Genomic DNA, 57671 nt, shown 5'->3' on the forward strand with positions numbered 1-57671 from the left:
CAACAAAAAACAACAAATGATGTACTTTTCTGTGGATTTTTTAACGCCGACACATCAATTTGAAGGCAAGGAGAAACCCATTTCAAAGGGGAGGATGAGCGTGGCAGAGCTCCGGCAACGGTTGAAACACGCGTTGGAGATCACTCAGACAGCATCTGAAGTGGCCATGGCACACTTCCGCAGACCGTTGGATATTGAAACGAAGTCGGACGAGAGCCCTGTCACGATTGCCGACAAGGCAACCGAAAGCGCTATCCGCGAAGGGTTGCTGCATCACTATCCCCATGACGCGATCTTTGGAGAGGAGTTCGGCAAGACCGGCATCGCTGAAGACATGTGGATCATCGACCCAATCGACGGCACACGGTCTTTCATCACCGGCCTTCCGCTCTTTGGTATGTTGCTTGGCTATGTCGTTCAGGGTGTGCCCGAGATGGGTATCATCCGGATGCCCGCATTGAACGAAGTCTATGCAGGTGGCCATGACATACCATCGACATGCAATGGAAACGCCATAAAAACAAGCACCTGCACATCCCTGAGCGCCGCGCGGCTTTTTATCAACGAAGGCGATAAACTTGCCCAACGAGAGACGGCGGTCTTCAACCGATTGATTGCTGCCGGAAACCTTCGCCGCATGGCAGCCGATTGCTACCCTCACGCTTTGGTGGCCAGTGGACATGCGGATGCGGTCGTGGATTTTGATCTGCAACCCTACGATTATCTGCCCGTCTCCGCGGTCGTCGAAGCCGCAGGTGGTATGATGACAGACTGGCAAGGCAACCGCCTGACCATGGAATCGGACGGCAGGACCCTCACCGCAGCGACGCCACACCTACACGCAGACCTACTGGAAATAGTGAATGGATAAATCCGGCGGCTTTCGACATACAAGGCCACCACACCAACAGCCTTTTCAGGCAAAACCATAACGATGTTGGTTTTTGTTGATTTTTGTTAGAAGTTCCTTCAGGAGCACCCCGTCATGCAGTCACGCAGCTTGTCAAAATACTCAGCAGAGATCCTGCGCACGGTCGACATGCTGGGCACCGTCTCTGTGCAGGAACTCTCCCAGATTCTTGGCGTTTCGGATCAAACCATCCGCCGTGTGACCCGCCCGATGGCCGAGCGCGGGGACCTGAGCAAGGTGCATGGCGCGCTGGTATCGAACAAATCCGCGCTGGATCCACCGTTCCTGTCTCGGATGAGCGTGAACCGCGACGCAAAGGTCGCCATCGCCTCCGAGGTTGCGCAGATCATTCAGGACGGTGACAGCGTTGCCATTGATACCGGCTCGACTTCGGCGTTCATCGCGCAGGCACTGAGGCAGCGCAAGGCGCTCACAGTGGTGACGAATTCCGCATTCGTTGCCAGCACGCTTGCAATGATCCCCGGCAACAACGTCTCCATGGCGGGCACCCAGTTGCGTGACCATGACGGCGCCGCCTTTGACCGCGCGGCTTTTGAAGTGATCGAACGGATGGAGGTGGATTACTGTGTGCTGTCCGCCTCCATGGTCCACCCCACCAAGGCATTTCTGGTGCATGAACAATGCGAGGTCGATATTGCTTCCGCGATGATGGACAACGCCAAAACGGCGATCATGGCTGTGGATGCCTCAAAGTTTCAGCCGCAAGACCGCAGGCCTGCCCTGCGTCAGCCCGCTTTCAAGGAAGGCGATATGCTGGTGACCAACGCCGCGCCCGGTGCGGATTTTGACGTTGCATTAAAAGGCCTGAACATCCGCGTTGCCGGGTAGGTTCAGCCCCCATCCGCAGACACAAACCCTTCTGCTGTCTTGAGCCGGTGACGGATGACATTTGACTGGCCCAACGTCTGCTCGACAAAACAACCCTTCTTGGCTGCCGCAATCAGAGCCATCTGTTCGTTCAGCGGGTTGGGGCTTTCAAGTGTAATGTCGATTTCAAACGACTTTGGTGCAGTCTCATAAATGCGATCCCTGGGGGTCCACTGCCAGACGATCTTGCAGTCCACATGCAGGTCATCAATCTGCACGCCCATGCGTTTCGCAAAGGCGCGCAGTTGCGTCATGATGCACCCCGTCAGCCCCCCAATGAACAGCGCCAGCGGAGGTGGTGCGGTGGCATCGCCCCCGTGAAACGGCCCTTCATCCGTTGCCAGCGTGAACGTCTCCAGCATCGGCTCGACCATCCGGACGTCCAGATCATTGCGCATCTTGCCCGTCGCATGACCGGAACAGGCAAAGACAACGTCCACCGGTTCCTTCGGTTGCTCTATGGTCATCCTTTGCCCTTCCTCAAAACGTCACCTTGTCTGCACCTTTCAGCGCAAGGATCGCCCGCGCCTCATCCGGGGTGGCGATCTCATTGCCTTGCAGTCCAAGGATTTCACGCATCTTGCGCACCTGCTGGGCGTTGGACGTGGCCAGCTTACCGCGCGCGATGAAGAGTGAATCCTCAAGCCCCACGCGCACATTGCCGCCCATCTGTGCCGCCACAGCCCCCAACCGCATCTGTGCCACACCCGCACCAATCACAGACCAGCGGTAGTTGTCACCGAACAGGCGGTCTGCGGTCTGCTTCATGAAGACCAGATTGTCGATATTGGCCGTGATGCCGCCCAGGATGCCCATCACGAATTGTAGAAAGACCGGAGCTTTGAACATGCCCTGATCCATGCAGAATTTCAGGTTGTAGAGGTGACCAACGTCATAACACTCATGCTCGAACCGGCAGCCATGCGCCTTGCCCAAGGTTTCAGCCACCTTCGCGATATCCTCAAAGGTGTTGCGAAAGATATTGCCTTCGGAGCCGCGCACATAGGCTTCCTCCCAATCGAACTTCCACGCCTTGTACCGATCGGCAAGCGGGTGCATCGCGAAGTTGAGCGACCCCATGTTCAGCGAACACATCTCAGGCGAGGCGCGCACAGCGGGGGCCATCCGGTCCTCGATCCCGGTGCTCAGACTGCCCCCGGTGGAGATGTTCACGATCGCATCCGTCTCTGCCTTGATGCGGGGCAGGAATTCCATGAAGTGGTCCGGGTTGATCGACGGTGCGCCATTGGCGGGGTTGCGCGCGTGCAGATGCAGGATCGCGGCCCCCGCATGGGCGGCTTCAACGGCCTGTTCATAGATCATTTCGGAATTGATCGGCAGCGCATCCGACATCGTCGGCGTGTGAATGGCCCCGGTAATGGCGCAGGTGATGATGGTTTTTGCCATGGGTCAGTCCTCCAGTATCGCGACGGCGCGGATGAACCCGGCGGACGCGGCTTTGATCTTGAAAGGGAAACAAGACATCGTCCAACCGGTCGCAGGCAGCTGGTCGAGGTTGGCGAGCTTCTCAATATGGCAGTACCCGATCTCCATGCTGGCGCGGTGCCCCTCCCAGATGATCGACGGGTCACCCTCTTTTGCAAACCGCGCCGCGGTCAGTGGAAAAGGCGCGTCCCAGCTCCACGCATCGGTGCCTGTCACCCGCACCCCCTGCTCCAACAGGTGCAGCGTCGCATCGCGCCCCATGCCGCAGCCTTTGATCAGATAATCCGGCTGACCGTACTTCGCCCCGGCCGAGGTGTTCACCACCACGATATCCAGCGGTGCAAGCGTATGGCCAATCCGGGCCAGTTCCGCGTCAATATCCGCAGGCGTGACCATGTAGCCGTCATCGAAATGCCGGAAATCCAGCTTCACACCGGGATTGAAACACCACTCCAACGGCACTTCATCAATGGTGATCGCGCGTTCCCCCCCGTTCATCGTCGAATGGTGGTGATAAGGCGCATCCAGATGGGTGCCGTTGTGGGTGTAGATCGTCAGTTTCTCCAACGCCCAGCCATCACCGCCGGGCAGTTGATCAGGCGTCATGCCGGGGAAAAACCCTGCCATCTGCTCTGCCGTCTGCTTGTGGTCGAAGTATTCGATCTGGGGCAACATGATCTCCGGATCGGAGGGGATATCCGCCTCCAGTGGAACCGAAAGGTCAATGAAGGTACGGGGCATGGGGTCTCCTTCGGGTGTTACAACAGGCCGGTGGCGATGACGGGGAAGGCGATGATCAGCGCCAGACAGGCGAGCATCATCAAGGCAAAGGGGGCCGCGCCGATGAAGATATCGGCAAGGCTGATATCGGGATCATCCAGCGTGGATTTGATGACGTAGACGGATATGCCAAAGGGCGGCGTCAGCAGGCCAATTTCAATGGCCACAACAGTGACGATGCCAAACCAGATCAGATCAACGCCCATCGGGTTCAGGATGGGCAGCATCAGCGGCACAAGGATCAGCATGATGGAGGAGCTATCAAGGATCATCCCCAGCAGGATCACCACCAGCACATACAGCAGGATCAACCCCATCAGCCCCAGATCAGCCGTGGCTGCCATCTGGCCAAAGGCATTCGGCACCCCTGAAAAGGCCAGCATCCGCGAATACATCTGCGCAGCGATGATCAGGAAACAAACCGCAGCAGTGACCAACCCGGTCTCCACCAGCACACGCCAGAGCGCAGGCAGATCAAGGCGGCGTTTGATCAGGCCGATGATCAGCGCGCCAATTGCGCCGACCGCCCCCGCCTCCACCGGGGTAAAGAAACCGGCGTAGATCCCGCCAAGAACAACAAGGATCAACGCGGCAAGTGGGACGGATTTGCTGATCAGCTCTCCACTGGAAAGCGCCTGTGCATCTGTGCTCAACGTCTCCCCGGTGAACTTGGGCGCAAAGATCGCCATCAGCACCACGCCAATGGCAAAGAACACCGCGAGCAGGATGCCGGGGCCGATGCCCGCGACAAACAGATCACCAATGCTCTGTTCGGTCAGCAGCCCGTAGAGGATCAGCAACAGCGATGGTGGGATCAGCATGCCCAGCACGGAACTGCCTGCCACAACCCCAACGGAGAAGCGGTTGGTGTAGCCATGCCTGCGCATCTCAGGCACGGCAATTTTGGTAAAGACAGCAGCAGAGGCGATGGAGATACCCGTCACCGCCGCAAAAATCGCATTGGCGGCGACGGTACCCACGCCCAGCCCGCCTTTGATCTTGCGGAACATCGCATTGGCCACATCAAAGGCGTCCCGCCCGATCCCGCTTTCGGACACCAAAAAACCCATCAACACAAACAGCGGCACAACGCCGAAGAAATAGCTCGCGATGGCATCATTCGCCGCCAGCCCCAGCATCTTGGCCGCCAGCAGGGGTGAGCCTTTGATTGCCCAGACCCCCAGGAACGACATCAGGATCAGCGCAATGGGCACATACATCCCCAGCATCACGAAAAAGCCCATGCCACCCAGCGCCATTAGACCAATGTCGAATGCGGTCATGCCTGCGCGCTCCGATACCTGCGCACGATGCGGGCGAAGAACTGCAACAGCAGCAAGGCCGCCCCAATGAGGATCATCAGTTTGACAGGCCATGTGGGTGCCGTGAAATCGCCAGCGGCACCGACGAAATCGTTGCGCACCCATGATTTGATGAAGATCGGATAGGTCGCATAGAAGATCGCGCCGATGACGAGGATCGCCAGCAGGTCAAACACCGTCTCCATCGCGCCGCCCAACTTGGGAAACCGCGCATTGATCCTGTCAATCAGCGCGTCAGAGCGGGTCATACGCCCTGCCTTCAACGCCTGCGGTGCCTGCAAGAAAACGATGGCCACAATCGACAGTTTCACCATCTCCGGCACCCCCGAAATCGGGGCGGCAAAAAGGTTACGGCCCAGCACATCTGCGCCGATCAGCAAGACCAGACCGACAATCAGCAGTGACCCGACAACATTCGCCGCTTGTGTGCACACATCCAGCGCCCGCAGAGGCGCTGGATCCTGACGTGCAATGGCGGACATGGGTTACTCTTTGTCCCAGTCGCGCAGAGGCGTGGCCCCTGCAGCGCGCATCTCCTCCATGTAGGTGGACAGAACGTCAGTTCCGCCGGGGATACCTGCCGCCCATTCCTTGGCCGCGTTGTCCATACCGGCAGCCCAGACGTCCCGCATGTCTTGTGGCGCATCGGTGATCGTGGCGCCGGCGGCTCCCATCGCCTCAAACGCACCTGTCACAGCCGCTTCGAGGTTGGAAACATACCACTCCCCCGTTTCACCAGCAGCTTCGGTCATCGCAATCTGCACTTCAGCAGGCAGGCCGTTCCACCAATCCGCATTGGCACAGATGGAGCCCGCGTATTGCGCGCCAAGCCCGGCACGGGTGATGTTGGGCGCCACTTCGAAAAGCTTGCCCGGAAGCGCAGCAGAGGCGAAGACGATCACGCCGTCAAAAACGCCTGTCTTAATCTCATTGTAATAGGTCGTGAGGTTGCCCGAGACACCGACAGCTCCCGTCCCTTTCAGCCAGTTCAACGCGGCCCCCGGCGCGCCGATCTTCTTGCCTTCCAGATCAGCAAGAGATGAGACCGGGAAGTTGGTCATCAACAGGTAGTCGTCGATCACAATCGGTGCGCCAACATAAACCACGCCATTGTTGTCATAGCTGGTCTGCATGTTGGCATCCTCAACCTGCAAACGGTGCATCAGATCGCTGACCTTGCGCACATCATCGCTGACGAAGGGGGTGTAATAGGTCACGTTCTGTGGAGCCATCTTGGCCGGATCAAAAAGCGCCTGACATGTGCCCAATTCCACCAGACCCGCTTCAACCGCCTCCAGTTCCTCTCCAACCTTGGCGATGGAACCACCGTATTGCCCGGTGAAATTCACGCTGTGCTCCGTGCCTTCCAGCTTGGCGGCAACGGCAGGGACAAATACCTCGTCCAGCATTTTGACCCAGCGGAAGACAGGTGGATGACCTGCGGCGATGGTGGCGTTGATCGTCTCCGCCATGGCACCCACGGGCAGTGCGGCTGTTGCTGCCAGAAGCAGCGCTCTCAGTGTCGTTTTCATGTTTCCCTCCCAGGTGTTTGGTTCAATTTTCTCGATCTGCCAAAGCAGCGATCCCGCCGCTGGCAAAGGTGACAAGGCCGTCCAGCACGTCCTCGATGCTCCTTTGCCCCTCTTCCCCCATCAGCCGTTCAATCCGCCCATCGCGGCTGATCACAGCCACCAGCGCACCTAGCGCCAGCGAATAGGCATGCGCCGCCGTCTTACGGCTCATCTTTGGCTTGATCCGCTGAAGGGCATCGATAAACCGCTGCGCGGTCGGGTCGTAATAGGCTTTGACAAGAAGCCGCTCCCTCTCCCGCCCCACAATCAATCCCCCGAAGATGCGGGTGTAGGCTTGATCACCCCCCGCTGGCCCAAGCGGGGGCCGGAACAGCGCATCAAGGATCTGCGCCAAGGCATCCGCAGCGTTCAGATCGACGCTGTCCAGCAAGGCCGCCCGTTCGTCATTGATGACCTTTGAACGCCGTTTCACAACTTCGGTATAAAGCTGATCCTTGCTGCCGAAATGGTAGTGCAAAAGCGCCTGACTGACGTCTGCACGGCGCGAGATGGCTTTCATCCCCGCGCCATCGAAACCACGCTCCGCAAACTCTAGCTCAGCAGCGATTGTAATGCGCTCCACGGTCGAAAGACCGTCTTTCGTCAGGACTTCAGCTTCAACTCCCATGTGGTGACCATATCCTGACTGATCGGTCAGTCAAGCGCTCAGTTGCAGTTAGCGCCCCTCACACCTCTGCGCCCTAGGCGATGCTGCGTCGGGTCAACGCGATGAACATCAGGGCAATCGCCAGCCCAACGGCGTTCAGCCAAACAGCACCTGCAAAAGCCTCCCAAGGGCACAAGACAGCGATCCCACACCCCGCGGCAATCACGCGTTCAGGCGCCGACAAATCACGCCCGATAAATCCGACAATCCCCCCGGTGACCGCATAGACGCCAATCAGCGCCTTGATCCCGGTGACCGCGATCAACCACAACGCGCCATCAAACAGCAACGCCGGAGAGGCTGCGAAAAAGAACGGGATCAAATAGGCAGGCCACCCGATGCGCACCGCTTCGACCGCCGTTGCCATCGGCGGTGCCTTGGCCATGTTGGACGCCACGAAGGCCGCAATCGCAACAGGCGGGGTCAGCATCGACAGCATGCCGAAGTAGAGCACAAAGAGATGTGCCGCCATCGGTTGCAAACCCAGCTCCACCAAGGGCGGCGCAGCAAGGGATGCCAGCAGCAGATACACCCCGACCGTCGGCAACCCCATTCCCATCACAATACAGACCAACGCGGTCACAAGCAGCAACAACAGCAAGCTCGACTGGCCCAACTGCACCAGGAAAAACCCCATCCCGAAGGACAGGCCAGAGCGTGCGACCAGTCCGATGATCATCCCGGCGATGGCACAGATCAGGATGATCTCCACCGCAGCCTTGCCAGCAGATACCAGAACACCAATCAGCACCTTGGGACTGACGCGGCGGCCATCATAGGTCTGGATCATCGACAACCCCAGAAGCACCAAAACCGCAACCAGAGCGGCCGTCTCAGGGCGCAGATTGAAACTGAACAGGCCGACGAGCAGGACCACGAAGGGAGCAAAGACAAACCAACCTTTGCGCATCACACGAGCCATCGGAGGGATGCGCGCTTCCTCAACCCGCGCGATGTTCAGGCGGCCCGCTTCAAGATCCGCGAACATGAACAGACTGAAGTAATACAGGATCGACGGGATCAGCGCGGCCAACATCACGTCGATGTAGCTTGCTTGCAAATTCTCAGCCAACAGGAAGGCCGCCGCCCCCATGATGGGCGGCATCAACTGCCCACCCGTTGAAGCCGCAGCCTCAATCGCGCCCGCGGTCTTGGACCGGTAGCCGCCGTCTTTCATCATCGGGATGGTGATGGCACCAGTGGAGGCCACATTGGACACAGCGCTACCCGACACCGACCCAAAAAACGCAGAACCAAGGATCGCGATTTTGCCCGCCCCGCCCCGCTTGCGGCCTGCAAGCGCCAGTGACAGATCCGAAAAGAACGCCGACCCGCCCGTCGCCAGCAGAAGCTGTGACAGGATCAGAAACGGCACCACAACCGCCACCGCAATCGACAATGCCGCCCCAGCGAGCGAAGCGCTGTCCAACATCAGAAACGTCAGCAACCGATCCGGTGCAATGGACCGACTTTGCAGCGGTCCTGAGAAATTCGATGAAAAGAGCGCGTAGAGACACACGGTGCCAAGAATAACAATCAGGCTCCACCCCATCGTGCGCCGCACGGCATCCAGCAGCAGCACAAACCCGATCACGGAGATGATCAGCGCCTCCGTCGGATGGTAAAACACATTCTCCGATAGCGTCGGAAAGCGCAGGGCGAGCCATGCGCCAAAGCCGATGGAGGCAGCCGCAGCAAAGCGCGTCCACCACCGCGGTCCACTGGGGCTGATGATGAAGGCAACCGCCATGGCAAAGGCCAAAGCGGCGATCAGAACCTGTTCGGAATAGACACGCCAGCCCAACCACAACGGCGCGCCAGAGGACCAGAGCACCGCCGTCAGCGTGATCAGCGCCGCAAGGATCCCCGTGATGGAGATCCTTGCGCGCAGAGGGGTTTGCGTGCTCTGCTCAGCCACGGTTATGCGTCCGGTTACTCAGCCCAGACGCCCATCTCTTTGTAGAACTTGATGGCACCGGGGTGATAGGTCAGGCCGACCTGCTTGCCCATGGCTTCCTTGGCGAAGCCATTCCAGAAAGGACCACCCGCAAGCAGATCCGCTTCCTTTTCCCACAGCGCTTTGACGGCGTTGTAGACCATCTCCTCGGACACATCCGCGCCCGCAAAGAACGTGTAGTCAAAGACATTCACGTTTGTCGGCGCGTCAATGCCCGGCACACTGCCTGCTGGCATTTCCTGCAAGTAGTTCTGAGGAAGGTAGGTGCGCATCCGCTCCAGCGCTTCGGGGCTGTCGTCAAAGGACAGATAGCGAATACCGAAGGAGGCGTCATATTCGCGGCTGTTGCCCGCTCCCACGACGACAATCGCCACATCCGCTGACCCTTCGGCAAAGCTTGACCACATGCGCGGGAAGTTCGGCACGGCGACGCCGTCCACTTCGTCAAGGCTCATGTCAGCATTCGCAAAATACCCACGGGTAACATAGTCCCCCAGCGCCCTGTCCGCGAAAACCGGGACGCGCTTGCCCTTGAGGTCTTCGAGGCTTTTGATGTCGCTGTCCTTGCGCACGATATAGGCGCTGCGGAAGGGCATGAGCGTGGCGACCATTTGCAGGTTCTCGTTTGGACGCCCTTCGGACATGCCCGTGCCGTTCACCGCGTAGGTCAGCTGCACCACGTTGGCGATGCCAAACTCAATCTCCCCGGCGTTGACCAGCGGGATGTAATCAGCGGTATTGGCCAGTTCCTGCGGCCGCATTTGCATATCGCCCACCTCGGAAATCGCCGCAGCCAGCGTCCGGCCAATCTGGCTCGTACCACCACGCGCGGTTGATCCAAGCGCGGCAAGTTCAGCCGCAACAGCAGTCGCGCCCAGCGTAAGAGACAGGGTCAGACCCATCAGATGCTTCATTTTCATGTGTTGTAACTCCCTATTTTTATTTAGTGTTTTTCGAACAATGGGCCGTGGCCCGAAAACTGATCCTTGATCCCCATGGCCCGCATCGCATGCCAGTAGGTCGCGGCGTTGATCGCGATGAAGGGTTTGCCGTACTCCGCTTCCAGCTCCGTACACAGGCTGCACATGCTCAGGTTCGTGCCGACCTGCACAAAGGCATCGACATCATCGCCATCCATCTCTGCCACATGGGCGCGCAACGTATCCTCCTGCACCTGCGCAATCGCGACCGGGCTGGGGCATTTCAGCCCACGAAAGCGGACCACGTCGAACCCACAGTCCTGAAAGAACAGCGTCACGTTCTTGTCCGAGATCGGAAAGTAAGGAGAGATCACCGCAATGCGCTTGGCCCCTGTCAGGTTCAACGCCGCTTCACAGGCAAACGACCCGGCAGAGACCTCTAGCCCACAGTGATCCGACAATTCCTGCATCCGCTTTTCCGATGGCCCGCGCCCATCCCAGAACATCAGGGCCGACATGCCCATGATCAGATAGTCAGGTTCAGACGTGCTGCACCGATCCACCGCATCATAGAGCGTGGCGCCAATCGCCTCGACCAGCGCCACGAATTCCTCGTCGTTGCCGACTTTCATATTCGGCACATAGATGCGACCGAAGTGATTGGTCACGCCGGGCACGCGAAAATCGTCCATGTCAGGCTGCACAATGGTGTTGGTTGAGGGGGCAACAACGGCGAATTTGCATCGCCAGCCGCGTGCGTCTTTGGACATCGCTTCGCCTCCCCTTCCCGCATTCTCTCTCAATTTAGATATCGCATTTTTCGATCCGTCAAGAATTTGTCTGGACAAATTATTGACCTGCCACCGGATCACGCTCTATTCAAATGAGAAATTCCGGCCCCGCGCCGCACATGATTTGGGAGAGAGAAATGGCCGATCCGAAACTGAAACAGATGATCGAAGCCGGGGAATTCATCTCTGCGCCGGGCGTGTTCGACATGATCTCCACCCTTGTTGCAGACCGGATGGGGTTTCCCGCCCTCTATGTCACAGGCTACGGCATTGCGGCCTCACACATGGGGCTGCCGGATGCAGGCATTATGACCTACACAGACATGGAAACGCGGGTGCGGCGCATTGTTGAAGGGTCAGATACACCCGTGATCGCGGATGCGGATACCGGTTATGGGGGGCTTCTCAATGTCCGCCACACTGTTCGGGGATATGAGGCGGCAGGTGTGACAGCGATCCAGATCGAGGATCAGGAATACCCCAAGAAATGCGGCCACACACCCGGCAGACGGGTTGTGCCGCTGGAAGACATGGTCTCCAAGATTAAAGTGGCGAGCGACAGCCGCGCCAGTTCGGATTTCCTGATCATCGCCCGCACTGACAGCCGCACCAGCCTTGGGCTGGACGAAGCGCTGCGCCGGGGCGAAGCCTTTGAGAAGGCCGGTGCCGATGTCGTATTCATCGAAGCGCCCGAAACCGTGGAAGAGATGCAGGCAATCAACGACCGCATCGGCAAGCCGACCCTTGCCAACATGGTATCGGGAGGACGCACACCAATTCTGCCCTCGGCGGAACTGGCCAAGCTGGGCTTTGCCATCGGCATTCACCCGGCCCTTGGTTTTCTCGCCGTGGGTCAAGCCTTGAAAGACGCCTATGGCGCTTTGGCCGACACTGGCGATGTCTCCGCGACCAACCTCGAAGACTTTGGCGAATTCAGCAAGCTGATGGGCTTCGAAGACGTCTGGGCGTTCGACAGGAAATGGGCCGAAGTCTGAGACTTATTCCCGCTCCAGCATGATGCGGGTGCGGTGAATGTAGCGATCCCCGCCGTGATGCCAGTTGAACGACGCGATCAACAACCCGGATTTGCTTGCATAGCGCCTGAGAATGCGCAGCACTGGCGCCCCCTCGGCAACGCCCAGGGCGTCAGCCACGTGATAGGGCGCAGGCAGCGCCTGTGTTTCCTGATCCACCCGTTCGATCTCTTCCCCCGCGGCTCTGGCCAATCCGGCATAGATCGGCCCAGCACTGTCAGCCAATCCCGGCGCGATTGCCTTGAAACGCAGCGGCACGTAGCTTTCCACCATGGCAAGAGGTGCGGCTTCGGGCGTGCGCCGCAAACTGCGCAGCAAGACCCAGGTCTCCCCCTCGCTCTGCCCTATGCGTCCGGCGACATCTGCGCACAGGATCGTCTCTTCAACTTTGAGTACTTCGAGATCTGTTTCCGCCGCGTACTGCGACAGGTCAGAGACCGAGCGATAGTTCTGCACAAAAACGCCCGACGGTGTGTCGCGCAGCACCCGACTGCCCGCGCCTTGGGTTCTTGAGACCATACCTTCCGTCTGCAAACGCCGCAGCGCTTCGCGCACGGTGAACCGCGAGACATTGAAACGCGCGCACAACCGCGCTTCGCTCGGCAACAGCGTGCCCACCGCAAAGACACCCGAGCCGATGTCCGCGCGCAGGGCTTCGAAAATCTCAACGTAGCGCGGCGTCTTGGCAGAACGCTTAAGGTCTTCCATCTCAGATCCTTTGCGTCAGGACACATCCTCCAGATCGCGAAGGGACTGGATCATGGACGAGCGCAAGACATAGGCCAGATGTTTGTCCCTGTCATCCACCGTTGCGCGCAAGTCATCGTGATAGGCGCGGCGCTTCTCCGGATCGGTTTCATTCAAGACCGCGCGGTTGCGCAGCGCCTGCGCCTGCACCGTTTCAATGGCAACCTTGCGCCGCTGGCGTTCATAGCGCCCCATGAGATCAATCGGCGCGCCCCGCCAGACCTGCGCCAGTTTCTCAGACAGGTTGACCGCATCGTGGATGCCACCGTTCATACCCATCCCCCCCAATGGGTTGTTCAGATGCGCCGCATCCCCCGCAAGGAATATGCGCCCGTGGACATAATGCTCCGCGACCCGCTCGTGCACACGGTAGGCGGTTTTATGAGCGATCTCATAGGGTTCACCGGGCAACAGCGCCTGCATGCGCGCCTCGATCCGGGCCGGATCAAGGATCGACTCATCGCTCAGGTTGGGGTCAGTCGGGAACAACACACGCCACAGGGTTGGTGTGCGCAGCAGCACCAGCCACTCTTCGGGATCAGAAATGTAGCTGATGTCCGCAAGCCCCTCTATTGCCAGATCGTACCGGAAAGGGGTAGAGAGAGAGAGGAAGATTTCCGGGATCGTCAGGCCGGGAAAGGCGACGCCCGTGGATTTGCGTACGGTTGAGCGGGCACCGTCTGCGCCGATCAGATAGGGCGTGCGAAAGGTCTCCACCTCCCCGGTTTTTCGCCGCGCTGTGACGGTGACCGCATCGGCATCCTGCGTCACCTCCTCGACCACAATATCGGTAATAAGCTCTGCGTCAGCCTCCGCTTCCAGCCGCGCGCGGGCGGCTTCAGTCAACTTCCATTGCTCCGCCTGAAGGCGGTAGGGGTGCGCTGTTTCATTGGCCAGCAACCCCAGATCAAAAGTAGCAACTTCTCCTTCCTTGCGGTCGCGGAACTGCCACAGCGGACATTTGATCCCACGCGCGATCAACCCGTCAGCGAGGCCGAGGCGGTCAAGAAAATCGACGGTCGGTGGATGGAACGTCGAGGCCCGTAGGTCCACTGCCAAATCCGCAGAAGCTTCGAGCACCGTGACCGGAATGCCTTCTTCGATCAAGGACACCGCAGCGACCAGCCCAACCGGCCCTGCCCCTGCAATCAATACACGTTTCTCAATGCTCATCCCTGCCCCCTCTTGCGCTGCGCGCTCTAACGGTAAATGCGAAGGGGGCAGCGTCAAGAAAAATTTGTCTGGACAAATCTGCCTCGGCATTCAGGTTAAGGCGCAAGGAAAGGTTTGCCTGATGGATCAACGGCAGGAAAGAAATGCTATGAATCACCCCTCTGTGAATGGTCGCGTTGTGCTGATCACTGGCGGGTCACGGGGACTGGGCCGTGAAATGGCACTGGCCCTCGCAGGCGCCGGGGCGCGGGTGGTCATCACCGGGGCGGGCCCGTCGGACGCCTTGTCGGCCACATGCCGTGATCTGGGAAACGACGCGGTGAGTATCGCGGCAGACGTGACGTCGCCCGCTGCTGCTGCTGAAGCGGTGGCGACTGCGGTGAGGTCCTTTGGGCGGCTTGACGTCTTGATTAACAACGCAGGTCTTGGCATGCGGATGATCTCGGAGACCTTCAACACCACACCGACCAAGTTCTGGGAAGCCGACAGCAACGCCTGGCGCGACATCGTCAACGCCAACATCAACGGCCCTTTCCACATGGCGCGTGCCGCAGTGCCGCAAATGCTGGCACAAGGGTTTGGCAAGATCATCAACATCTCGACTTCATACCAGACGATGGTGCGCACAGGCTATGCGCCCTACGGCCCAAGCAAAGCCTTTCTGGAAGCCGCAAGCCGGGTCTGGGCCGCCGATCTGGCGGGCACCGGTGTCGATGTGAACGTCCTGTTGCCCGGAGGCGCCACCGACACTGATCTGTTGCCCCCGGCACCTGACAAGAAAGGCGCGGACGGCAATCTGTTGCCCCCGGACATTATGCGTGCGCCTGCCCTTTGGCTGGCCTCGGACGCCTCCAACGGCATCACCGGCGCGCGCTATATCGCGCGTCTGTGGCAGGACGAGGATCCCGATGCCGCGCGGGATGATCGCGGCGAAAAGCCAAGGATCATGTAGCAGCACAGGACTGAAAATACGCCACCGCATCCTTGGTCGAGATCAAGTCGGCGTATTTTGCACTCATATCAAACAGGTTCGCCTCGTGCGGTCCCGCCGCGCGGTCCCCGCAGGCTTCCTCCGCGATCAACGTCACAAAACCGGATGAGATGCTGTCGATGCAGGTCGCCCGCACGCAACCCGACGTGGTCAGCCCGCCAATCACCAGCGTGTCTATCTTGTGAAACTGCAACGTCGCCGCCAATGATGTGCCAAAAAACGCGCTGGGGTATTGCTTGGTGATCATCAGGTCACCGGGCTCGACGGTTAACCCCTCCACCAGTTTCTGCGTGTCGCGCCCCGCATCGAAGCACGACAGCGCCGGGACCTTGGCATAGAACGCCCCGCCATCACTGCCTCCGGGTTGATACTTCACTTCCGTGAAGATCACCGGCACCCCCGCGGTCCGCGCGCCTTGCGCCAAGGCAATCGCATGATCCCGCGCAGCGACACAGCCCTCACCGCCATAAAGCGGGGCATCCGGGTCAAAATAGGCCTGCGCGAAATCCACCAGCACCAAAGCGGGGCGTGCGCCATGGGTCTGCTTGGCGTGATAGCCTGCCTTGTCGTAATTCTGCGCGAGTGTTTCGGTCATTTTGGCATCCCCTTTTCCCACCTAAACTGTGGCCCTTTCGGCCCTGTTGTCCAGAATGTTCCGACTGTGCACCTGCGGTTTCTGATGATAGCCTTGATCAGTAAAGGCAAATGGCAGAGCGAAATGGCCCATAAAAACAAAGTCATGCAGTCGATCAACGCACCTGATGGCACCACATGTGTTGATCTGTTCCGTCGGCCGGACGGCAGCTACGGATTTGACCATTTCCGCCGCGATCCCGAAGATCCACGCGGCTGGTACAGCATTGGCCACCACGCAGGCAACGTCTATGCCAGTCAGGCGGAGGCCCACGCAGAGGCGCTACAAAGGGTCCCGTGGCTTGCCAACGTCAGCGCCTGATTTCGGCCCGAAACAACACTACGGCAGCTTAGGCCCAAGACCCCTTAATCTCGTACCGCTGGCGTCAAAACCGCAAAAGTTCAATGGTTTGAGGCATGCAACGACGAACGGGTTCATTGCAAATGGCTCACGCCATTGAAATGAAGCGGTTTTGTCGTCCTTTCCTTGCCCGGCAACACATGCAGGGCATGTGTGAGAGGGGATTTGACGGAATTTCCCCGTAAGCTGCCTTACATCCGATTGAAATTCAACAAGAGTTCCCGCGCGCACGTGCCTTGTCACGAGAAAAATCTGTCAAACCAGCGGTGCGAGATTAAGGGGTCCTGGGCCTAGGACAAACCTTGCCACTCCAGGCGCTCTCACATTCCATCCTGGCCCCTTTGGGTGTAGCCTGCATCAACGCCACTTCTAGATGATCGCGCTCAATGCAGAACAATGACGTCACCATAGATGGCTATCGGGAGCTCAAGGTGCCCGCCTTTGTGACAATCACCGATGTCACGCCCCACGCCGGGGCAGAGCCGGAGTATGTCATCTGCAATGAAGCCACCGGCAAGTTCTTTCTCGCCAACCGGGTGACGGTGGAATTTTTTACCGCTCTGAAGGACACCCAGCAGGTTGCCGCAGCCCTTGTGCAGGTGGGCATGCCGCCCACGCAGGTCGGCCCGCTGCTGAAGAAACTGTTTGAGAACGGGTTGATCACCAATCCCGGAGAAACCCACGTGTCGGACGCCGCACCGGTGGCACCGCTGGAAAACAAGCTGGTGACCGTTCGTTGGGACATACTCGACATTCAACGCCTGACCCACAGGCTGCGGGGCCTTGGCCGCTTTGCCTATTCCCCTCTCGGGTATGCCATCTGGGGCGTGCTTATGTTGGGCATGGCGTTCGAACTCCTCAGCAACCGGGACAAGGTTGCGCTGACGATGGCGCAGGTGTTGGAAGCCAGTTGGCAGCAATGGGCAATCTTTGCTGCGTTTTTTGTCGGGCTGAAAATTGTGCACGAACTGGGCCATGCACTGGCCTACAGGCAGATGTGCATTCAGGAAGGGGTGGAACCCGGACCAATCCGTGTGGGCATCTGCATCTTTGCGATGTCCCCCTTCCCGTTCACGGATGTGACCGGCGCATGGCGCCTGAAATCCACAGGTCGCCGGGTGATGATTGGTGCCGGGGGTATCTATTTCGAAACCTGGGCCATGGCCGCCCTGACTTTCATCTGGGCAGAGACACAGACCGGCCTTGTGCAAACTGTGATCCTGCAGGTTGTGATTGTCGCCGGTGCGCTGGCACTGCTGTTCAATCTGAACCCGGCGATCAAGCTGGATGGATATTTCATGCTGACCGATTACCTGCGTCGCCCCAACCTTGCGGCGCGCGCAGCGATGGCGGCGCGCAGCACGGCCGCCCGCTTGCTGGGTGCGGACCTGCCCCGCCAGCGCAGATCGGAACTGATCTATTGGCTTATGTCCTATGCCTACCGCTGGACGATCTTTACGGGTATCTTCTGGATCTTCTACCAGATCGACCCGCGCATTGCCCCGGTTGCTGCCGCTGTTGTTCTGATAACGCTTGTGGTGCGGCCTTTGATCAACACCGCGCGTTTTGTGCGCAAGTCCGGTGCAAGACCGCTCAAAACACTGCTGGCGGGCGGTGCGATTGCAACGATTGTGGCTGCACTGTTTATCCCTTTGCCCGGCAGGATGCTGATGCAGGGGCAGATGATGCTGTATGACACCCGTTTTGCCGAAGCGACCGAAGCAGGACAACTGCTGCATGACAGTGCCGGATGGCGGCTGGAAAACCCGGAGCTTGATCAGCGCATCGCCCATACCAACCTGCAAGGGCTGATGTTAGAAAATCTCAAGCGCGCCAGCTTTGCTTCCGCGCAGGAACAGGCACGTCTGGCTTCTGAAATCGACGCCAATACGGATGCCAAAGCCCAGTTGGAAGCGCGCCGCGCGAAGTTGGCATTGTTCACAGACGGTGCCGCCACTTCTGACATCTGGACCCCGATGCAGGCGCGCTGGCTTGGCGGGTCATGGGTCCGACCGGCGGCCAATGATAGGCTTGGCGCAATCTCAACCGCTGCGCCGCCACATCTGCTGTTCCGGCTCGATCAATCGCGCCTCCGGCGTGACATGATGATTGCGCAAGGCACGCAAATTCAGGTGCGCGCGGTGATCCGCCCGGCATGCAGCTTTCCTGCACAAATCAGGGGTGAACTGACTTCTCTCATCGCCCGGAATGGCCTAATATATCTCAAGGCTGACGTGCCAGACCGGGAGGCAACCTGCGCGTTCGACCTGACCCACGGCAGCGCTCTTGTCGGGCGCCTTGAAATGCCACGCTCCTCGCTCGCAGCACGTGCCTGGTTAAGCGTCGCGCGGGCCCTGCAAGATCGACTACCCCTTGAGCAGCAGTAACAAAAAAGAAGAGTATCATGGTCAAAAGACGCGCCGTTTCAAAAGCCGATAAGGAGCTTCAGCCAGATCGTTTGCCAATGCTCTACAAGACATTGGTGCCCCTGACAGCAGAGCGGCAAAGCGGGACCTACCTGTCTCCTGAACGCGACTACGCTTTTGCCAATATGGTCAACGCGATCCCCGTCACCACGGACGAATTCGCCCCGGCCATGCGCAACTACCCCATTGTTCTGGCCGGAGGAGATGTGCCAACGCCCGTTGCTCTGGTCGGGTTTGAAACCGGGCGAAACGATCATGTGGATGCTGACGGACACTGGGCCAAGGGGGCCTATATCCCGGCCTACCTGCGGCGCTATCCTTTCGCATACGTCAGGGAATCCAACACCTCTGATCGCAATATCCTCTGTGCGGACCTGTCCTCCGTCATTTTCGATACGAAAGGGGCACCAGACCGCGCGCTGTTTGAGGAGGACGGACAACCCGGAACGTTGCTCAAGAACGTGATGGATTTCTGCAACCGCTATGACATCGCCACCCAACGCACGCGGCTCGCGATGGAGGAAGCAATCAAATTTGATCTGATCGAAGACTCGACCGTCACAGTTTCGCGCGGCGAAAAGACCCTCAAGGTGGACGGGTTCCGGGTCATCTCTGAGGAAAAACTGCGTGCCTTGCCGGATGATGTGCTGGCAGGTCTGGCGCGCCGTGGTGTGCTGAACATCTATGCGGCGCACCACCTGTCGCTGACCAACTTCTCATCGTTTGGATCTGCCCTGTGATGCGGGTGTTGGGATGGGTGATACTGGCCCATCTGGGGTGGTCTACGGCCACCCTTGCACAAAATGTCTCCGCCATTCTGGAACCGGTTCAGGTGATTGAGCTGAAACCCTCCGTGCCTGGCCGACTGGCGATGCTGGATGTTGCCGAAGGCGATGGTCTGGCGAAGGGCGCAGTGCTGGCTGCAATGGATGCCCGCGTGCAGGAAGCGCGGGTTGCATTGGCCAAGATCGCCGCAGCTGCTGCGGGTCCGACAGATCGTGCAGATATTGTCGTCGAACAGGCGACAGAGCTATTGGCGCGCATCACCAAGGCGCGTGCGCGCGGGGCAGCACAGCCGTGGGAAGTGCGGCAAGCCGAACAGGCCCTTTCGCTGGCCCGCGCTGACGCCCAGATCGCAGCAGAAACCGCAACCCGACTGGGCGCACAACTGGCTCTGGAAGAGGCAACGCTGTCCGAATTCATCATGCAGGCACCGTTCAACGGCACCGTTTTGCAGATCATCGCAGAACCCGGCGCAATCGTTGATACCGATGAGACGATACTTGAGTTTGGCAACCTCGCCCGGCTCAGCGCCACGGCCTTTCTGCCTGTGGACTGGGCGCAAAGCCTGAAGGTCGGGGACAGGGTCTCCGCCAATCTGGCAGGCGCTGAGCAGTCCAGTCTGGAACTGACCGTCGCCGCTGTTGATCCGCGTATTGATCCCGCCAGCCGCAGCGTCCGTGTCCGTCTTGAGATGGACAATCCGGACCGTCGGATCTTTGCCGGCACCACCATTGAGCTTCGGCGTCGCTGACATGGCCGAAGACGAGTCCCCCACATCTGCTCCTCCGCCGCAGACGCAAACCCGCGATTTGAATGATGCAATCGCCGCGTGCTTTTCCCCGTATCTTTCCGCCCCCCCCTTCCCCCAGCGTCTGGTGGAATTGGTTGCTGCCCTGACGACTTCTCGCAGCGTCTCCCTCTGGTCCCGCCCGCGCGGGGAGGAGGACGCAGCCCTGTTTGCCAGCATCGGAAACGCGCCCGCGTTTGAAACCCTCAGCAAAGCCCTGACCGCAGAGCCGCCCACAGCCCCCCCAACAGACATCCCCCGCGCGCGGTTTGCGGACGGGTTGCTGATCGCAGACATCGCCATGCCAGACAGCAGTACCGCGATATTGGCGCTCACCCTGCCCTCCGGCGGGCCCGGTGCGCAAAGCGTGGCCTATGAACGCGTCACCACCCTTTCGCATCTCTCCTTCGCCCAGTTCCGCAATCCGGACATGGTGGAACAGGCTGCACTGACACGGGACATTAACAAGATTGCAAGCGGGGACGCCGCGCGGCTTCAGCCGATGGTCGACAGGCTTGCGCGGATATCCGGCGCTGACTATGCGGCAGCCGGGATATGGCGCGGCGGCGATTTGAAGGACCTCACGATCTCCGGTCAGGACAAGTTTACCAAACGCGCGCTGCTCCCTGACAAGCTAAGGGGGCAGTTGCAGGAAACAGCACGGCAATCGCTTTCTGCTCGGGCGCGCAGCTTCGCGGCCATTCCCGGTCGGGAAGACGGGCTGGCGCTGTTGCTGGAAAAACCAACGCGCGCGCCTGCCCTGTTGCCGCTGACCGCCGCCCTGTTTGCGCAAGCCGACCATGGACAAGCCCCGCGCAGATCGTTGGCGAAACTGAACCGCTATGCCGCTTTCGCCTTGGCGGTAGTTGGCATCGGGCTGATCCCCATCCCAGATGGCGTCCGGATCAATGCAACAACCGAAGCGGTCAACAAGCGGATCGTCACGGCCCCCTTCACCACCGTTATTCAGCGCATCGACGTCGAAGAAGGTGTCCCCCTGCGCGCAGGCCAGACCATCGTGATCCTTGACACGCAAGAGATCGATATTGAGCTGACCGGCCTCCGCTCTGAACGCGCAGCGGCTGTCATTGAACAGGAGACCGCGCGGCTGAACGCCAACGCCGCATCCCTGCGGAACGCAGAGCTTGCGGTTGCGCAGTTCAACTCCCGCATTGACCTTCTTGAAGCACGCAAAGCCAGCGCCAAAATCACGGCGCAGATTGATGGCATCTCTGTTCTGGGCGATCTGAAGCAACGCATTGGGACCACCGTGCGCCAGGGCGATCCCCTGTTGGAGATTTCCGACCCCGCCGACGTTGCTCTGACGCTGACCATTCTGGAAGCTGACATCGGCAAGGTGGGAGCAGGAGACGCAGGTCAGTTTCGCCCGGACTTCGATCCAACGGTCACCTATGCCGCGACGGTTGCGTCAGTCTCGCCCGCAATTGATGTGACGGCTGACGTCCCCAGCGCGACAGCCAAGGCGACGTTCAATGCAGACATCGACGGGCTGCGGCCCGGCCTGACCGGACTGCTGCTGGTTGGCGACACCCGGCGACCCATCTGGCAAGTGCTCTATAACAACTTGCGCGACTGGATTTTACTGCGCGTCTGGCTGTGATCAACGCCAATCACTGCTGACCCGGCACCGCTGTCTGTCCGCTGAGGAATTCGTAGTTGAAGCGATTCAGGCTCACCCCCAAAGGATCCGAGGTGCTGTTATACATGTCCTCAACCGTGCGGAACGCGATATCATCAAAGATGTCACCGACCTTCAGGATGTCCTGCTTGCCGTAAATCTCACCCACATGGGCCGATGCGAAATAGGTCCGCGTGTTGTGCAGACCAGCCTCGTCCGGCAAGGTGGACGGGCGATCCACTGTCACACCAAGCGTGTAAGCCTCGTCAATCAACTGGGAACCAACAGTCAGCGCACGGGTCTCATTCACCAGCCGGAACGAGTCCTGCGTATAGCTGTCCAGCAATTGAACCGGCGCATCAAAGAGCACGGAGCTTTCGAACTCATCGTGGAAATCATCCTCCAGATCATGCAGTTCCACCCGTGGGAAAATCGCGATCCAATGCCCGCCAGTGTCCGCGACGATGTTGCGCACATAGTCGAGTGACCCGTCCTGCCGGTAGAGGTTGATGGTCACGTTCGATCCCGGCTCTGCCGTGCCGGTGAAGATCGGGTCGATCAACAGAATGGGCAGGAACTGCGCATCATCAATGCCGTCAATCGCCTTGGTCTGACGCCCCTCTTCTTCTTCGGGCAAGGGCTGTGGTACGATGGTTGCCGTGTCGTCATCATCATAGCTGCGGCCATTGGGATCGTTTGCGACAGGTGTCGAGCCGCCGTCAATGGAGGCCGTATTTGAAACCGGCATCAACACATCCGTGAGGAAGCCGACAGTGACCTCCAGATCAATTGTCAGGCTCTGACCCGGTTCCAGCACGGGGATGGTGACGATCAACGTGTCGGACCCGTTCACAGAGGTCGGCGACACCGACCCGAGCGTCGGATCGGACAGGATCGTGTTGCCGGTCAGCGTCAACTGGAACGGCAACGTGTCGGAGACCACGGTGTTGAAAGCGGGCGACGTGGCAGTGGCATCATTGGTGACCACAAGCGTGTAGATAAACGTCTCCCCCAGCAGAGGATCCGTCTCACTTGTGGACTTCTCAACGCTGATACTTGGCTCAATCACTTCGATCGTGCCGGTATCAATCACCTGGTCGAGGGCAAGTTCCCCTTCGGGCGTCACAATCAACCCGGCGGTATTGGTCAGCTGTGTACCCTGCACGTTTGTCGCGATATCATTCACACGCGCAACGACCTCTACTGTGATCGTGTCTTCGGCGGCGGTGATCGTACCGTCAACATAGCTGTTGACCAGATCGTTGAAGGTGATCGTCATCGTCTGACCGGCGTTGGCAATGTCCGTCGTGCCAACCGTGATCTCACTGCCGACGTTGGTGACATTGGCACTCACAAACGTCAGCCCGTCAGGCAGAACATCCGTCAACACCGCTGTATCCATCGCGATCTCCGGCAGGGTCAGAACCAGTTCATAGGTGATCTCTTCCCCGATGGCTGCCCCCAGAATGCCATCGCCATCCCCATCCTCAGGCGTTTCGCCAAAGCCGGTTGAGACGGGCTCTTTCGTCAGGGTCGGCCCGGTGGTGATCACGTGATCATCGGTCACCGTCGGATAGTCCACACCAACCGGATTGCCCCCTTCGTCAAGCGGATCGCCCGGAACGCTGTCATAATCGACGCTGGCGGTATTCACGAAGGAATCCACAGGCGCAGCCGTTGCAGAAAGCGTCGCGACATAGGTGATTTCCAGCACCTCATCCAAGGCCAGCACATCGAACGTGACGTCAAATCCGGTGCCCGTTATGCTCACCGAGCTGGGCGTCGCGGCAACCCCGTCAATGGTGTAGGACAGGGAGCCGGTGTCTAAGGTAAACGCGGCGGGCAAGACATCGCCAATCGCAAGATCAAATGCAGGACCGCCGCCTGCGGGGTCGCCATCATTCGTAATCCTCAGCACAAATGTCGCTGGATCACCGGGATCAACGGCCAGTGGACCTGACTTTTCCAACTCCAGCAAGGGTTCAACCACGGTGACCTCTGCCGTATCCGTCACCGGCGCAAAGGGATCGTCACCAACCGGATCGACGTTGAGCGTGGCTGTATTGGCCAGGTCGTCCCCTGCCCCGGTGCCGCCATCGCTTAGCACGCGCGCGACAACGTCGAAGATCAGCACGTCATCCGCTCCGATGGAACCGTCGGAGGCGTTGGTCATCGCCCCGAAGTCGAACGTGATCTCATTAGGGTTTGTACCGTCCGGCGTCACTATGACCGTGCCTGCCGCGCCAGTGCCATTCACATCAATCACCGTGGCAGAGACAAACGCCACCTCGTCCGGCAGCACATCGGTCAAGGTAACACCCTCCAGCGCAATCTCAGGCAAGGTCAGCGCATAGCGGTACGTGACCTCTTCACCAACGGTCAGTTCGAAGGGAGAGGAGCCCAGTTCACTATCCGTTTCCGTGAACTGAGAAGTGAACGCCGTCTTCTCAAGACCGGGAGAGGTCACAACGACATGGTCGTCACTGTCGGACCCCGTGCGCCCAACAGGGTTGCCCCCCGCGTCGACGGGGTCACCCGGCGCACTGTCGAAATTCACGGTGGCGGTATTGTCCAGCGTACTGGCCGCAGGGGCGGTCGCGGAGATGGTGGCAGAAAAGTCAACGCGGATCACGTCGCCCGGCGCAATCTCGTCCAGCGTCAGTTCAAAACCGCCCGTCTGACCTGTCGCAGGCGTCGTCACCGTTGGCTGTACCCCCAGAGATACGCCATTGAGGAAGACTTCAGCGGAACCGGGCACATAGGTCAGGTTCGGGTTGGCAAGTGCATCCGCAATCAACACATCAAACGCGGTGCTGTTGCCCGTGTTCACAACCTCAATTGCGTATGCAACAGGTTGGCCAAGGTCACCTGCAACTTCACCCGTCTTTGTCAGTTCCAGTGCCGGTTCAACAATCTCAACCGTTTCGGCCGCCGTGATCTCGGCCAGCGGCGCATCCGGCCCAATGGGATCAATGATCAACCCGGCGGTGTTGGTCAGCTGGCTATTGGGCATGGTGCCGCTGTTGGCGGGAATGTCTTCTACCCGCGCAACCACCTGAACGATGATCGCATCATTTGCCCGTGTTCCGGTTCCATCCGTATCGCTGTTCAGCACATCATCCAGCGTGATGGTCAGCAACTGCCCCGCTTCAACAAAAGACGCCCCAGCATTGATGGTCGCAAGATCCGTGCCCCCGCCAACCGTGACCGAACCGCCAAGCCCCACAACCTCGGCCGAGACGAAGGTCAGGCCAGTTGGCAAAGTGTCCGTCAGGGTCACCGCGTCCATCGCGATTTCAGGCAGGGTCAGCACCAACTCATAAGTCACTTCTTCACCGATTTGCAGGTCGCGGATCATATCGCCATCCGCGTCCTCCGGTGTCTGGGCAAAACTGGAGGACAGGGTCGTTTTCTCAAGCGTTGGAATGGTCGCCACGGTGAAGGAGGCATCAACCGGGGTGTAGGTTTCCTCAACCGGGTTGCCGTCTGCATCCAACGGGTCACCCGGGGCGCTGTCATAGTCCGCTGTCACCGTGTTGGTGAAGGTTTCAAGCGGATCCGCAGAGGGGGAAAGCGTGCCGTCATAGGTGATCACAAACACATCCTGCGGGTCCATCACATCGATGTTCAGCGTGAAAGACGCCGCAGAGAAAGTCAGTTCACCCGAACCCGGTGCATAGGCCGACCCGTTTCGCGTCACGTTGATGGTCGATCCGTCAAGCGTCATGCCCGTTGGCAGGGTATCGGTGATTTCAATGTCATATGCCGGTCCTGTGGCATCAGGTGCGATACCCGGACCGACGTTCTGGACATTGATGGTGAACACGCCGCTTTCTCCGGGGCTCAGCGCCACGGGGCCGGCCTTGGCGATCTCAAGCTCAGGCTCGACCACCCGCACGTCCGCATCCGCTTCCGCAGCAGACAGAGGGCTTCCGCCCACCGGCACAACCGCCAGACTTGCGGCATTTGACAAGTTGTCCCCGGCATTCGGCACACCGTCATTCGTCACCCGCGCCACGACTTCGATCGTGATGACATCATCGGCACCAATTGTTGGCGGCGCGGTATCTTCCAGATTTCGGATCCCCCCGAAATCAAGCAGGAAGTTCTGTGGCGTCACTTCCGTCAACGTGGGATCAGTCAGCGCGTTGTTGGACAGATCAGACATGTCTGACCCGAACGACACCACATTGAAGCTGACAAATTCCAGACCGGGCGCCAGCGCGTCCTCAAACACGACGCTGGACATGTCGATCTCTGGCAGGAAAAGCTCGTAGGTATAGGTGACCTCTTCCCCAATGTTGAGATCAAAGGGCGTATCGCCAAACGTGCTTGGTGTTTCAGAAAAGCTTGATGTCGTGGGGGTCTTTGTCAGGAACGGCACTGTCGCAACCGACGTATCATCATCGGCGGTGTAGTCCCGGTCATCCACGGGGTTGCCGTTTTCATCCAAGGGATCACCCGGCAGACTGTCATAGGCGACAGTGGCCGTGTTGAGGAACGTCTCCGCCTCGGGCGCATTCGCGTCCAGCAGGGCGGTATAGGTCACATCAAGTGTCACGCCGACCGGAACAGGAATCGGATCCCCGGTAACATTGTCATCCAGTTCAAAGGAGAACCCGTCGCCTGTCTCAACAACATCCACCGAAGCGGTGATATCCACGCCGTCCAGCACGATCACAACCGAACCGGAGACAAGCGACAGCTCAGGGCTGTCAAAACTGTCCGCGACGATCACATCAAAGGCAGGCGCGGTCCCGTCATTGGTTACACTCACCGCGTAATCAACCGGGTCACCGGGGTTTACGGCGATATCACCCGACTTGGTAACAGTCAGATTTGGCTCAACGATTTCGACGGTTTCGCTTGCTGTGGCTTGCGTCAGTGCGGGTTCCCCCTGCGGGGTGACGATCAAGCCTGCGGTGTTGGTCAGTTGCGTATTCGGCAAAGCCCCCACATTGGCCGGATCATCGTCTACGCGCGCGACGATCTGGACCGTTACCGTATCCTGCCCCGGATCAATGGTCCCATCGACATAAGTGTTGATCACATCCGCAAGTGTCAGGGTCAGATCCTGCCCCACCACCGACAATGTCGCACCTGCGTTGATCACGGCAAGGTCGGTTTCACCGCCCACCGTGATCTCGCTGCCGATGCCTGTCACCTCTGCCGCGACAAAACTCAGCCCCGCAGGCAAGCTGTCGCTGAGCACAACCCTGTCCATCGGGATTTCCGGCAAGGTCAGCGTGAGCTCATATGTGACGGTTTCACCGATGGTGAGGTCTTGAACCGCGTCGCCATCCGCGTTTTCCGGCGTCTCAGATGTGCCGGAGGCAATCGCCGTCTTCTCCAACGTCGGTACGGTTGAGATGATGTGGCTGTCCTCAACGGGGGTGTAATCCTCCGCCACAGGGCGCCCACCTGCATCGACAAGATCGTCCGGTGCGCTGAAATAATCCGCGCTCGCGGTATTCTCAAAGGTGGTCAGCGGCCCTTCACCGGTATCCAGCGATGCCTGATAGGTCACCACAATGCTCTCCCCCACCTCAAGGAGCGCAAACTCCGCAAGGAAAGTGCTGGCATTGGCGCTAAAGCTCTCCGGCGTCAGTGTGCCGCCGCTGCCATCGGCAAACGTAAAAGAGCCGGGGTCAAGCGTCAGCCCTGCGGGCATTGTGTCTGCAATGTCCAGATCATAGGCAGGCCCTTCGGCGCCGGAGACACCGGCATTGGTGATCACAACCGTGAATATGCCCGGCGCCCCACCGGGATTGAGCGCAAGCGGTCCTGTCTTGTCGATGGTCAGTTCCGGCTCCACCACGCGCACATCCGCAGTGGTGGTCTGCGTGCCGAAGGGCGTCCCACTGACCGGGTCAACATCAAGCGACACGGTATTGGTCAGCATGTCCCCAGCAACCAGTCCGCCATCCGTGACGCGGGCAACGACCTCGAACACCAACACATCATCGGGGCCAATGGTGCCGTCAACGGCGTTGTTCATCCCACCGAAATCAAGCTCAATCTCGTTGGGGTTCACGCCATCCGGCGTCACAACGACCGTCCCCGCTGCTCCGGTACCGTTGACGGCAACGACATTGGCCGACACGAATTCAAGCCCCGCAGGCAACACGTCAGTGGCGATCACACTGTCCAGATCAATCTCCGGCAGGGTGATCTCATAGCGGAACGTGACCTCCTCACCGATGGCCAGGTCAAACGGGGCAGAGCCCAGTTCGCTATCGGTCTCAGCGAATTGCGAGGTGAAAGGTGTTTTGCTGATCCGCGGAACGGTTGCCAGATTATGCGTATCGCTGTCGATATCGTCCCGGCCCAAGGGTGCGCCATCTGCGTCAACAGGCTCCCCTTCGACGCTGTCAAAGACAACCGTCGCCATGTTTGTGAACGTCTCCGACGGAGGCGCGGTTGGGGAAACCTGCACATCGAAGTCCACCCGGATCACATCGCCCGGCAGAAAGGTGAGATCCTGCACCTGAAATCCCGTCGGCACCGGTGCCGCAGCTTCAATGATCGTCGGTTGTGGAACAAGCGACACACCGTTCAGGAACACCTCTGCCGTGCCGTTTTGATACAGCAGGTTGGTGTTGGCGAATGTGTCCGTAACGTCAGCATCATAGGCAGGACCATCCCCCGTGTTGGTCACGGTGATGCTGTAGGGCACAATCTCCCCCAGATCGCCACCGACGGGGCCGGTTTTGACCAGCTCCAGTTCTGGCTCCACCACATTGATCGTTTCAGTTGCTGTTGCAGGGTCCTGAAGCGCTGTGCCGGTTCCTGGATCGGTCACAACCAGCGTCGCCGTGTTCGTCAATGCCGCCCCTTGCGTCGCGGCGGCAACATCAGCGACAATCGACGTGACCCGCACCACGATTGTCGTGTCTGTTGCAGCGGCATCGTCCGACCCGTCGACCGCAATGGTGCCAAAGTCAAAGGTCACACTGTCCCGCGAGCCGCTGATCGTGATGGCCGGGTCCGCGTCGGTGTCATTGGCCGAAAGCCTTGTGGAGGTGTCATTCACATCGTCGCCAATCGACACCACCGTCGCGGATTGCGCCAGCAAACCCGGCGGCAGGCTGTCCGTGAGCACGATGTCTGCCGTGCCCTGCGGCACGGTCAAGATCAGCTCATAGGTGACCTCTTCGCCCACGTTAAGCTCGGCCGGATCACTGCCTGCGGCATCTGGCGTGTTCGTGTCACTGCTGGACAGGTAATTTTTGGCAACCGTCGCATCCGGTGTTGTCACCACCGCTGTATCGCTGGGGCCGGTGTAAACGCGCTCTTCCTCCGCGCCGCCTGCCGGTGTGATGGCATCCCCTGCCGGATTGGAATCGTAGCGCGCAACCTCTGCTGTGTTGGTCAGCGCGGTTGAGAACAACGCCGTGTCCTGCACAACCGCGTCATAGGTCACAATGGCCACATGCCCGGCAGGCAAATCCGGCACGATCACTTCCAGCGCGCCTGCCCCGTCGAAACTGAACGTCGGCGCGTCGACAGGCGTGAACACATTGCCGGATGCGTCTTGCAAAACGATTGAAACCGCGCCGCCTGCAACAACATCCGCTCCAACAACATCATCGGTCATCCGCATGTCATAGGCGGGTCCGCTGCCTTCGTTCTCAATGGTAAGCGTATAGCTGACCGGATCGCCCGCATCGGCATCGGCGGGCGTTACCGTCTTGTCGAGCGTGATGTCCGGCTCCACCACCGTGACCGTCTCATCATCGGTGACCGTAGTGGTTCCTCCGTCGCCGTTTGTATCAGACACCGCACCGATGTTTGTCAGATCGCCGCCGTCTGCGGCCGCTGGCGTATCTGTCACCCGCGCCGTGACCCTGACGACAATCTCGTCTTTGCTGTCGATCACCGTATCGACCGAGTTGGTCAGATCACCAAAGTCAAATGTTGTCACCAAGCCCACATTCGTGCCGGAAGCCCCGACGGCCAGCAAAGAGCCGCCAATGTTATCCGCAGGTCCAGAGCCAGAAGTGACATCACCAATCCGCACAACTTCGGACGAGACATATTCAAACCCAGCAGGCAGCGTGTCGGTCAGGACAACATCACTGATCGTGCCCTCTGGCACAGTGACGGTGAATTCAAACGTTGCAAGCTCCCCAATCCCGAGGTTTGCGCCCGTTGTCTCATCATAGCTGGTGCTGCCGGGCACGAGGCTCTTGTCCAGTTCAAGGTTCCGCGTGACGACTTCTTCGGTATCAGACAGCGCGTATTCGCGATCATCCCCGTCCGCGCCACTGTCATCCTCCGGCGTGGAATCATAGAACAGAGCAGCCGTGTTCGGCAGCGTCAGCCCCGCAGCAACCGTAGGGCTGACCGTCGCTTCATAGCGGACAAGGACCACATCGTTCTGATCCAATCGGTCGATGAAGACCTCAAATGCGTTGGGGTCCCCACCGACATTTGTGCTCAGGTCATAATTCGTCCCATCAAAAGGTTGGGTTATGGTCGTCCCGTTAACCACCAGCGTGATGCTGCTGATATCCAATGTGGTTTCCGGGTGCAGCACGTCGGACAGCGTCAGATCAAAAGCAGGGGCATCCCGGTTGCCGCTCGGATTGGTAATCTCCACTTCATAGCTCAGCACACCACCTGCCGAAGGGGAAGCGGGGCTGACGGTCTTGTCCAACGCAACATTCGGCTCAATCAGACGGACAGCGGCATCGTCCCTGTCCCTGAAACTTTGCATGTCTGCATTTTCAAACTCGACTGACGCCTGATTGCGCATGAAATGATTCGCGCCGCCAACGTCAGCATCCCCTGCCCGCGCGAATACGCGAATTTCGATGAAATCATTTGTCGGATCGTTGTCGGCGGTGTTTTCCAACGTGCCAAAGTCCAGCGACCAGGCATTCCCAACAGCCGTGGTGGTATCGGTCGCGACCAGACCTGTGGAGGCCGTGAAGTTTCCGCCCATCGTTTCAATCTCGGCACTGATGAGCGTCAGACCGCCATTGGTGACACGGTCAGAGATGACGGTGTTGAACATCGTACCCTCAGGCACATCGACGCGAACAAGGAATTCGAGATTTTCACCAACGGCGACTTCGTTACCGCTCCGCCCGGTGATGTCACCATCAAATTGGCGGGCATCCAGAGACTTTTCAATCTCGATGCTTTCGGTGGTTGCGGTTGCGTCATCTTCAATCGGGCTGGTGACCCGATTCACCGGCCCGGCAGGATTAAACGGCTGACCGTTGCCCTCAAAGGCATTGTAGCTGGTGATCCCGGCCGTATTGGTCAGCGTCGCATTGGGGCTGATGGCATCAACCACCTCAAGATCATAGGTGATGACAATGACGTTTTCGCCAGAGGTTTCATCAAACAGGGACGCCGCCCCCTGCAACGGGCCATCGTCCACCAGCAAGATGCCACCGTTGAAGATGTCATCCGGCGTGGCAGCGGTCCCATCGGGTTGGGTGAAGGCAATGACATTGCGTGCCCCATCCGTCACCGACAGGTTCAGCCCCCCCGCAGGGATCGCGAAGCCGTCCGGCAGCGTGTCCTCGACAGTGATGTTGAATGCGCCGTTCGGGGCGGTGCCCTCGTTCTCAAGTACAATGGCAAAGCTGACCGTATCGCCCGCATCGATGTTCTCAATATCCGCATCAACGCCAATGGGCGCGCCGTCCAGCGCGCCGGAACTGACAATCCCGCTAAAGCGCGGCACGGATGTATCCGGCACGCTCACACCGCTCAGCCCGGTTGGGCCACTCAGCGATGTTTCGGGGTCGGTTGAGCTTGACCCGATCACGCCCTTGGTAATGTTCAGGTCCGGCTCCCCGTAGTTGAACAGCGCAATGGCGGTGGAGTTGATTTCCTCACCAAACGTATTGGTTTCAAAGGCGGTTACCTGGTTGGTCAACAACAGGTCCGGCGCAAATATCGCGTCCTCAACCGTTGCGGTGAACAGGATCTGGATAACGGCTTCTGCGGGCGTCGGCTCTGTGAAGGTGCCGAAGTCGAAAACCAGACCGTTGTTTGGGCCATCGGTGGTGATGGTCGGTGTCAGTCCAAGCAGGCTGGTGCTGGTCCCCGCGCCAAAATAGGCAGAGCCTGAAGCAGGCGGCGCAGTGCGGTCCACAGGCACGTCGGTCCAAGCCGTCGCCGGATTGAAATTGCCGACCACATCAAAGACCAGCTGAGGCAGGTTATCCTCAATCCGGAAGTCTTCGAACGCCGCAAGCGGGGCGCGATACTCAATCGCAAACGTGACCGTGTCGCCGGCAGCAATTACCAGATCGGCAGGCGGGGAGATATCACCGTTGAGTGCGAAAACTTCTTTTGATTCAATACCACCGCGGGCAAGGAACACGCCAGAGCTTGCATCATCGGTGACGTTGTTGGGCGTCGTCAGCGAGGGATCACCCCCCTCAGACAGATTGCTGCGGACGTTGCCCGTGACCGTTGCATCGTTTTGCAACCGGTCCCCTTGGGAGATCATGGATTCACCTGTCCCCGTATCTTCAAACGCGCTGAGGATTGTCGCACGGTAGGTGATCTGCACCGTTGTCTGCGTGCCTGACGAGGTACCATCCCCGGCAATATCCCCTGTCAAAAGACCATCAGCAGCACCTGCCGCGATCAACGCATCAGAGATATCCCAGGTCGACCGGGTATTCCCAAGGTTTGGATCATCTTCCACGACAGTCTCATGCGCCGTCAGGCTTGTCGGCGCCCCGGCAGAGCCGACATTGCCGCCCTCTTCGCTCACAAAGAATGCGGCGGATCCTTCCTGATAATCCCAGCCGTCCCCCAGAATATCCTCAACAACCACATCGCCGTACGTGAAGTAGTCGGAAACCTGAATGTTCAGCGTGAATTCATACTCATCCCCCGGTGAGGGCCCCGAAGCGTTGTTGTCCACCACCAGCGCATTGGATTTCTGGATTGCGAGGGTCGAGGCTTCGATGGTGATGTTATCGCTGTCGCTGACGCGGATCTGATCATCGTCCGGGTCAATCGGGGTCCAATCCCCTTCGCCCGTAACGTCGTTCACAACGGGCGCGGGCAAGCCGGTGGTCGCGCTGTTTGTCGGTGTGGCGACATCAGAGGGGTCGTTGGACAGGTAGTAATCAAACACAACCGAGACGGAACCGGACACTTCGTCAAACGCGACAATCAACTGCTCACCCGGCTGGACCTGTGCCCCGACAGTCGGTTGCGTGGCCACAGCACCGCCAACGCCACCATTGATGCTGACGTTCCCGACGAACACCATCTCTGGCGGCAGGTTATCTGTCAGCACAAAGTCTTCCAGCGTCTGCCCTGGCGCGACGTCAACGCTCAGCGTGTATTGATAAACGTAGCTTGGGCCCGTGGCATTTTCATCGGCTGGCGCATTGCTTGTCTTGGAAACCTGCAACAATCGCGGGTCGGTGGTTTCACTGCTGCTTGTCCCGCGTATGGCGGGATCATCCACCGGATTATCCAGCGCATCACACCCCAGCGCAAAACCGCCCAGCACGTCAAACTGCGGCATTGCGCCCAGATCAGCCTCATTGGAGAAATCAATGACCACGTCAATGTCCACCGCCGGATTGCCCGGAGAGAACGATCCGTAAGGCAGCTCAAACACTACAAGCGTGTCGCCTGCATCGCCCCCCATGATAATCAACGGATCGCCCATGGCATCAACGAGAAACGGATGCTCCACCTCTCCGTCTGCGTCAAAGGTCAGGACAGTGGTCTCAATCGGCCCCCCCAGAAAACGCGCACTGTCAAAGGTGGGGCCGTCCCCCTGCTCATCTGCGCCGGAGGTCGGGATGATCAGCTCAACGTAGGGAACATACCCGCTCTCAGTACCTGTATTGTCAAAGGTGATGGTATAGCCGACGTCCTGCTCACCCAGTTCAACGGGCAAATCGGGGCCTGAGATCGTAACTTCGGGATCGGCACCGTCCAAGACGATCCGATCCTCCAATGGCTCCAGCTTGGGCATGACGGTCATAGCTGCACCTCGTTAATGCACCGCCCCATGACGGGCAGCTTCGCGGGATTACCGTTTCTTGGACAACTTGTAGGTCGGCTGACCGCGCACATCATTCACCAGCTGCGGCCGCAGGCCCCAGCGCTGAAGCAGGACACCGCGCGCCCGCGCCAGATTGGCCGCCGCAATCTCACGGGTTGCGCGTGCTGTGACAACCGACTGCTCGTTCAACTGCGCGCGCTCATAGGCGTCCAGAAGCGCGCTGAAGACCGCGATGCTCTGGCCTTCGCCAACACCATCATTCCAGCGGTTCCGCAGCGTGGACAAATCCCGTTGTGCGGCTTGCTGGGCGCGCCGCTGCGCGTTCAGATCCTGGGTGGAGATGATGTATTCGTTGGCGGAAACATTCACTTCGGCCAGAATGGTCGAAATCACCGACAGCACCTGACGCTCCTGCTGGATCGTTTCAAGCCGGCGACGTTTGTAGCGGGCATCGCGTTCGTCAAATCCGAGCGGGACAGAGAACTTCAACCCGACGATGTGACCATTGCCGTTGTCTGAATCGCTGAAAGCGCCAGAAATATCGCGCCCATCCGCGCCCCCCGACAAGGATGCCTCAAGGATCAGATCCAGTTCGGGGAGGCTTTCATTGGCCGCCATACCTTCCCGCAAAAGCGCCGCTTCATATTGCAGAATGGCCTGTTGCAGCTCGGGACGGTTCACGAAAATCTCTTCAAGCGTGTCCTCGACAGACAGGATCTGAAGCGCCCCGTTTGGCGCAGAGGCAGGCAATAGTTCGACATTGCCCGGACCCATCTTTGGGGAGTTCACCAATGCGGCCAGCCGGAACTCCGCATTATCGACCGCGGCCTTGGCCCGAACGGAATCCGCGCGCCACTGGGCAGCCAAGGCAGCCGCCCGGTTGATCAGGACAGGGTCGGCGTCAATCTCCGAGCGGTTACGGACCTGGCTTGCAAGGCGTTGACCGTGGCCTGCCAGATGGGATTTCTGAATGAACACCGCCCGTGCGACATAGAGATTCCAATACGCCCGTTCGGTCTCCAGCAGGTGCGCCTCGGACTGGCGGCGGAATTCCTCAACCGCGATCTGGGTGTCCATATTCGCGATGCGGCGCGGGCTGTCGTTCTGCCCCACGCCAGAGCCGCGCAGCAAGGGCTGTACCAACGAAATGATCGTGCGCGATTCAGTCTGTTCGCCGGGGATGTAGGCGGTGCGGTTGGTATCCGTCGTCGTGAAACGCTGCGAGACTGAAACCTCGCCCCCCGTGATCAGGCGGGACCGCACGCCGAATTCGACCTCTTCCTCATCGGTGATCGCGCGGGCCGCACCCGCTGCAATCGCAGGGCTCGTCGCGCGCTCATTCTCGCGCGACTTGCTGACTTCGGCAAAAAATTCAGGCACGAAGCGGCCCTTTGCCTCCTGAATGGCGGTGCCGCGGATGGCTGGCAAATCCCCGAAAGCCGCAATCTGATGAGAGTGCTTGATTGTGTCACTCACCACTTCGGGCAGGGAGATCGCCCTGTTGCGTTCACCGGGGGTCAGATCCGTCTTGTGGATGGATCCCGCCCACCATTCCCCTGACGTGCCCGGCGCAGAGGTTTTGGCAACTTGGCGAACTTTGCTCAAAGCGACGCCAGCGCCATTTTCCTTGGCTTCGATCAGCGCATAGCGGCCCAGCGACCGACGCAGATAGATCGCGCGCTGCCCCGGATTGCGGAAGCCTTTGTAGGTGATGGAATCGACCGGCCAGTTCTGCGAAGCGGAGTTTCGACTGACGCGAAATTCATCAACACGTCTGCGCGCTTGCGCGGAGGTCAGGTTCTCACCTGCCGCATTTGCATCCGCTTCTTCCTTCACGCTGGGCGAAAATCCTGCTGGTCTGGGCAAATCCCTGAAACCCGGTTCAATTGAGGGCTCCGCGCACCCTGTCAAAACGATGGCTGAAGCGGCGATAAGAACCAGTGGCTTCTTCACGGACATCTCCCTGTACCCAATCGGCCACCGCTGTTGTCCGTGCGGCCTGATGACGTTGAACTTCACGAGGTAGGAGTATGCCAGCATGACGGTACGAGAAAGGCCCCTCCGATTGAAACCTTAGCGCGAACTGGAGCAACCGTTAAATTATGGTTAATTGACAACGTTTTACCGGCGGTTTTTCGCCGATGCTGGACAAAGTACACCAAAAAATTTCGGGACCAGACAAAATCTCACTAAGGGTTTCATAAGTAACAAGGGGGCGGGTGAATGATCAGCAAGCGTGCAGTTTCGGGCAGGTATAAAACGATCGTGGCAAGCCTCGGCATCGCACTGATTGCCGCCGGAACAGCTAACGCAAATCCCCAGCCACGTGTCTTCAACCAGATTGACGTGCGCGGCAATGAACGGTTCAGGGATCAGGACGTCATTGTCAGCTCAGGCCTGCAAACCGGTATCCTGCTGGGTCAGGAAGACCTTGTCGCAGCTGTAGAAGCCCTCGAATACACAGGTGAGTTCGAGGACATCGTGATCACCTCCGAAGATGATACATTGATCATCACCGTTGACGAAACCCCCACCTACACCGGCGGCCTGACCTTCGGGCTGGGGTATGACACAAACAACGGTGTTTTCGGTGTGGCCGGATTGTCGATTGACGATGCCTTCGGAACAGCCGCCCAGCTGCGCGGAAACCTCTTTTTCGCAGATGAAGTACAGACCCTTCGGTTTCAGATCAGATCCGAGGACTTCTGGTCAGAAGGAACGCGCGGCGGTGTGCGGGCGTCCTATGGCAACTATGAATACGACAACACGACCTTCCAGTTCGAAACCGCCAAGGTGGAACCCTACGTTGTCTTCGACGCCTGGGATCGCGGCGCGTTTGAGCTGCGCTACACTTTTGCGCGCAGCGACATCAAGAACGTCGATGCTGCGGCCTCCCCGATCATTCAGGGCGAAGCCGGAGCGCTGAACAATTCCGGTGTGGGTTTCAGTTTCGCCACCGGCTCCTCCTTCTTTGATGCGGAGCGCCCGCCGCTGGACGGATGGTCCCTGCGGTTTGATCAGGATTTCACCGGTTTGGGCGGCGACACGGAACTGTCCTTCTCCCGCCTGTCGCTTGCTGCGCGCAAGCAGCTGTCTGCCAATGGGTTCGCCATCCGGACGCGCATTGAGATGGGGGCGGTTGTGGGTCTTGGCTCTGATGCCCCCCGTGCAAGCGAACGTGTGTCGCTGGGAGGGGCACGGTTGCGCGGGTTTGAGCGCGGCACGATTGCGCCACGCGACGTCTGCCTTGGCTGTGGCGCAGGGGGGGCGGATCAGACGACACTCCTGGGCGGCAACTACTATGCCGTTGCCCGAACAGACGTGCTGATCCCGATTTTCCCGTCCCGCCCTGAGTTTGAAACCTTTGCGTTCTTTGACATCGGTTCGGCCTGGAACGTGGATACGACAACTGCGCCGTCCGGCACGTTGGATGATGGAAAAGACTGGCGCCGCGCATTCGGGATCGGCGCCTCGTTTGATACGCAACTGGGCAAGTTCGAAGCGTATTACGCGCTCGATTCAGATGGTAACGCCTTTGACGAAGTGCAGGAGTTCGGACTGACGTTCAGAACGCAGTTCTAAGCGGCAAGCTAGCCTCCCACACTGTCCACCTTCCGGATCGCCTGCGCCAGAATGTCGAACATCTGATCAATCTGATCCGGAGAGATCACCAGCGGCGGTGACATCACGCACATGTTGATCAGGGGCCGCAACACAAGACCACGCGCCTGACACTCCGCATCAATCAACCCACCCAGCGCATAGTCCCGTTCAAGCGAGGCCCGGCGACCGGGATCATAGGAGCATTCGATACACCCCATCAGCCCCATGCCGCGCGCATCCATAACCAACGGCAGATCGGACAACGCCTTCAACCGTTCCTGAAACTGCGGTGTCACCGCACGCACGTGTTCCAAGAGCCCTTCACGCTCAATGATCTGCATGCTGGCCAAACCTGCCGCAGCGCTGACCGGATGGCCTGAATAGGTGTATCCGTTGGAGAACGTCGCCCCCTGCCCGTTCACCCCAGCCACATCAGCCAGCAGCTTGTCCGAAAAAATGGCCGCTCCCATCGGTGCGTATCCAGAGGTCAAACCCTTTGCGCAGGTGATGATATCAGGCTGAATGTCGAATATGTCTTTCGAGGCGAACCAATGGCCCAACCGCCCGAACGCCGTGACGACTTCGTCCGAAATGTAAAGGACGTCATGCTTGTGACAGACGTCAATGCAGCGCTTGTGATAGCCTTCCGGCGGTACGATAACGCCACCTGATGCCAGCACAGGCTCCGCGATGAAGGCCGCAACGTTTTCCGCCCCCAGTTCCACAATCGCATTTTCCAGATCAGCGATCTTTTCGTCCAGAAACGCCGCGATGCTTTGATCCGGTGCGCGCAGCATCGGGTTCACATCTGGCAGGAAATGCGCAAGGTCGTCAGGCTTGTCCAGCCACAGCCTGTCCCGTTCCTTGCCACTTACGGCTGCCGACAGGTACGTACTGCCGTGGTAGGCTTTCTGACGCGAGATGATCTTTTTCTTGTCAGGTTTGCCAAGCAGATTGTTGCGGAAATGGATGAACCGAATGGAGGTGTCGACAGCTGTCGATCCGCCCGTGGTAAAGAACACATGGTTCAGATCACCCGGCGCGCGTTTGGCGATCTCTCTGGCGAATTCTGACGCAACAGAGTTGGTGTTGTTGAACGGAGAGAAATACGCAAGTTTGCGCGCCTGTGCCGCCATCGCATCCGCGATCTCATCCCGGCCATAGCCCACCTGAACACACCACATCCCGGCAGGGCCATCAATCAGACGCTCGCCTGCATCATTGGTGACATAGACACCGCCGCTGCCTTCGATGAAGGCGCGATCATTCTGGCCCAGATCGTCCATCCCTTCCCAAGGGTGCATGAAGTGATCGTTGTCCCAATTCTTGGCGTTGGTGTTGTCCATCGAATGCTCCGTCAGGTTTCTGGTTGAGTGGCCGGGATGGCCTGTTTCTGCATCGCCGCGATCACTTGTTCGGCTGAGCGTTGTCCGCTCAGATAAGCGCCATGCACCGTGGAATAGGTATCCGTCATGGTGGCCTCTCCTGCGAAGAACAGGCGATCTGCAATTGGTTCTGCAAGCACGCGGCGCGCATCTGTCTGGCCGGGCCGGGCAAAGCTGTAGGACCCCACCGTCAGGTCATTTGTCTGCCAGGCCGTTTCGTCTGTGCGCCGGACGTATTTCAATGCGTCACTGCCGTACGTCGCACGCAGTCCCTGAAGACAAAAATCAGTTGCGGCACCGGCGCCTTCTTCTTCCAATGCCGCTGCAAAGCGTCCGGCGACAAACCCCACTGCAAGCGAAGTGCCGAAAAAGCCGAAATGAAGAGTGCAGAATTCCGCGTCACCTACATGGTAGTCTGCTGCGTCACCTTCTGTGGCTTCTTGCCAGGCAGGATCAAATTCGATCCCGATCTTGTTGAGCAACCCGTTTGGCAGCCCCCCAACAGCCGTCTGTTTGGCAGATGGCAAGGGCGGCACAAACACGATCCGTTCGGCAGCCAGCACGCCGGTGGAGACTGTCAGGATCAGGTGTTTCGCCTCAATCACCCCGCGTGTGGTGGTCACCCGAACACGCGGTCCGGAATAGTCAATTTTCTCCACAGGGCAGTTCAGTTCAACCGGTACGTCACGATGCAAACGCTGAACAAACGCGCCCAACCCGCCTGCGACCAGCCAATCGCCTTGGGCATTCGCATAGTTGTATGAATCTCTGGCTGAGGTGACATCCGCGTCCCCTCCGACCATCTGGGCGATCCAGCGGCTGGCGGTGTCGGCCCATTTCCCGTCTGGCAACGCCGCATAACTGCTGACATCGGGCTCCTGACCGCCGCGTCTGTTGATCGCCTCCCACATCGCGTCGCCGTATGCACCGTAGTCTGCCACTTCCTGAGCTGTCAGGTCATGCCCTTTGACTTGAACCCTTGTGCTGTTCCAATCCGCCTTATGCAGCGGCACCCCCTGCGCTTCTGCCAGCCGCGCAAGCGGATTGATCGCAGCCGAGTGCAGCCATGATCCGCCCCGGTCAAAGGGCACCGAAAACGTGGATGTATCCGTGAAACAACGTCCGCCCGCATGACCTGCGGCCTCCACAACAAGTGTCTCAAGCCCTGCGGCCCGCAACGATTGTGCCGCAGACAGCCCCGCCGTCCCTGCCCCGACAACGATCACGTCGGGGTTCTGAACACCAGACTTCATGCGCTCTGCCCCACTGCTGTGTCAGAAATCAGAACACTGCTTGCGACGCCTTCGAAACGCGCCAGATCAACGGGGTCTTCATCGTCGAATTTGCTGCACTGACGATAGACCTCCAGCATTTCGGCTGACATCAGACCCTGCTGATAGAAGTACATCGCCGCCGCATACCTCACCCCGCCGGAACCCGGCGCACCAACCGGCACCTCAAGAAATGCAAGCTGGGCGTGCGCTTCATCTGAGGGCCCCGTGCCTCCCATCACGAAGACAAGCGAGACTGTAGCGTTTCATTCAACGTGGCAACCTGATCTTCTTGGGGGGGGTCTTCCACGTTGTAGACAGGCAGAACTTTCCGCAAATGGTCATGATGGGACCGAACGCCGTACTCAAGATCGGACAGGTAGAACCCCTCAAAAGACTTTGAAGCCATCGATTCATTTGACCAGATCGTCAGTTGAATATCCTCTTCGACCGTTTCGCGATCTATACGCGACGCCAGATAGCGCGCCGCACGCTGCTGGCGGTCCTCCTGCGCGTTTCGGTACGTCGCGCTGCGCAGCATGGACTTGCCAGTGGAGAGAGGGAATTCCTGATAAAACAACACCGTCTCAGGTGTCACAGCGATCACCGAATTGGGGAATATACCGTAGTACCGCCACGTCTTGTGGAAACCTTCGGGCAGATGGTCCTGGGGTTTGGAGATTTTCTTGTAGTTCCGGACAGCCCAGCGCCGCCCCTTGGTTGGTGTGAATTGCCCATCCGACCGCGAAATTCCATCCACATAGGGCTGATCCTCATAGGTATAGCCATAGAGGTCCTGAAGCGCCGGATGGGCCATTGCCACGTGATAACCTTCGTTGTCCACATCCCGTATCGACTTCCAGTTTACGGGCGTCTCTTCGGTCCAGATGCCGTCGGTCGGCACATGGGTGTCTGATTTGTAGACCGCAATTTCTGCTTCAAAGGGCGCCATCAATTCCGCGACAGATGGCTGCGGTCCGGGTTGAAAGCGCATAAACACGAAGCCCTGCCAGATCTCCATCTCAATCGGGCGCAGGCCAAATTCATGCTTGTCGAGTGCGGGAAAGGTCTCAGGCCGTGCCGCGCCGCGCAACGTGCCGTCCAGATTATAGACCCAGCCGTGGAACGGGCAGATCAGCGCATTGGGACAAACGCCCTGTTCCTTGGCAACCAGCCGCGACCCGCGATGGCGGCAAATGTTGTGAAACGCCCGAATGTCGCCTTCCTTGTCACGCACGATCAGCGCGCGTTCTTGACACAGATCAAAGGATTGAAAGCTCCCAACCTCTGGCAGGTCAGACACATGGCAAGCGATCTGCCAATGGGTCTTGAACAGCTTCTCTTTCTCAAGTTCGAGTAGCGCGTCGCTGTGATAACACCATCCCGGCAAACCGCGACGGTCCCACTGCGCGGGAATTTCGACGTTTCTGACTTTCTGATCCATGGCGTTGATCCAAACCTAAAATACATATTGCGACGCAAAAGCGGGAATGCTGCTACCGTTCGTAGAATTTCAGCCTGCCTGTGGCTGCGCAGGCACCCCTTCCCCGTCACTCCACATTGATCCGCAAATCTGCGTTTGCGTCAAGCATACCTGACTGAACGACCACTCATTTGTCAATCTGACACTTTTACCAAAGCACTTCAATTCTGGTTGGATGCGATATTAAACAGGCTAAATGCCCGTAGCTGCGTATCTTCTTGTTGTGATGTCGTTGGCTTGCGGTGTTGCTTGACTCACCTGTTTCCCTCAGCTTACCGTTTTCCATGACCATCCAATGAGTCAAAACAGGGGCACCTTTTGCGACAGCATACGGCACGCCAGACACTTCTTACCGAGGGATCATGTGATCGCTGTAGCATCGACATGTGCGCCCCCAACAAAGACCATCACATCAGGGAGAACTCCAAGCCATGAACATCAAGAAAGGCATGATGGGCGTCACGCTCACGACAGCCGTAGGCGTCCTTATAGCGGGCACCGCCCTTGCCGAAGATCGCGTCCTCAAGGTCACCAACTGGGGTGAGTATATCGGCGAAGACACCATCGCCAACTTTGAGAAGGAATTCGGCATCAAGGTCATCTATGACCCCTACGATTCCGCGGAATCCATTGATGCCAAGCTGCTGGCAGGTAACAGCGGCTACGACGTCGTCAGCCACTCCGGCGGCGACACCGCGCGCCTGATCAAGGCAGGCATCATCGAACCACTGGACATCTCCAAGCTGGACAACATCAAGCACATGGACCCCGCGCTGATGGAACAGCTGGCCAGCGATTGGGACCCCGGCAACAAACACTTCATTCCCTACATGTGGGGCACCCATGGGGTCACCTACAACAAGGAACTGGTGCTGGAGACCTATCCAGACGCGCCAATCGGCTCCATGGACATGGTGTTTGATCCCGTCCACATGAAAGAGCTTGCCAAATGCGGCGTGTCTTTCCTCGACTCCCCCGGTGATATCATCCCGATGGCGCTGGCACATATGGGCCTGGATCCAAACTCCACCAACCGCGAAGACTACGAAAAAGTAGGCGCGATGCTGGCTGAGATCCGCCCCTACATCAAAACCTTCGACAACTACGCCTACCAGCGGATGCCACAAAAGGAATTCTGCGTTTCCACCACCTGGGGGCCGGACGGCCTGCTGGCGATGTCCGGTGCGGCTGAGGCCAACACCGGCGTTGTTCTGGACTTCTTCCTGCCCGAAGGCGAAGGCGCTGCACAGCTCTGGATTGATGGCTGGCTGATCCCGACGGACGCTGCCAACAAAGAGGACGCGCATCTGTTCCTCAACTACATGATGCGCCCCGAAGTGGGTGCCGCTGACAGTAACTTCACGTGGTACGCGACAGCCAACAAGACGGCCAAGCCTATGGTGGATGAGGAAGTGACCTCCAGCCCGGCGGCGTTCCCAACGTCCGATCAGGTTGCCAAGATGTACACGACGGCTGTGCTGCCTCCCAAAGTGGAGCGCCTGCAAACCCGCACGTGGACAGACTTCAAGGCCGGCAACTAAGCCGATCTGATGTTCTTTGGCGGTGGCGTCCTTTGCGCTGCCACCGCCAGCCTTTACCTCAAGATGAACGTTAGCGAGGCCTGATTTGACTGGTGCACCAACCGTCAGTGACACGCCATGGCTCGACCAGGATGGGCAAAAGCCTTTGGTCCAGATCAAAGGTGTCACGAAGAAATATGGCGACGTCACGGCCGTCGATAACGTTGATCTGGATATCTATCAGGGCGAATTGTTCTGCCTGCTGGGCGGATCTGGATGCGGGAAATCCACGCTGCTGCGTATGCTGGCGGGGTTTGAATCGCTCAACGGTGGCTCCATCACCATTGATGGGATGGATATGGCGGATGTCCCCGCCTACGAACGCCCCACAAACATGATGTTCCAAAGCTACGCCTTGTTTCCGCACATGAGCGTGGAGAAGAACATTGCCTTTGGCCTGCAACAGGACCGTGTCCCGAAGAACGATATCGTCGACCGGGTGCACGATATCCTGACACTCGTTGAGTTGCAGGACTTCAAGAAACGCAAACCGCAGCAGTTGTCCGGGGGGCAGCGGCAGCGTGTGGCCCTTGCCCGCGCGCTGGTCAAACAGCCCAAGTTGCTGCTGCTGGACGAACCGCTTGCTGCACTGGACAAGAAACTGCGCAAACAGACGCAGTTCGAACTGGCCAACATTCAGGAAAAGGTTGGCGTTACTTTCATCGTGGTCACCCACGATCAGGAAGAAGCGATGACCCTGTCGAGCCGCATGGCCGTAATGGATGCAGGGCGTTTCCAGCAGATCGGCACCCCAACGGAAATCTACGAATTCCCGGACTCCCGCTTTGTCGCGGACTTCATCGGGTCCGCCAATTTCTTCGAAGGGCGCGTCACTGAGGACAGCAGCGATCATGTCCGCGTGCAGACCGACGTTGCCGAAGTCTATATCGACCATGGGCAATCCGTGCTTGTAGGCAGCAAGATCTGGGTCGCGCTGCGGCCTGAAAAAATTCAGATCGTCAAAACGGATGAGCCCGTCAGCGGTCCAAACACAGTCAATGGTGTGGTCGATGATATCGGCTATCTGGGCGAAACCTCGATCTACAAGGTTGCGTTACCAAATGGTCAGATTGTCGATGTCACCGCGCCGAACCAATCGCGCCCAACCAGCGAAACGCAACGGATCACCTGGGAAGACAAGGTCGCCATCAGCTGGGAGCCATCCAGCGTGATGCTCTTGAACTCATGAGCGATGCAGCGGCCCAGACAGCGCCCGCTGCGACGCCCGAGACCAAGCCGCTGATGCAGCGCATCCGGCGCAAGCTGCAAAACAACTGGCGCAGCATCGTTGTGATGGTCCCCTTTGCATGGCTGCTGATCTTCTTTCTTGCGCCCTTCTTTATCGTCGCAAAAATCAGCCTCGCCGAACTGGCCATCGCCAGCCCGCCCTTCACCAAAATGATCGAATGGGCGGACAGCGGGATCATGACGATCCGCATCGTCTTTGACAATTTCACCTATATTTTCGAAGACGATCTGTACCTGAACACCTACTTGAATTCGCTCAAGATTTCGACGACATCAACCTTCCTCTGCCTGCTCTTTGGTTATCCCATCGCCTATGCGATTGTCCGCTCCGGTCCCGTGGCAAAGCCGGTGCTGCTGTTTCTGATTATTCTGCCCTTCTGGACCTCTTTCCTGTTGCGCGTCTATGCGTGGATGGGGCTGCTGGCGGATCAGGGCACGATCAACAACCTGCTGATTTCGCTGGGTCTGATCGATGAGCCCATTCGCATGCTCTACACTGAATTCGCGGTCTATGTCGGTATCGTCTATACCTACATGCCGTTCATGATTTTGCCGCTGTATGCCAATATGGAGAAGCTTGACGGCAGCCTGAACGAAGCCGCCGCAGACCTTGGCTCACGCCCCACCAACACCTTCTTCAAGGTGACACTGCCGCTGACACTGCCGGGGATCATCGCGGGCTGCCTGCTGGTCTTTATCCCGGCAACCGGTGAATACGTCATCCCCGATCTGCTGGGCGGCGGCAACGTGAACATGATCGGCCGCGTTCTGTACAATGAGTTCTCCCGCAACAGCGACTGGCCAGTCGCTGCGGCTGTTGCCATCGTCCTTTTGTTCCTGCTTGTCCTGCCCATCATGGTGTTCCAGTACTTCCAGGGCAAAGCGTCGGAGGCGTCATAGACATGTACGGCAAACGCTCACGCTTTCTGACGATCATGCTGACGCTGGGACTGGCGTTCTTCTACATCCCGATGATCCTGCTGATCATCTATTCCTTCAACTATTCCAAGATCGTCCCCGTCTGGGGCGGCTGGTCGCTGCGCTGGTATGAAGTCCTGTTCCAATCAGAGGAAGTGTGGAGCGCGGTGTCCCTCAGCCTCCAGATTGCATTTATCAATGCCACCTTCGCAACCATACTGGGGGCGCTGGCAGGTCTCGCCATGGTGCGCTTTGGTCGGTTCAGGGGACGTACCTTGTTTGGCGGCATGCTGGTGGCGCCGCTGGTGATGCCGGAAGTCATTACCGGCCTTTCCCTGCTGGTCTTTTTCATCTCTCTGAATGAACTGGTCGGCTGGCCTGCGGAACGCGGTTTCACAACGATCACCATTGCCCATATCACTTTCTCCATGGCCTTTGTCGCAGTGACAATTCAGGCCCGTCTGACGGGGATGGGCGAAGACCTTGAGGAAGCCGCAGCAGATCTTGGGGCCAAACCTTTCAAGGTGCTCACAGCAATCACTCTGCCCCGGCTGACGCCAGCGCTGATTTCAGGGTGGCTTCTGGCCTTTACCTTGTCGCTCGATGATCTGGTGATCGCCAGTTTTGTGACCGGGCCGGGTGCAAACACGTTGCCGATCCTGATTTTCTCCCGAATCCGGTTGGGGCTGAGACCGGATATCAACGCATTGGCGACGATCATCATTCTGGTGATCTCCATCTGCGTCCTGATCGCCGCAATCCTGATGTTCCGCCAGCAAAGAGCCGACCTGCGCGACCAGCAAATGGCAGCCGGGGAAAACAGCTGAGCCTTCCTGTCACCACGGCGGCACCAGCGCGCTCATACGCTTCTGAAGGAGCCATGACATGACCCGTGATCCCCGGTTTGATATCCTCTTTGAACCGGTCAGGATCGGGCCAGTGACCGCGCCAAACCGGTTCTACCAAGTGCCCCACTGCAACGGCATGGGCCGCAGTTATCCTTCGTCCATGACTGAGATGCGGCGCACCAAAGCCGAAGGTGGTTGGGGCGTCGTGACGACCGAAGAGGTGGAAATTCACCCCTCTGCCGATCACTCCCCCTGGATGGGCGGCAGGTTGTGGGACGACCGCGATGTGCCCGTGCTGGCCCGTATGTGTGAAGCGGTCCATGAATACGGCGCGCTTGTGGGGTGTGAATTGAACCACGCGGGCGCCATGGCGGCCAACCGTTACAGCCGGGACGTGCCCATGGCCCCCAGCCATACGCCCGTCGCGTTACACGACCCGGTTCAGGCCCGCGCGATGGATCTGTCCGACATCGCCAACCTGCGCCGCTGGCACCGCGAAGCCGCGATCCGCGCCCGTGATGCGGGGTTCGACATCATCTACGTCTACGCGGGACACCAGCTTTCCACGATCTCGCATTTCCTGTCACCCTACCGCAACCGCCGGTCCGACGCCTATGGCGGCAGCCTTGAGAACCGCGCGCGTCTGTTGCGTGAAGCGCTTGAAGACACGCGCGACGCTGTGGGTGACACCTGTGCCATCGCCATCCGCCTTTCCGTTGACGAGCTGATGGGGCCACAGGGCATCACCAGCGACGGCGACGGCCGCGAACTGGTGGAAATGCTGGCAGAGGTGCCAGACCTCTGGGACGTCAACATCAGCGGCTGGGAGAACGACAGCGCGACCTCGCGTTTCAAGGCCGCCGGGTATCAGGAAGACTACATCCGCTGGGTCAAAGGCGTGACCAGCAAGCCGGTGGTTGGCGTCGGGCGCTATACCTCTCCGGACACGATGGTGTCGCTGGTCAAAAACGGCGTGCTGGATTTCATCGGTGCCGCCCGCCCGTCCATCGCCGATCCCTTTCTGCCCAAAAAGATCGACGAGGGCCGGGTTGAGGACATCCGCGAGTGCATTGGCTGCAACATCTGCGTCTCCGGCGACAACATGTTCGTGCCCATCCGCTGCACCCAGAACCCGACCATGGGAGAGGAATGGCGCAAACGCTGGCATCCTGAAAGGATCGCCCCGCGCCACGCGGATGAAAGCGTTCTGATCGTCGGCGCTGGCCCGGCCGGGCTGGAAGCGGCACGCGCTCTTGGCCAACGCGGATACGCCGTCACGCTGGCGGATGGGGCAGAGGTTCTTGGCGGGCGGTTGATCACTGAACGTAGGTTGCCCGGCCTCTCGGAATGGGGCCGCGTTGTAGACCACCGCATCTGGCAGATCAGCCAGATGGCCAATGTCGAGACCTTTCTGGCCAGCGCGCTGACACCCGAAACCGTGCAGGAGTTTGCCGCTGACCATGTGGTCATTGCCACAGGAGCCAAGTGGGCCGCCGACGGCATTGGCCGCGAGAACCCGCGCGGGATTTCCATCGCCTCCCCGGCCCGCATTCTGACACCAGATGACATCATGGCAGGGGACCGCCCCGATGGCCCTGTGGTGATCTTTGATGACGATCATTTCTACATGGGCGGTCTGATGGCAGAGGTCTTGCGCAAGGATGGCATCGACGTGACCTTCGTCACCCCCGCCGCGCATGTGTCAGAATGGACCTACCAGACGTTGGAGCAACACAAGATTCAGTCCCGGCTGATGGAGATGGGTGTGAAGATCAAGCTGTCTCATAACCTCACACGGATCGCGCCCGGCAAGGTGACGCTCGCTTGTGGCTATTCGGGTGCGCAAGAGGATGTGGAGGCGGACAGCACGGTGTTGGTAACGATGCGCAATCCGGTGGACGCGCTCTATCAATCCCTCGCTCAGGCTGGGCTTCCTTCACTCACTCGGATTGGCGACTGCCTCGCCCCCGGCACGATCGCAGCTGCGGTTTACGCCGGTCACCGCTACGCCCGTGAAATCGGCGAGGGCGATATGCCCAATGTACCGTTCCGAAGGGAGTTGCCTCAGATCGCCGCGCAGGATTAGTCCGGCACGCTACCCGCCAGCAAGCCGCCGCATCAGGAAAACTTCAGCACCTTCGGGTATCTTCCGTGACCAGTCGTCGCGGTAGATGACACCATCCACCGCGACGGCCACGTCGTTCTTGATCGGACCGCTCAGGCCCGGATACCGCTCTTGCAGCTTGCGCAGCAATTCGCGAATGGTGTCCGCTTCAACAGTGAGGGTTTTCTGGTTCTCCGCCAGCGGCACCAACCCACCCCAAAGCGTCACCTGAACCATCAGCCACCCTTTGCCGCGTTCAAGGCCGCGAGGATGCGCGGAGGGGACACAGGCACATGCGACATCCGCACCCCAACCGCGTTGGAGACAGCGTTGGCAATCGCTGCAAGCGGCGGCACAATCGACGTCTCCCCCACCCCGCGCACACCGTAAGGGTGGTTCGGGTTCGGGATCTCAAGGATCTGTGTGTCGATCATCGGCAGATCAGAACAGACCGGCACCCGGTAATCCAGAAAGCCGGGGTTCTGCAAACGCCCATCCGCGCCGTAGACATATTCCTCGTTCAACGCCCAGCCGATGCCCTGCGCCGCACCACCCTGATACTGTCCTTCCACATAAGACGGATGCACGGCCTTGCCCGCATCCTGAATGACAGTGTATCGCACAACGCTGCTTGCTCCGGTTTCCGGGTCCACTTCGATATCGCAGATGTGCGTCGCAAAGGACACGCCAGCGCCGTCCGCCACCAGTTCACTGTGACCTGCAATTGGGCCACCGGTGTTGCCAGCCTCCGCCGCGATCTCCGCCACGGAAAGCGGAGACAGGTTGCCATACTTGGAACCTGCGGCCTTGGCATGCCCCTCTTCCCAATAGACATCCTCAACCGGGATATCCCACATCAGCGCCGCGCGGTTGCGCATCACGTCGATTGCATTTCGGGCCGCCGAAATCGTCGCCATGGAGGACGAAAACGTGCCGCGGCTACCATCCGTCATGTCATTGTAGCCCAGCGTCGAGGTATCGGCGATGACGGCTTTCACGTCCGAATAGGCAATGCCCAACTCCTCAGCCGCGATCAGGGACAGCGACGCGCGCGACCCGCCCACATCAACCGTGCCGACAGCAATGGTGACAGTGCCATCCGCGCCGACGTTGAGGTCGGTACAGGTCTGTCCCCCAAAGTTGAACCAGAACCCACAGGCCATGCCCCGGCCCTGATTTTTACCCAGAGACGCGCTCATGTGCGGATGCGCCTTGGCGGCATCCAGAGTAGGTCCGATCCCGATGGGGCCATAAACCGGCCCATACGAAGACCTGCTGCCCTCTTGTGCCGCATTCTTGATGCGGAAATCGACCGGATCCATGCCAATCTGATGGGCCAGTTCATCCACAGCACTCTCAACCGCGAATGCCGCCATCGGCGCCGAAGGCGCGCGGTAAGCGGCAACCTTGGGACGGTTCACCAGCACCTCAAGACCCACTGTCTTGACGTTTTCCAGATCGTAGCAGGCAAAAGACGTCATCGCACCAATCTCGGCCCAGTCGCCGGGATAGGGGCCGCCGGAGTAGCGCAGCGTGGCCATACCGGCAGTGATCCTGCCATCTTTGGTCGCACCAATCTTTATGTCGATTGATGTGGCACTCGTCGGGCCAGAGGCGCGAAACACCTCTTCGCGCGACATCACCAGTTTCACCGGCCGGCCGGCCTTGCGCGACAGGGCCAGCGCCACAGGCTCTGCCCAGACGTGGGTCTTGCCGCCAAAGCCACCACCAATCTCGGAGGAGGTGACGCGCAGTTTCGACACCTCCAGCCCCAGCAGATCCGCGCAGTTCTGGCGGTAAACAAAATGGCCCTGGGTACAGACCCAAAGCTCTGCCGTGCCGTCCGAATTGCAGTTGGCCACACAGGCGTGTGGCTCAATGTAGCCCTGATGGGTTTGCTCTGTCTTGTAGGAGCGTTCGACGATGAAATCCGCCTGCGCAAAACCAGCGTCGACGTCGCCGTGTCCAAACTCAGCCCGGTTCGACAGGTTTGAGGGTGCGGTGGGCGCGGGTTCAACGCCGCCAGTGAACACCGCCTCGTTCAGGACCGGCGCGTCTGGTGTGATGGCCAGATCAACATCGACGACATGGGGCAGAACCTCATATTCAATGTCGATCCGCTTCAACGCTTCACGCGCGGCATGCGCATCAATCGCCGCGACCGCTGCAACCGCGTGCCCGTCGTACAGCGCCTTTTCGCGGGCCATGCAGTTGTCCAGAATGTTGTAAAGGTCCTGATCCCCGTTCGTCAGATCAGGCAGGTCATCCGCCGTCACAACCGCTTTCACGCCTTTGACCGCCTCAGCACGGCTTGTGTCGATGGACACGATACGCGCATGGGCATGCGGACTGCGCAGCACACGGCCCACCAATTGGCCCGGCATGTTGAAATCAGCGCCATAGCGCGCGCGCCCGGTAACCTTGTCCACCCCGTCGGGGCGTTCGGGACGGGTGCCAACGGATTTGAGCTTTTGCTCGTGATATGTCGCGTCGAAACTCATGCCTCTTCTCCCCTCATTTCCAATGCTGCATCCTGCACCGCGCGCACGATCTTGTCATAGCCGGTGCAGCGGCAGAGGTTGCCCGCCAGCCAGAACCTGATCTCTGTCTCAGTCGGATCCGGGTTCTGGTCCAGCAACGCCTTGGCCGCGACCAGAAAACCCGGTGTGCAGATTCCGCATTGCAAGGCGGCATGTTCGATGAACTTGCGTTGCAGCGGATGCAGTTCACTGCCGTCCGCCATACCTTCAATGGTCTCAATGCTGCTGCCTTGCGCTTCGGCCCCCAGAACGAGGCAGGAACACACAATGCGCCCATCCATCATGGTGCTGCACGCACCGCAATCGCCGGTGCCGCAGCCTTCCTTGGCGCCCATCAGCCCCAAACGGTTACGCAGAACATCCAGCAGGGTCTCATCCGGTTTGCACAGAAATTCAACCTCATCGCCGTTGATCGTGGTGGATACTGGAATAGAACTCATGACGTGCCTCCTGCCCGGTCAAATGCAATGCGCGCCGCGCGGCGCGCCAGCACGCCCGCGACCTGTTTGCGAAACGCGATGGTGCCGCGTTTGTCATCAATCGGATTGCACATCGCGGAACATTGCGCCGCCAGTGTTTCCAACACGCTGTCCTCCAGCGTGGTGCCGACCAGCGTCTGTGCGGCATCTTCCGCCAACAAGACCGTCGGAGCTACCGCCCCCAGCGCGACCCGCGCGGTATCGACCTTGCCCGCCGCATCCAGCGTCAGGTTCACCGCGACACCGACAACCGCGATGTCCATTTCCGTGCGCGGAATGAACCGCAAATACGCATCCCCTGACCCGGCGGCACGCTTGGCCAGCACAATCGCCTCAATGATCTCGCCCTTCAGCAACGATGTCTTGCCCGGTGCCGCCGGGATATCCTCAACAGCGACCATCCGCGTGCCACCCGGCCCCGCGACCTTTGCCTGTGCGCCTGCGGCAACCAAGGCAGGCACACTGTCTGCCGCTGGAGAGGCATTGCACAGATTACCCGCCATCGTGCACCGGCCCTGAATCTGCGTGGAGCCGATCAGATTCGCGGCCTCCACCACACCGGGCCAGGCCGCGCTCAACGCTGCATGCTCGGCCAAAGCCGCGCACGGCACTGCCGCACCGATCACAAAGGCGTCGTCCGTTTCAACGACGCTGCCCATGCCATCGATGGATTTGATGTCGATCACCAGATCCGCGTCGAAATCATCATTCTTCATCCGGACCAACAAATCCGTCCCCCCGGCAAGGACAAACGCGGTTCCCTGCGCCTCAGCGAGCAGGCTTGTGGCATCATTGAGTGTTTCAGGCCGTTCATAGCGCACTGGCGGCATCCTTCTTGCGAGAAATCCTGTCATTCTGAATCCAATGACTGAACAGAGGATCAGCCATTTTGGGGGCAATCTGCAAGCAAATAACCCGCCCCCCTCGCGCAACTTGCACAGGAAAAGACGCGGATCACGCCATTGGCTGCCTTCAGGTTGGTAGCGCGTGTTCCGGAAGTCTTTCGGTGTTCGCTGAATGCCTGTCGAAAAACCGTCGAAAAGCTCTGCAAGTTCGGCAACCCGAGCCAAAGGTGATCCTGCTGATACCCAGCGCAGATTGCAGCCAGAGAGGGTCACGCCAAACTGTCGATAGACAACAGTGATGCGGCCGCCGCCGTCAGGCGACAGTCACGGCAACCTCTACTTCCGCATCTATCGACAGCGTCGCCAGCAAGGCACCGTTGCCAAAGTACTGATAGATTTCCATTTCCGTCCCGTTGGCATCCGTTACCGTAACGCCATCGGCCAACTGGAATTCCGTTGTGGCGGTATTCTCCAGCACGACGGCGTCATCCGCATCCCCAAAGAGGGAGACATTGGCCACAGCGGATGTCCCCAACAGATCCGCAATCTCCAGATCCCCCGAACCGGACAGATCGAACACATCCCCCAAGGAGACAATGTCAAACGTGTTTGCCTGCGCATTGTCCATGTCGATCACTTCAATACCGCTCAGATCCAACATGGGAAGCAGATCACCATCGATGCTGCCGCCGATCCCGACGACTTCCAGCACATCACGGCCCGCACCACCTTCCACGCGCTCTCCGGTCGTCGTTGGGGCATTGGACAGCAAGATCCGATCATCGCCAGCGCCTGCCAGAATGGTGTCCTGCCCGGACCCGCCATTCAGCGTGTCGTCCCCTCCAAAGCCAATGATCAGGTCATTGCCGCCCCCACCTAGCAAGCGATCGCCCTCCCCGCTGCCAAAGAGCAGGTCACTTTCGGACTGCCCATCCAGCGTCTGCGCGGTATCCGCGATGCCCAGCACTTCGGTTGAGAAAAGCTCGATCTCCGACGTGTTTTCGTCCCCATCAAGGTCAAACTGTGCAGTGGCGCTGAACCGGTTGTTTTCGCCCAGCAGCAGGTAGATGTCCGCGATCTCTGCCAGTGCCACTTCATATTCCAGCGACTGCGTCGCGAATGTGGGGCTGTCTTCGGTCGCAATGACCTGTGCAGGGCCGCCATCGACTTCCAGCGTGAGCGTGAAATCGGTCAGGACCGGGTTAAAGACGGGCGAGGCTTCCAATGCCGTGGTCAACTGGCTGGGCTCGGCAAGGAAGGTCGGTGCGCTTCCTGCAAGCTCCGTCAACTCGGGCGGCGGGTTTTCGGTGTCATATTCCGCGCCAATGCCGAAAGCCTCGATCAGAACAGTGTAGCCATCGCCGCCATCGGTTCTGAGGTCTTCTGAAATGGCCTGCCATCCCTGATTTGCAGGCAAGTCCGGCGGTACAGTTGGCTGTCCATCTGTGATAAAGAACAGATAGTTGGTATCCGCACTTCCCGTGCCGTTCTGCGTGTCAAAGAAGTCCTGCGCATCTGCCAGGGCCCGGTCCCAACGGGTGCTGCCGCTCTCATAGCTGTTGACCAGGGTTGAGCGGGCAATGTCGAAGTCCTGCAATTCGACCGGCGCATAGGCAATTGTGGTTGTGGCGTAGGTAATGATCTGCACCACCACCTCTGTTGACGCCCCTTCGAAGGATTGGGCCAGCGTATCGAGCGCATCAAGCACCGCATCGACCTGATCTTCCCAACCCGACCGGCCAATACTGCCGGACCTGTCCATTGCGATGGACAGATTGATCGTATTGGTTTCCGCCTGAGCCGTTGTGATGGCGACGCTGCCACCCGCAGCCGTGTCAGTGGGCACAATGTTAATGTCCAGCGTTGCCGAGCGGCCATCATCGGCTCCGCCTTCTTCGCTTTCCACTTCCACCTCGACGCGCGCGGTCGAGACGCCGCCGTCAGCATCCGTGACGGTGTAGTCAAACCGGTCGACACCCTGAAAACCGGCATCGGGCGTGTATTCAAAACTGCCATCCGCATTGACCGTCACCGCACCTGCCGCGGGGCCATTCGAACCCAGCGCAAAGATCAGGTCTGTGGGCGCGGTTTCTGCGTCAGTGGCGGTCAATTGGCCAAGGACGGAGGTGTCTTGCACTGTCTCGATGATGCTGGTGGCGGACACGATTGGGGATTGGTTTGTGCCTGCGACCTCAATGGTTACAGTCTGACCAACCTCAGCGCCCTGGCCATCGCTGACAAAGACATCAAAGGTCTCTGTGGCGGTTTCTCCAACAGACAAACCTTCCGCCGCGCTGCTGAGCGTATAGGTCCATGTGCCACCTTCGGTGATTTCAAATATGCCGTAGGTGCCCGCCTCGCCACCGCGCCATGTCAAGACTGCGCCCACGTCGGGATCCGTGGCGGTCAATTGCCCCGTGACAGAGGAAATGTCCGTGCTTTCGGTCAGGAATCCGGACGCATCATCAGCGGTACTGGTCAGAGATGGGGCATCGTTGGTCCCCGTGATCGTCACGGTGACTTCCTGCTCGGTCCCATCTTCGGTGCGCAGGGTGAAACTGTCAGTGAGCGGCGCACTTGTGGCGCTCAGCGCATCGACCGCGGCGTTTGCGTTGTCAAGCGTATAGGTCCACAGACCCGCTGCGGTGACGGCAAAGGTGCCAAAGCCCGCCGCTGTCACAGCACCCGGCGCCACCACCTGAAACGCGTTGTCTGCATTGTCAGCATCTGCGCTGGTCAGCACGCCGGTGATAAAGTCGACACTTGCGTCTTCCGCAAGTGTCCCGATTGCTGCGCCTGCAACCACGGCACCGTCATTCGCGCCGGTGATCGTGATGCTGACCTCTTGGGCCGTGCCATCTTCGCTGCGCACGATAAAACTGTCTGTCAGTGCTGCACTTGTCGGACCCAACGCATTCACCTCGGCATTGGTATTGTCCAGCGTATAGGTCCACAGCCCTGCCGCCGTGACGGCAAAGCTGCCGTAGCCCGCTGATGTCTCCGCACCGGGCGCGACGGCCTGAAAGGCGTTGTTGGCGTTATCCGCGTCCGTGCTTGTCAGCAGGCCAGTGACAAACTCCACTGCCGCATCTTCCGCAATCGTACCGTTGGAGACACCCGCAATCAGCGCACCATCATTGGCACCTGTGATCGTGACCGTCACCTCCTGCGCGGTTCCGTCTTCCGTCAAAACGACAAAACTGTCGGTCAGCGGCGCGCTGGAGGGAGCCAACGCATTCACGTCAGCATTGGCGTTATCCAGCGTATAGGTCCAAAGCCCTGCTGCCGTGACAGCATAGGTGCCGTATCCAGCCGAGGTCTCCGCACCGGGGGCGACGGCCTGAAAGGCGTTGTCGGCATTGTCGGGGTCCGCACTGGTCAACAGGCCGCTGACAAGATTCGTTCCGGCATCCTCCGCAATCACAGCCGACGCCACGCCGCTAACTTCTGCGCCATCATTGGTGCCGGTGATCGTAACGGTCACCTGCTGGGTGTCCGTCGTGCCCGCCGTGTCCGTCACGATCGCAAGGAACTGTTCCGTCTCAATGGCCCCCACGCCCAGTCCGTCAGCCGCACCGGGGGTGAGTGTATATGACCAATCGCCCCCCGCTGTGATCTCAAACGTGCCATAAGTGCCAGTAGCCGAACCGCTCCACGTCAGGGTATCGCCCACATCCGCATCCGTAGCGATCAGACTGCCCGTGACCGGGTCTGTCGCATCCTCGGTCACATCACCTGCAACGACGCTGCCCGTCTCCACAACGACCGGCACATCATTGCTGCCGTCAACCTGTACCGTGACCAAAGCGACCGCACTTGCACCACCGGGGTCCGTCACCCGGACAGAGAACGCATCGGTGCCGCTGTAATCCGGATCAGGCCGGTAATTGTAGGTACCATCTTCGAGGATCACCACGCCCCCATGCGCCGCAGGGTCCTCCAGCGTGTAGGTCAGCGCATCGCCATCCACATCCGTCGCAGTCAGCGTGCCGGTTAACGTGCCGTCTTCGGCCACTGTCGCAGCGGCGTCTGCAAACTCCGGCGCATCGTTTACAGGTTCCAGTTCAATGAAAATCGTACCACTGGTGTCGATCTCATTTCCATCGGTTACCTGATAGGTGAATTGATCCTGCCCGTTGAAATTGGGGGAGGGCACATATTCAAATTGCCCGTCGGGCGTCACAGTTGCGGTCCCGTTCTGCGGATCATCAAGAAGCGCGAACTCCAGCGTGGTCACATCCACTTCACCATCAAGCGCAATCTCGCCTGAGATGACGCCTTCCGTCGGGTCTTCCAAACCTGTGACAACAGTGTCAGGCGGCAGAAACTCTTCTTCCAGCCGCAGACGCCCCTCATCAAAGGGGACATCATCTGCATCCTGTTGGTCGAATTCAGGTGCGTCACCGGGGTCAATGCCTTCCGGCTCATCAATGGAATCCAGTTCCAGACCGTTCCCCGGACCACTGCCCACACCATCGCTGTCCCGTTCGCTGCGAGTTTCACCGAAAGACACGAACGTCTCTCCCGCATCCACACGTGCAAGCGCGCTGCGATAGGCACCAACAGCTTCCGCGATCAGCAGGTTATCATCCGCATCATCCTGCAAGGATCGTGAGACCTCAAACGCCTCCCCGGACGCCGTCAGTATCCACTTGCTGTCGGTTCCTGTGATGTTGGTCACCACGTTGCCATCTACATCCAGCAACAGGATTTCGCCGACGCTGCCATCCGGGTCACGTGTCAGGCTCACTTCCGTGGTGAGCACGCCATCAATCGTCTGAACTTCGGCGATGACCGTTGTGCCGCGGATGCCCATCGTGGCAGACGGTGTGCTGACATCCATACCGCCCGTCTTGGCAACCTGCCCTGCGATGAAAACGAACCCGCCCTGGACAAGATTGAAACCACCGGAGTTCGCGTTGCTTTGTGGATCGTAGATGAGATTGTCGATGATCATCCGCGAATTCGAAGTAAGCGAAAAGATCGTGCCATCGACAAACGTGACAGAAACCGTGGAGTCAGCCGCTGTCTGGATGACATCATTTGCGAAAATCTTGACGCCAACACCGAGGTCTTCAACGGTGCCATCAGCCCGCTGCACAGAGCTGGTGCCGTCAACCGTCTCCACTTGACCAATCGCCTCTGCCGCTGTGGGAGCCGAAGCCTGCGCGTATTGCCCCGGTGCCAGAGGGCCCGCAAGCCGGGACACGGCTGCCCCGTTGAGCATCGCGCCATTTGGCGCATAGATATCTGCTGGCGTCTCAGTGCTGAAGTAGTCCGGGACGCGCAAAGCGTCCTCCCCTTCGCTCAACAAGCGAAGATCGTTCCCCATGCGCTGAAATTGCGCACCGAAAAGCTGTTTTGCGTGTGGAACGACAAGGCGCCCGTCAGCGCCAGGTTCGATGGAAACCCAATTCGTTCCATCATCAGATGGGATCTGTGAAAAGAGCGACACGGTAAAATTCCTAAAAATCAGAACTTACAACACATTGTCATTTTTGGGGCGGATTTTCGCTGACTTGTGGTCCATTGAGTCAAAA

General features: G+C 59.1%; 39 protein-coding genes. 15 read left to right on the forward strand and 24 right to left on the reverse strand.

Annotated elements, in window-relative coordinates; genetic code table 11:
* Positions 1-94: 94 nt before the first annotated feature.
* Both Q1A91_RS01725 and Q1A91_RS01730 read left to right on the forward strand, forming a co-directional pair.
* The gene (locus Q1A91_RS01725; RefSeq protein WP_299871936.1) at positions 95-871 is read left to right on the forward strand and encodes an inositol monophosphatase family protein; all 777 of its coding nucleotides are present in this window, start codon (positions 95-97) and stop codon (positions 869-871) included.
* A gap of 114 nt (positions 872-985) precedes the next feature.
* Positions 986-1759 carry a DeoR/GlpR family DNA-binding transcription regulator gene (locus Q1A91_RS01730; protein WP_299871939.1) on the forward strand — a complete coding sequence of 258 codons (774 nt, stop codon included), beginning with the start codon at positions 986-988 and terminating at the stop codon, positions 1757-1759.
* Positions 1760-1761: 2 nt separating this feature from the next.
* On the opposite strand, the gene Q1A91_RS01735 is transcribed toward Q1A91_RS01730, so the two are convergent.
* From Q1A91_RS01735 to Q1A91_RS01780, 10 genes are all read right to left on the reverse strand, one after another.
* Positions 1762-2265 (reverse strand): OsmC family protein, encoded by a 504-nt coding sequence (locus Q1A91_RS01735; RefSeq protein WP_299871941.1) that lies wholly within the window; start codon positions 2263-2265, stop codon positions 1762-1764.
* Between the two features lie 13 nt (positions 2266-2278).
* Complete coding sequence (locus Q1A91_RS01740; protein WP_299871944.1) at positions 2279-3205, reverse strand: 3-keto-5-aminohexanoate cleavage protein; 927 nt, start codon at positions 3203-3205, stop codon at positions 2279-2281.
* 3 nt (positions 3206-3208) lie between these two features.
* A complete protein-coding gene (locus tag Q1A91_RS01745; RefSeq protein ID WP_299871947.1) occupies positions 3209-3985 on the reverse strand; it encodes a cyclase family protein in 777 nt (258 codons plus the stop codon).
* A 17-nt stretch (positions 3986-4002) separates the two neighbouring features.
* Complete coding sequence (locus Q1A91_RS01750; RefSeq protein ID WP_299871950.1) at positions 4003-5307, reverse strand: TRAP transporter large permease; 1305 nt, start codon at positions 5305-5307, stop codon at positions 4003-4005.
* Positions 5304-5828, reverse strand: a complete 525-nt coding sequence (locus Q1A91_RS01755) for a TRAP transporter small permease subunit (RefSeq protein WP_299871953.1) — start codon at positions 5826-5828, stop codon at positions 5304-5306. Before Q1A91_RS01755 ends, Q1A91_RS01750 begins: the two co-directional genes overlap by 4 nt.
* Before the next feature lie 3 nt (positions 5829-5831).
* Positions 5832-6878, reverse strand: coding sequence for a C4-dicarboxylate TRAP transporter substrate-binding protein (locus tag Q1A91_RS01760; protein WP_299871956.1), 1047 nt, complete (start codon positions 6876-6878; stop codon positions 5832-5834).
* 22 nt (positions 6879-6900) lie between these two features.
* Entirely contained in the window at positions 6901-7545 is a 645-nt protein-coding gene (locus Q1A91_RS01765; RefSeq protein ID WP_299871959.1) for a TetR/AcrR family transcriptional regulator, read from the reverse strand.
* A 73-nt stretch (positions 7546-7618) separates the two neighbouring features.
* Positions 7619-9502, reverse strand: coding sequence for a TRAP transporter fused permease subunit (locus Q1A91_RS01770; RefSeq protein WP_299871962.1), 1884 nt, complete (start codon positions 9500-9502; stop codon positions 7619-7621).
* Between the two features lie 14 nt (positions 9503-9516).
* Complete coding sequence (locus Q1A91_RS01775) at positions 9517-10461, reverse strand: TAXI family TRAP transporter solute-binding subunit (protein WP_299871965.1); 945 nt, start codon at positions 10459-10461, stop codon at positions 9517-9519.
* A gap of 23 nt (positions 10462-10484) precedes the next feature.
* A complete protein-coding gene (locus Q1A91_RS01780) occupies positions 10485-11231 on the reverse strand; it encodes an arylmalonate decarboxylase (RefSeq protein ID WP_299871967.1) in 747 nt (248 codons plus the stop codon).
* Between the two features lie 158 nt (positions 11232-11389).
* On the opposite strand from Q1A91_RS01780, the gene Q1A91_RS01785 reads away from it, so the two are divergent.
* A complete protein-coding gene (locus Q1A91_RS01785; protein ID WP_299871970.1) occupies positions 11390-12247 on the forward strand; it encodes an isocitrate lyase/PEP mutase family protein in 858 nt (285 codons plus the stop codon).
* A gap of 3 nt (positions 12248-12250) precedes the next feature.
* Here the strand turns inward: Q1A91_RS01785 and Q1A91_RS01790 are convergent, their stop codons facing one another.
* Together Q1A91_RS01790 and Q1A91_RS01795 are read right to left on the reverse strand one after the other, a co-directional pair.
* On the reverse strand, positions 12251-12994 hold the full coding sequence (locus tag Q1A91_RS01790) for a GntR family transcriptional regulator (RefSeq protein ID WP_299871978.1): 744 nt from the start codon (positions 12992-12994) through the stop codon (positions 12251-12253).
* Between the two features lie 15 nt (positions 12995-13009).
* On the reverse strand, positions 13010-14206 hold the full coding sequence (locus Q1A91_RS01795) for an FAD-dependent monooxygenase (protein WP_299871981.1): 1197 nt from the start codon (positions 14204-14206) through the stop codon (positions 13010-13012).
* 148 nt (positions 14207-14354) lie between these two features.
* Here Q1A91_RS01795 and Q1A91_RS01800 point away from each other — a divergent pair, with 148 nt between their 5' ends.
* Positions 14355-15158: an SDR family NAD(P)-dependent oxidoreductase gene (locus tag Q1A91_RS01800; protein WP_299871985.1), complete on the forward strand. Its 804-nt coding sequence runs from the start codon at positions 14355-14357 to the stop codon at positions 15156-15158.
* On the opposite strand, the gene Q1A91_RS01805 is transcribed toward Q1A91_RS01800, so the two are convergent.
* Positions 15151-15792 (reverse strand): isochorismatase family protein, encoded by a 642-nt coding sequence (locus Q1A91_RS01805; RefSeq protein WP_299871988.1) that lies wholly within the window; start codon positions 15790-15792, stop codon positions 15151-15153. The two genes, Q1A91_RS01800 and Q1A91_RS01805, sit on opposite strands and share 8 nt — an antisense overlap.
* A gap of 123 nt (positions 15793-15915) precedes the next feature.
* Here Q1A91_RS01805 and Q1A91_RS01810 point away from each other — a divergent pair, with 123 nt between their 5' ends.
* The 5 genes from Q1A91_RS01810 (at position 15916) to Q1A91_RS01830 (ending at position 21808) form a co-directional block, all read left to right on the forward strand.
* Positions 15916-16152, forward strand: a complete 237-nt coding sequence (locus Q1A91_RS01810; RefSeq protein ID WP_299871991.1) for a hypothetical protein — start codon at positions 15916-15918, stop codon at positions 16150-16152.
* Positions 16153-16577: 425 nt separating this feature from the next.
* Positions 16578-18578, forward strand: a complete 2001-nt coding sequence (locus tag Q1A91_RS01815; protein ID WP_299871994.1) for a hypothetical protein — start codon at positions 16578-16580, stop codon at positions 18576-18578.
* A 17-nt stretch (positions 18579-18595) separates the two neighbouring features.
* Positions 18596-19357: a SapC family protein gene (locus Q1A91_RS01820; RefSeq protein ID WP_299871997.1), complete on the forward strand. Its 762-nt coding sequence runs from the start codon at positions 18596-18598 to the stop codon at positions 19355-19357.
* Positions 19357-20151, forward strand: a complete 795-nt coding sequence (locus tag Q1A91_RS01825; RefSeq protein ID WP_299872000.1) for an efflux RND transporter periplasmic adaptor subunit — start codon at positions 19357-19359, stop codon at positions 20149-20151. Before Q1A91_RS01820 ends, Q1A91_RS01825 begins: the two co-directional genes overlap by 1 nt.
* Position 20152: 1 nt before the next feature.
* On the forward strand, positions 20153-21808 hold the full coding sequence (locus tag Q1A91_RS01830; RefSeq protein ID WP_299872002.1) for an HlyD family efflux transporter periplasmic adaptor subunit: 1656 nt from the start codon (positions 20153-20155) through the stop codon (positions 21806-21808).
* Between the two features lie 10 nt (positions 21809-21818).
* On the opposite strand, the gene Q1A91_RS01835 is transcribed toward Q1A91_RS01830, so the two are convergent.
* Together Q1A91_RS01835 and Q1A91_RS01840 are read right to left on the reverse strand one after the other, a co-directional pair.
* The gene (locus Q1A91_RS01835) at positions 21819-33806 is read right to left on the reverse strand and encodes an isopeptide-forming domain-containing fimbrial protein (protein WP_299872004.1); all 11988 of its coding nucleotides are present in this window, start codon (positions 33804-33806) and stop codon (positions 21819-21821) included.
* A 48-nt stretch (positions 33807-33854) separates the two neighbouring features.
* Positions 33855-35663 carry a TolC family protein gene (locus Q1A91_RS01840; RefSeq protein WP_299872006.1) on the reverse strand — a complete coding sequence of 603 codons (1809 nt, stop codon included), beginning with the start codon at positions 35661-35663 and terminating at the stop codon, positions 33855-33857.
* 387 nt (positions 35664-36050) lie between these two features.
* Between Q1A91_RS01840 and Q1A91_RS01845 the strand changes: the two genes are divergently transcribed.
* The gene (locus tag Q1A91_RS01845; protein ID WP_299872008.1) at positions 36051-37409 is read left to right on the forward strand and encodes a BamA/TamA family outer membrane protein; all 1359 of its coding nucleotides are present in this window, start codon (positions 36051-36053) and stop codon (positions 37407-37409) included.
* A gap of 8 nt (positions 37410-37417) precedes the next feature.
* Here Q1A91_RS01845 and Q1A91_RS01850 read toward each other — a convergent pair whose 3' ends face one another.
* The 4 genes from Q1A91_RS01850 to Q1A91_RS01865 are packed head-to-tail and all read right to left on the reverse strand — an operon-like array spanning position 37418 to position 41530.
* Complete coding sequence (locus tag Q1A91_RS01850) at positions 37418-38776, reverse strand: aminotransferase (RefSeq protein ID WP_299872011.1); 1359 nt, start codon at positions 38774-38776, stop codon at positions 37418-37420.
* An 11-nt stretch (positions 38777-38787) separates the two neighbouring features.
* Positions 38788-40068 carry an NAD(P)/FAD-dependent oxidoreductase gene (locus tag Q1A91_RS01855; RefSeq protein WP_299872013.1) on the reverse strand — a complete coding sequence of 427 codons (1281 nt, stop codon included), beginning with the start codon at positions 40066-40068 and terminating at the stop codon, positions 38788-38790.
* Positions 40065-40325 (reverse strand): hypothetical protein, encoded by a 261-nt coding sequence (locus Q1A91_RS01860; protein ID WP_299872016.1) that lies wholly within the window; start codon positions 40323-40325, stop codon positions 40065-40067. Before Q1A91_RS01860 ends, Q1A91_RS01855 begins: the two co-directional genes overlap by 4 nt.
* Positions 40325-41530, reverse strand: a complete 1206-nt coding sequence (locus Q1A91_RS01865) for an aromatic ring-hydroxylating dioxygenase subunit alpha (RefSeq protein ID WP_299872018.1) — start codon at positions 41528-41530, stop codon at positions 40325-40327. The genes Q1A91_RS01860 and Q1A91_RS01865 overlap by 1 nt, the downstream gene beginning before the upstream one ends.
* Positions 41531-42000: 470 nt before the next feature.
* Between Q1A91_RS01865 and Q1A91_RS01870 the strand changes: the two genes are divergently transcribed.
* The 5 genes from Q1A91_RS01870 to Q1A91_RS01890 all read left to right on the forward strand — a co-directional run bounded on the left by Q1A91_RS01870 (position 42001) and on the right by Q1A91_RS01890 (position 48249).
* A complete protein-coding gene (locus Q1A91_RS01870) occupies positions 42001-43110 on the forward strand; it encodes an extracellular solute-binding protein (protein WP_299872021.1) in 1110 nt (369 codons plus the stop codon).
* 85 nt (positions 43111-43195) lie between these two features.
* Complete coding sequence (locus Q1A91_RS01875) at positions 43196-44338, forward strand: ABC transporter ATP-binding protein (protein WP_299872023.1); 1143 nt, start codon at positions 43196-43198, stop codon at positions 44336-44338.
* A gap of 53 nt (positions 44339-44391) precedes the next feature.
* Positions 44392-45297 (forward strand): ABC transporter permease subunit, encoded by a 906-nt coding sequence (locus Q1A91_RS01880; RefSeq protein ID WP_299873661.1) that lies wholly within the window; start codon positions 44392-44394, stop codon positions 45295-45297.
* A gap of 2 nt (positions 45298-45299) precedes the next feature.
* Positions 45300-46142, forward strand: coding sequence for an ABC transporter permease subunit (locus tag Q1A91_RS01885; protein WP_299872026.1), 843 nt, complete (start codon positions 45300-45302; stop codon positions 46140-46142).
* 58 nt (positions 46143-46200) lie between these two features.
* Entirely contained in the window at positions 46201-48249 is a 2049-nt protein-coding gene (locus Q1A91_RS01890; protein ID WP_299872029.1) for an FAD-dependent oxidoreductase, read from the forward strand.
* 9 nt (positions 48250-48258) lie between these two features.
* Here Q1A91_RS01890 and Q1A91_RS01895 read toward each other — a convergent pair whose 3' ends face one another.
* From Q1A91_RS01895 to Q1A91_RS01915, 5 genes are all read right to left on the reverse strand, one after another.
* A complete protein-coding gene (locus Q1A91_RS01895; protein WP_299872031.1) occupies positions 48259-48504 on the reverse strand; it encodes a MoaD/ThiS family protein in 246 nt (81 codons plus the stop codon).
* The gene (locus Q1A91_RS01900; protein ID WP_299872033.1) at positions 48504-50768 is read right to left on the reverse strand and encodes a xanthine dehydrogenase family protein molybdopterin-binding subunit; all 2265 of its coding nucleotides are present in this window, start codon (positions 50766-50768) and stop codon (positions 48504-48506) included. Before Q1A91_RS01900 ends, Q1A91_RS01895 begins: the two co-directional genes overlap by 1 nt.
* Complete coding sequence (locus Q1A91_RS01905) at positions 50765-51247, reverse strand: (2Fe-2S)-binding protein (protein WP_299872036.1); 483 nt, start codon at positions 51245-51247, stop codon at positions 50765-50767. Before Q1A91_RS01905 ends, Q1A91_RS01900 begins: the two co-directional genes overlap by 4 nt.
* Positions 51244-52140 (reverse strand): xanthine dehydrogenase family protein subunit M, encoded by an 897-nt coding sequence (locus Q1A91_RS01910; RefSeq protein ID WP_299872039.1) that lies wholly within the window; start codon positions 52138-52140, stop codon positions 51244-51246. The genes Q1A91_RS01905 and Q1A91_RS01910 overlap by 4 nt, the downstream gene beginning before the upstream one ends.
* Before the next feature lie 304 nt (positions 52141-52444).
* Positions 52445-57463, reverse strand: a complete 5019-nt coding sequence (locus Q1A91_RS01915) for a VCBS domain-containing protein (protein ID WP_299872043.1) — start codon at positions 57461-57463, stop codon at positions 52445-52447.
* Positions 57464-57671: the final 208 nt, after the last annotated feature.

It is taken from the genome of uncultured Sulfitobacter sp. (assembly GCF_947500075.1).
Classification (GTDB): domain Bacteria; phylum Pseudomonadota; class Alphaproteobacteria; order Rhodobacterales; family Rhodobacteraceae; genus Sulfitobacter.

Bases quoted from the DNA above. Each gene is read 5' to 3' on its own strand.
- Q1A91_RS01810 (WP_299871991.1), top strand. From the start codon at position 15,916: ATGGCCCATAAAAACAAAGTCATGCAGTCGATCAACGCACCTGATGGC.
- Q1A91_RS01850 (WP_299872011.1), bottom strand. From the start codon at position 38,776: ATGGACAACACCAACGCCAAGAATTGGGACAACGATCACTTCATGCAC.
- Q1A91_RS01845 (WP_299872008.1), top strand. From the start codon at position 36,051: ATGATCAGCAAGCGTGCAGTTTCGGGCAGGTATAAAACGATCGTGGCA.
- Q1A91_RS01825 (WP_299872000.1), top strand. From the start codon at position 19,357: ATGCGGGTGTTGGGATGGGTGATACTGGCCCATCTGGGGTGGTCTACG.
- Q1A91_RS01735 (WP_299871941.1), bottom strand. From the start codon at position 2,265: ATGACCATAGAGCAACCGAAGGAACCGGTGGACGTTGTCTTTGCCTGT.
- Q1A91_RS01870 (WP_299872021.1), top strand. From the start codon at position 42,001: ATGAACATCAAGAAAGGCATGATGGGCGTCACGCTCACGACAGCCGTA.
- Q1A91_RS01745 (WP_299871947.1), bottom strand. From the start codon at position 3,985: ATGCCCCGTACCTTCATTGACCTTTCGGTTCCACTGGAGGCGGATATC.
- Q1A91_RS01880 (WP_299873661.1), top strand. From the start codon at position 44,392: ATGCAGCGCATCCGGCGCAAGCTGCAAAACAACTGGCGCAGCATCGTT.
- Q1A91_RS01740 (WP_299871944.1), bottom strand. From the start codon at position 3,205: ATGGCAAAAACCATCATCACCTGCGCCATTACCGGGGCCATTCACACG.
- Q1A91_RS01860 (WP_299872016.1), bottom strand. From the start codon at position 40,325: ATGGGAGGCACGGGGCCCTCAGATGAAGCGCACGCCCAGCTTGCATTT.
- Q1A91_RS01725 (WP_299871936.1), top strand. From the start codon at position 95: ATGAGCGTGGCAGAGCTCCGGCAACGGTTGAAACACGCGTTGGAGATC.
- Q1A91_RS01820 (WP_299871997.1), top strand. From the start codon at position 18,596: ATGGTCAAAAGACGCGCCGTTTCAAAAGCCGATAAGGAGCTTCAGCCA.
- Q1A91_RS01800 (WP_299871985.1), top strand. From the start codon at position 14,355: ATGAATCACCCCTCTGTGAATGGTCGCGTTGTGCTGATCACTGGCGGG.
- Q1A91_RS01830 (WP_299872002.1), top strand. From the start codon at position 20,153: ATGGCCGAAGACGAGTCCCCCACATCTGCTCCTCCGCCGCAGACGCAA.
- Q1A91_RS01895 (WP_299872031.1), bottom strand. From the start codon at position 48,504: ATGGTTCAGGTGACGCTTTGGGGTGGGTTGGTGCCGCTGGCGGAGAAC.
- Q1A91_RS01730 (WP_299871939.1), top strand. From the start codon at position 986: ATGCAGTCACGCAGCTTGTCAAAATACTCAGCAGAGATCCTGCGCACG.
- Q1A91_RS01915 (WP_299872043.1), bottom strand. From the start codon at position 57,463: ATGGGGAACGATCTTCGCTTGTTGAGCGAAGGGGAGGACGCTTTGCGC.
- Q1A91_RS01760 (WP_299871956.1), bottom strand. From the start codon at position 6,878: ATGAAAACGACACTGAGAGCGCTGCTTCTGGCAGCAACAGCCGCACTG.
- Q1A91_RS01765 (WP_299871959.1), bottom strand. From the start codon at position 7,545: ATGGGAGTTGAAGCTGAAGTCCTGACGAAAGACGGTCTTTCGACCGTG.
- Q1A91_RS01790 (WP_299871978.1), bottom strand. From the start codon at position 12,994: ATGGAAGACCTTAAGCGTTCTGCCAAGACGCCGCGCTACGTTGAGATT.
- Q1A91_RS01885 (WP_299872026.1), top strand. From the start codon at position 45,300: ATGTACGGCAAACGCTCACGCTTTCTGACGATCATGCTGACGCTGGGA.
- Q1A91_RS01900 (WP_299872033.1), bottom strand. From the start codon at position 50,768: ATGAGTTTCGACGCGACATATCACGAGCAAAAGCTCAAATCCGTTGGC.
- Q1A91_RS01755 (WP_299871953.1), bottom strand. From the start codon at position 5,828: ATGTCCGCCATTGCACGTCAGGATCCAGCGCCTCTGCGGGCGCTGGAT.
- Q1A91_RS01815 (WP_299871994.1), top strand. From the start codon at position 16,578: ATGCAGAACAATGACGTCACCATAGATGGCTATCGGGAGCTCAAGGTG.
- Q1A91_RS01785 (WP_299871970.1), top strand. From the start codon at position 11,390: ATGGCCGATCCGAAACTGAAACAGATGATCGAAGCCGGGGAATTCATC.
- Q1A91_RS01780 (WP_299871967.1), bottom strand. From the start codon at position 11,231: ATGTCCAAAGACGCACGCGGCTGGCGATGCAAATTCGCCGTTGTTGCC.
- Q1A91_RS01795 (WP_299871981.1), bottom strand. From the start codon at position 14,206: ATGAGCATTGAGAAACGTGTATTGATTGCAGGGGCAGGGCCGGTTGGG.
- Q1A91_RS01835 (WP_299872004.1), bottom strand. From the start codon at position 33,806: ATGACCGTCATGCCCAAGCTGGAGCCATTGGAGGATCGGATCGTCTTG.
- Q1A91_RS01905 (WP_299872036.1), bottom strand. From the start codon at position 51,247: ATGAGTTCTATTCCAGTATCCACCACGATCAACGGCGATGAGGTTGAA.
- Q1A91_RS01910 (WP_299872039.1), bottom strand. From the start codon at position 52,140: ATGACAGGATTTCTCGCAAGAAGGATGCCGCCAGTGCGCTATGAACGG.
- Q1A91_RS01865 (WP_299872018.1), bottom strand. From the start codon at position 41,530: ATGGATCAGAAAGTCAGAAACGTCGAAATTCCCGCGCAGTGGGACCGT.
- Q1A91_RS01855 (WP_299872013.1), bottom strand. From the start codon at position 40,068: ATGAAGTCTGGTGTTCAGAACCCCGACGTGATCGTTGTCGGGGCAGGG.
- Q1A91_RS01805 (WP_299871988.1), bottom strand. From the start codon at position 15,792: ATGACCGAAACACTCGCGCAGAATTACGACAAGGCAGGCTATCACGCC.
- Q1A91_RS01750 (WP_299871950.1), bottom strand. From the start codon at position 5,307: ATGACCGCATTCGACATTGGTCTAATGGCGCTGGGTGGCATGGGCTTT.
- Q1A91_RS01775 (WP_299871965.1), bottom strand. From the start codon at position 10,461: ATGAAAATGAAGCATCTGATGGGTCTGACCCTGTCTCTTACGCTGGGC.
- Q1A91_RS01890 (WP_299872029.1), top strand. From the start codon at position 46,201: ATGACCCGTGATCCCCGGTTTGATATCCTCTTTGAACCGGTCAGGATC.